This window comes from Ktedonobacter sp. SOSP1-52, from assembly GCF_016587395.1.
Genome location: NZ_BNJH01000002.1, coordinates 403700 through 461370 on the forward strand (window position 1 = coordinate 403700; position 57671 = coordinate 461370).

A 57671-nucleotide genomic window follows, 5' to 3' on the forward strand; every position below is an offset into this window, starting at 1 on the left:
CTGGCAGGCATCCCCAGTCAACTGACCCGTCGGGCGCGACCAACAAGGCTGAATGACAATCGCCAATGACTCCGTATGAATTAATTGGTAGATAAGTGCGATTGAATTCGGTCATCCCAACCATTTAGACTATACTTCCTAGAACTGTTCGGCGTTGAACTGTTCGCCAACATCCTTAAAATTCACTAAGTTTATTATTAGAAAGCCCTTAGAACTCCTGATTGGAGCCTTATATCAGGGTTAGACGCAGGACCCCGGAGAATAGTAACAGATTTTTCCATAAGTTTTTTTTATGGCTCATCACCCCCCCTGGCAAGTTGCTAAGGTCCGTCGCCACGCCTTCTCAAAACCAATGGTGACATATATAAAAATGACAAAAAATGATTATATATATGTCACCATATTTCACCCCTTTTTAGAGCCAGGCATGTATACTACTCGTATCAGTAATAACACCCGGACACTCTAATTTCTTCTCTAATAGAGCATATAGGAGGCCACATTTAGGAATCAAGGCATCTCCACGTTTTAATAGTCTTCCACGTATCACTAAGGGAAGAAGTTACGCCAAAGATACCATAATTTGAGGAGTTTGTATGCAGATATTAGCACAAATGGTTCGCCATCCTGCGGGACGCATCGGCCTGACACTGGGTCTGACGCTCGGCGTTCTGGCAAGCTTGCGGGGCAATGCCAGTAAAATTCTGCTTTTCGCTGGCCTCTGCCATTTTCTCGCTGGTCGGACGGCGCGTACTTAAGATAGCAAGAAGCGATGTTTGCGGCTCTGCCAAAAACATCGCTTCTTGCTACCATCCCCATCTTTCCTAGTCCTCGCGCCTGCGGCGCTCGCTTAGTAAGTAATGTAGGAATGGGCCCTGGTAGCCGAAGGCTACCAGGGCCCATTCCTACATTACTTACTAGAAATACTGAGGGTCCAGGGTGTTCTCTTGTGTTGACTTTAGCGTGCGAGTTGTTCACAGGCATGGGTGATCAGGTAGAGAAGCTGGGCCAGGCCATCGGCAATGGGGGCTACAGGGACCCACTCCTCAAGTGTGTGGGCCTGCCTGCCTTGTGAGACGCCTACACATACGGCGGGTATCCCCTGACTCAAGGGTATATTGACGTCCGTACTGGAGGCTACGAGGCGAGGCTCAATCTCAATCCAACGCAGAGCCTCTTGCGCCAGGTGCACAAGCGGCGCGTCAGGCGCAATCTTTCCCGCTGGTCGCGCACCAAGGATGGTAATCACGCCCTGAAGTCCTTCGCCAGGCGAGGTCTTGACGATGGCTCGCACCTCGTCGGCAAGCCGGCCTAGCGCCAGCACATCCGTAGAGCGCATATCTAGCAGGGCCGAGGCACTGGCGGCAATTGTATTGACCGATGTACCTCCATCGATAACTCCCACGTTATAGGTAGTCTTGGGATCTTTTGGCACCTGGATCTCGGCAATTTGCGCGATGATACGCGCCAGGCCATGAATGGCGCTGGGACGCCCAAAGGCGCCATAGGAATGGCCGCCAGGACCATTGACGGTAATGCGCCAGCGCAGCGAGCCCACGGCTTCATTCACGATATACCCCAGGTTACCATCGATGGCGATCACGGCTCCCAGTTGCTGTTTATAACGCTCGACGGCCGCCCTGGCTCCACGCAAGTTGCCCAGGCCCTCCTCACCTACATTTGCGGCTGCCACGATATCGATGGATGTCTCCTGCTTGAGCAGATCCAGCATCTTGAGCAGCGTAAGCATAGAGGCCACGCTCAGGCTATTATCGCCAATACCAGGCCCATAGAGTACGTCACCCTCGCGACGAACGTTGAGCGGCGTGTCCTGGGGGAAGACCGTGTCCAGGTGCGCCAGCAGCAGCAAGACGGGGCCAGTCCCTCGCCCGCGTCGCACGTACACATTGCCGACTTCGTCATGCTCACAGCGATAACCACGCTCCTCAAACAGCCCGGTTACAAATGCGGCCCGTTGCTGCTCACTGCCGGTGGGGGCAGGCACCCTACAGATGCTCTGCGTGAGCGTGGCGACCTCTTCGACATATTCACGCGCCAGGCTTCGCATACGCTCCAGTTCGTCTTTTGAGAGTGTCATGAGTCCTCTACGCCTCCTTGAGCCATTGTGCGACCTCTGGCGCGAAGTAGGTGATGATCATGTCCGCGCCAGCACGCCGCAATCCTGTCAGTACCTCCATGATCACACGCCGCTCGTCAATCCAGCCCTGCTGGGCCGCGGCTTTGATCATAGAATATTCACCACTCACATTATAGACAGCAAGCGGCAAGTCGCAAGACTCACGCACCCGGTGAATGACGTCCATATAGGCCATCGCGGGCTTGACCATGACGATATCGGCACCTTCGCGAATATCCAGCTCCACTTCGCGCAGAGCCTCGCGAGCATTAGCCGGGTCCATCTGATATGAGCGCCGATCCCCAAATTGCGGAGTTGAACCCGCCGCCTCGCGGAAGGGACCAAAGAAGGCGGAGGCGAATTTGGCGGAATAGGCCATGATCGGAGTCTGCTTGTATCCTTGCTCATCGAGCACATGGCGCAAGGCTCCCACGCGTCCATCCATCATATCTGAAGGAGCAACAATATCCGCGCCCGCCTCGACATGCGAGGCCGCCATGCGCGCCAGGAGCTCCAGCGATTCGTCGTTGAGGACATCTCCATTATGGATGACGCCACAATGCCCATGGTCGGTATATTCGCAGAGACAGACATCCGTAATCACGAGCAGCTCGGGAACAGTGGCCTTGAGGAGGCGAATGGCCTGCTGGATAATGCCCTGCTCAGCATAGGCCTGTGAGCCAACGGCGTCCTTCTCCGCAGGGATGCCAAAGAGCAGGATCGCGGGAATGCCCAGTTGTACCAGGCGCTCCGCCTCTTGCTCCAGCAACTCCAGTGGCCACTGCACAATGCCAGGCATGGATGCGATGGGCTGCGGCTGCGTAATGCCTTCCGCAATAAAGATAGGATAGATTAAATGGCTGGTCTGCAAATGGGTCTCACGCACCATGGAGCGTAGCGCCTCGTTCTGGCGCGTCCGGCGCATGCGAACAATCGGAAAATTGGCTGTCATTGTACCCAGGGCTCCCTTTTCTATGCTTGCTGACGTAATACGGTCTCAATGCTCTGCACCATCTCTTGCAACTGCGCCTCTTCTTGCGCTAGTGAGAGAAAGCAAGACTCAAACTGCGAGGGCGGCAGGTAGTAACCTCGCTCCAACATCTCCCAGAAGTAGCTGGCGAAGCGCTCAGTGCTGGCACGTTTGGCGTCCGCGTAGTTGTGAACTGGCTCGCGGGTAAAGTAGAGGCAGAACATGGCGCCGATACGTACTATTTGGCCATCAGTATTGGTATCGTGCAACATACGCGTGATGCCTTCGCCCAGGAGCTGGCTCTTCTGCTCTAATAGCTCATACTGGCCCGGCTTACGCAACTCTTTTAGAGTCGCGATACCTGCGGCCATCGCCAGGGGATTTCCCGAAAGTGTGCCCGCCTGGTACATGGGGCCCAGCGGCGCGACCACCTGCATAATTTCGCGTCGCCCACCATAGGCCCCCACAGGGAGACCACCGCCGATGATCTTGCCAAAGCAGGTCAGGTCAGGCGTGATCTGGACGCGTTCCTGCATACCACCCAGCGCCACACGGAAACCTGTCATGACCTCGTCGAAGATCAGCAGAGCGCCATGCTTCGCAGTAAGCTCGCGAAGCAGCTCCAGAAAGCCTGGGACCGGGAGCACCAGGCCCATATTGGCGGCCACAGGTTCGACGATGACCGCAGCAATCTCATTGGCATACGTCTCAAAGACCTGCTTGATTGCTTCTTTATCATTATAGGGAACTGAGAGGGTATTGGCCGTGGTCTCGCTGGGCACACCGGGGCTATCGGGCAGGCCCAGCGTAGCTACACCCGAACCAGCCTGTACCAGCAGCATATCCGCGTGTCCATGGTAGCAACCGGTAAATTTGACGATCTTGCTGCGACCCGTGTAGGCGCGTGCGACGCGGAGTGCACTCATAGTGGCCTCGGTACCGGAATTGACGAAGCGGATCATCTCAACCGAGGGGACGCTCTCGATCACCAGGCGTGCCAATTCGGTCTCGGCCTGAGTTGGGGCGCCAAAGGTAAAGCCTCGTTTGCTGGCCTCAGTCACCGCCTCAAGTACGCTGGGATAGCCAAAGCCAAGAATCATCGGCCCCCAGGACTGGACAAAATCGAGATAGCGATTGCCGTCGACATCATAGAGATAGGCGCCCTCAGCGCGCTCCAAAAAGACGGGCTCTCCGCCTACCCCACGAAAGGCACGCACCGGGCTATTGACGCCACCGGGCATGACCTGTTGTGCCTCCTGAAAGAGCGCACGCGACCTGGACAAATTGAGCTTGCGCTCACTCGCGCTCTGCTGACTCATGTTAACGCTCCTCTCTCTACACATGGGACGTGGTGTGGTAGTGTAACCCGCTACTTGCGTGCGCGGCTACACTACCACACCACGTTCCCTCCTATTTCTATTCGTGTTCTACGCACCAATGGCGTCGAGGATCTGGTCGATCTCCTCCAGGACGCACATAAACATGGGAGTATCGCGCAGGGTGTACTGACTGGCCTCGGTCTCACGCAGCTCCTGCACCAGGTCGAGGAAATCAGCGATGCTATCCGACTCGAAAGCGACGACGAACTCCTGGTCGTCGATACCGAAGGAATAGGTGGTATTGAGTTTGATCTGCGGATATTTCAGACCCACACGAATATGCTCGTTCATCATGCGCTTGCGCTCTTCGAGCGAGAGCATATACCAGGGACGCGTCTTGACGAAGGGGTATACAAAGAGGTACTTGCTATCCTCGGGCGAGATCACCAGGCGTGGATCGTGCGCGCCTCGCGCGTTTTTCCCCACATAGACCGAACGCTTGGTCATGGCCAGGAAGGCCTGCGCCTCGCGCAGGTAGGGACCCATTGGGCTACGGCGAATCTGGCTGCTCAGCCAGCGCAGGTCCTCAGCCTCGTAAGTCGCGGTCCAGAGCATAAAGTCGCAGTCGGAGCGCACACCGTAGAGGCCATAACTACGGATCAAGGCACGCTCAGAGTAGGCATCAACAATGCGCTTAAGCTCGCGCTTGCCCTGCTCGCGTACCTCGGCGGGCAGCAATTGCCACTGCTGATCCAGTTTATAGAAGGTGAACCGTACCAGCTGGCGCGGCTGTTTGGGTTTGGGCTGAGCGGGCGCGGCTGCGGGAGCCGTCTCCTGCGTCTCGTGCTGCACCGGTTGTGTGATCTCAGTTGTCTGTTCTGCCATAATACTTTTTCCTCTATCATGAATTATTTCAGTAAAACGCAAAAATATAATTTACTCTAGTTTAGGCACTCACAGCGTGATTGATAGCCTCTACCAGGCCATCAATCGTAAAGGTCTGGGCCTCAATGTCGACATGCAGGCCCAGGTCGCGTGCGGTCTGGGATGTGATGGGGCCGATACTGGCGATGCGCACGTCTGCGAGCAGTTCCGTAGCGTCCAGGCCTGCCCCCTGCGTGCATGAGTTGAGCCAGGACACAAAGTTACGCACCGTCGAGGAGCTGGTAAAGGTCAGGACATCCAGTTCATGGCGCTGTAAGCGACGCAGAATCTCACGCCCCTGCTCATCGTCGCTCGCGACCGGCCTGGTATAGTAAGCAGGCACCTCATCTACCTGCGCGCCTGCCTGCTTCAATTCGACCACCAGCACTTTACGCGCCTCGGCGGCCCGCGCCAGCAGGATACGCTGGCCCTGTAGAGAGAGCTCCTTTTGCCGCGTCCACTCGTGCATGGCCGCAATGACGCCCTCGGCTACATATTCGTCTGGCACGAGGTCCGCATGCAGGCCATAATCCTGCAAGGTCGCGGCTGTCGCCGGTCCAATGGTGGCAATGTGTAGCCCGGGCGAGACCTCGCGTAAGCGCGCAGGTTCCAGGCTCAGGGTGCGCAGGCGTTGCATACAGATGGAGACACCATTCGCACTGGTCAGGATCAGCCAATCATAGGCCAGGGACTGCTCAGCAGCATACAGGCGGTGTAGCGCGGCGTCGAGTTGGCTCCAGTCCTGGGGTGGCTCAATACGAATGGTGGGAAACTCAATAGGCAGCGCTCCCAGAGCGCGCAACCGCTCGCTAAAGGTTGACGCCTGTTCGCGTGTACGCGTAACCAGAATACGCTGACCCTGTAGAGATTGAGTAGCTGCCTGCATCTCAGACATGTTGCTGCTCCTGCACACGACTCCCATCAAGCTCCGCGATAATATCGTGCGCGCCCTGCGCCAGCGCTATCTCAGCCAGTTCGATGCCTAGACGCTCGGCATTCTCCAGGAAGGCATATGCGTTCCAACCCGTCTCCTGCTGCACGAGAATCCGTCGCTGTCCATCCAGGCTCGTTACCAGCCCACGCAGCACCAGGCGCTCATCGACGATATGGGCATGGGCCGCGACCGGGAGATAACACCCCGCGCCCAGGCGACGCATAAACATGCGCTCGGCGCTCGTTGCGGCCTGGACGTTCTGATCCTGCAAAGGTGCCAGTAGCTCACGGAAAGCTGGCTCGTCGCGAATCTCCAGGCCCAGCGCGCCCTGCCCTGGCGCGGGCAGCATCTGCGCAACCGGGAAATAACTGAGCTTCCCCTCCAAGGTGGCTTGCAGGTCCAGGCGATGTAGTCCCGCCGCCGCCAGGATGATAGCGTCATACTCGCCCGCCTCAAGCTTACGCAGGCGTGTATCAACGTTGCCACGCAGCGAGAGGATCTCCGCGTTGGGGCAGAGATGACGAATCTGCGCGGTACGACGCAAACTACAGGTACCAATGCGGGGAGCGCGCCCAGGCGTTATCCCTTCCAGTGTGCCCCGCGCCGAAATATGTAGGTCACCCTTTGAGACAAGCACATCGCGCACATCCTCGCGTGGTCCCGGCGTAAGCACACAGAGTCCCTCTGGCTGCGCGGTTGGCAGATCCTTCAGGCTATGTACCGCGATATCGATACGCCGCTCCTGAAGCGCGCTCTCAATCTCAGTGACAAAGACACCATCGCCACCAATGCGCGAGAGCGGCACACTCGTCACGCGGTCGCCCGTGGTGCGAATCTGCTCAATCGCGATTTCATGGTCTGGCCACTGCTGATGTATCCGCTCGATGATCCACTGCGTCTGTATCATGGCGAGCTTGCTGGCCCGTGTTCCGATCGTGATTCGTTTCATTCTCATCTTCCAAGGCAAAGAGATAACGCGTAGCTTCGGCGTAGACATGCCCCTGCCCAGCCGCTGCCGCGTCCTTCAAACGTAAAGTCGGTGTATGCAAAACTTTATTGACAAGGCGATGGGTTAATTCTTGCATAGCCGCCACCTCTCGCTCCGAGAGCGAGGCGGAGAGTTGGCGAAGTGTACGAGCAAGTTCCTGCTGGCGCAGCAGTTCGACCTGCTTACGCAGGTCGCTGATCGTGCCAACTACGCTCAATGAGGAGAGCCAGCGTTCAAAGGCCTCGACCTCTTGTGCGATAATTGTGCGTACGTGCTCGGCCTCTTGCCAGCGCAAATGAATACCTCTGTCCACCTCAGACTGCAAATCATCTATATTATAAAGATGTACGCCAGGCAGGTCGACGACTCCGGGTTCGACATCACGAGGAAGCGCGATATCAACTAGCAAGAGCGGGCGGCCATCACGCCTGACCATGACCTGCTGCATCATATCCAGAGTCATGAGAGCGCGCGGAGCTTTGGTAGAACTAATTACTACATCGGCATCTACCAGCGCGGGGAGCAGCTCAGCAAAGGTACGATGTTTCGCACCTATCGCCTCGACCAGTTCCGTGGCATGCTCATAGGTGCGATTGACAATCGTCAAATTATGCGCCCCATTGTCATAGAGATTGCGCGCCGCCAGTTCACTCATCTGGCCCGAGCCAACCAATAAAACGGCCGCCTCCTCAAGCCTGGGAAAGAGATGGCGTGCTAGTTGCACGGCAACATGGCTAAGAGAGGCGGCGCTGCGGCTGATACCTGTCTCATTGCGCGCGCGTTTCCCAGTCGTGATTGCGGCACGAAAAAGCGCCGAGAGGATGGGGCCACTCAGACCCGCCCCCTGCGCAATCTCCAGTGCGTCTACGACCTGCCCTTGAATCTGAGGTTCACCGGGAACGAGAGCGCGAAGACCACAAGCCACGCTAAAGAGGTGGTTTACGGCTTCCTGGCCGGTGAAAGTGTAGCAGTGCTCGAGGAGCTCCTCGCCTGCCACCTCCCGCGACTCACTTAATACACGCAATACGTCAGCAATTCCTTGCTTTTTATCCTCACATACAGCGTAAAGCTCAATGCGGTTACAGGTTGAAAGCAGCACACTCTCTTGTGAAATCTGGCGCGCCGCACTCAGGACCTGAGGAACCTGGCGCGCGGAGCATGAAAGACGCTCGCGCAACGCGATAGGTGCTGTCGTGTGATCGGCACCAACAACAACAATATCCATGCAAACCTCAGAAATCTCAAAAAATTTAAGTATCTATGTAGATTTTAGCGAATTTTTAAAAATCGTCAAGCCCTATTAGCACTATCTCCTATCGGTCAAATCCCCTATTTTTTCTCAGGTGGGCGCCATCGACGTGACCTCCATCAAGCGCGTAAGCCTCTTGCTAGAGAGAGTAGAAGAGGTCAGTTGCTCCTGTGGTGCTGGTGGGCAGCCGGAGGCTGCCCACCAGCACCACAGGAGCAACCAGAGCGAGCACCGCAGGCGCGAAAGGTCAAATCCCAAACTTGCACATTATATAACGAGTAACCATACAAGCAAGCCTATTTGCCTGGCAAAGACTAGGAGAGTCGACCCATTACCACTGACATTTATTGACAATGCTCTTTAAATTCGTTAAAAAATGCAGAAAGAGACATTTTTGCCTCTTTGTATATTTATTTTGTCGTTTAGTTTTTAGTGTGTGTTTAGCGTACAAGTAGGCTTTTCTATTTATGTTTGAAGAGAAAACACAACAGCAGACAACATCGGGTGGTAAGTTTGGTGGACGCAGTGGGACGTTTCGTCGCATGAGTTTCCAACTCTCCAAACAACAGGCAGAACACTTTGTCTTCCCTTGCCCCAGGTGCGGCGCCGAGCTTCCAGCCGATGATGCTACATGCCGGGCGTGTGGCTTCCACTCCCATCCCAGCCGACCGCTACCAGAGCTATCTCCGGCGCCCGCCAGCCCTCATCCCGTTGATACGCCGGTTCCGGCTGAACCCATGGATCTTCACTCAACGCCGGAAGCGCAGACCCTGGCCTCACTCTTAGAACAACTCGCGCCCGTACGTAGCAATACGCCTCCTCCCTCAGGCGTCCAGTGGCACATCCCAATGAGCACATATCACGAGGAGCTTCCTCCCTCCTCGATAAATCCGCATTCGCCCCTCTCTCCCCTACCAGAACCCAACTCATATGTATTTGGGACAAGCCGTGAGGCCGGGTCCAACGTCACTACATCCGCACCTGCACATTTGCAAGCATATGATATGCTTCCCTTTCAACCTATCGACACGGCCTTCACGAACAACAGCCCGGATCGGGGAACCAGTTCTGCCCCTCTCCCTTCAGCACCGCCAGAAGAGGGAGCAAGACTCATCTCTTACCAACAGGCACCAATGGCCTTCCTGCTGGACACAGGAGAGAGCTCAGACCCACTCTTTTTCCAGCCCGCCATGCCAGATGCAGCAATCAATCAAGCAGACGAGAGTGTGCTCGACGCACTTTCCTTCCCAGGCAGCATTCAGGCTAGCGTCTACAAGCAAGAGATGGCCTTCCCTCAGCTTCCCGAGACGCCTCAGCCATTTACACAGGCATCTCTCCTGCCCCACATACCAGAGACATTTCCGCCAGTTCCTGCAAGCATGGATCTCTCCATCGCGGACCTGCCCACGGCGATCATAGCCGTGCCAGACCTTGCGCAACAACCTTCGTTTAGCCTGAAGGCCGCCAGCGAGGCCACAGAGAAATGGCGCCGGAGTTGGCTTGAGCGCCAACGAGCGGAGGCCGCGCCCGCCCTGGATGTTCCCCGTGGCCAGGCAAAAGTCCTCTCGCCCCTCTCCCTGCGCGAGAGCATTATGCGCCTACGCGCCGCTCGCCCCTCGCAAAGGCACACACCAGTACAGGACAAAGCGAAGTAAAAATTGAGCTACTGACATACGGCTGTCACACAGGGAGCACATACTGAAGCTAAGAACTTCACGACAATGGCAATGGAAAGGAAGTAGCCCATGACAACCATTCGCACAGAACAACAACTGGTAACCTTGATCAATATCTTCACGGTCGAGCCAGGGCGCCAGCAGGAACTGGTCGATTTTCTGGCCCATATCACAGCTACCATTATCAACAAGCAGCCTGGCTATATATCAGCGAACATTCACAAAAGCCTGGATGGGACAAAAGTCACCAACTATGCTCAATGGCGCAACCAGGCCGAATTTGAAGCCATGCTCCGCAATCCCGAGGCTCACGAGCATATGCAACAGGCCATGCACATCGCTACGAAGGCCGAGCCCACCCTCTACGAGGTCGCCTACATCGACCACGTCAAGGAACACGCATCACACGCATCAGGCATCTAACGCCTGGGAAAGGTCGGATGGAGGGAGACGACGCTCCGCTCGCTCCCTTCGCCCGCGAGCGCCATTGAGATCAAGTGCTGATGCGAACGTATCAAGCCTGCGGGTAGGTCATCGGGGGCAAAGAAACGCGCCTCGATGATCTCTCGCGCATCTAGCCTGCGCTCGCCTCCTACCAGGCGCCCCACGAAGCTCACTTCAAGGCGCAACTTATATCCGCTTACCAGGCGCAAGACACGCTCGATCTCCACTTCATATCCCGTCTCCTCGCGCACCTCTCGGCAGACCGTCTCCTCAAGCGACTCGCCATGTTCGGCGTAACCTCCGGGCAGGCCCCAGGACCCCTCACGCCAAAAGCGATGACGCAACAACAAGATCTGCCTCTGTTCATTAAAAATCACAGCTGAGGTGCCAACAATATATTTGTGATGCATAAACCAGAGGAGATACCACTGCAACGTCCCTATTTTCAGCAAGTTCCATAATCTCACTAATATAGCATTCATTCCCTTATTCCTTGCATAGCAAAACAAAAAGGTAGGAGGGCTTGCCGCCTTGCAAAGCCCTCCTACCACATGAGGGGGAACTCAGAGTAAAAGTACGATCCTCATATACGAAAGCTGATCTGGCTTATCAGGCTCGCGCTCGCTCACGCTCCTGTCGCCAGGCCGCCTCGATGCACTGTTTCATTAGCATTACATTGGTCAATGGTCCGACCCCTCCGGGTACTGGAGTCAGCGCGCCAGCCACCTCGCTCACCGAGGCATAGTCTACATCACCCACAATTCCGCCCTCTGGACGCGCGTTGGTGCCAACGTCGATGACTGTTGCTCCAGGCCGAACCATCTCTGCCTTTACCATGGTAGGGCGTCCGACAGCCGCAATCAGGATATCACTTTCACGCGTAACTTCACTCAAATTCTGCGTGCGCGAATGACAGATCGTCACGGTCGCATTGCGCTGCAAGAGCATCAGAGCCAGCGGCTTACCAACAACATTGCTGCGCCCCAGTATGACTACGCGCTTCCCCTCAATGGGCGTCTGAGTGCGCTCAAGGATCTCCACCACCGCCGCCGCGGTCGAGGGATACAAGCTGGGGAAGCCCAACGCCAGATTGCCAGCGCTCTGGAGGCTAATACCATCGATATCCTTCTCAGCCGCAAGCGTCTCAGCTACCAGGCGCTGGGGGAGATGCTCCGGCAGCGGCATCTGGACGATTACCCCATGCACTGCGGGATCACGATTCAGGCGCAAAAGTGCATCACGCAACTCCTCGGTCGTTGTCTCTGCGGGAAGCGCTTCCAGGGACGCCTCAACGCCCAGTTCTTTGGCGATACGCAGGATAGCCTTGGTATAGACGCCCGATGCCGCGTCACCCTCCACGCGTACCACTACCAGGCCCGGCGCGCGCTGATAGGTCTGTTGAAAGCGCTGCACCTCCTCTTTCAGTTCAGTTTTAATCTCCGCACTCAGTTTCTTTCCATCAAGTACAGTTACCGTCATGCTACTTAGCACCTCTCTCCTCAATTGCGCGATTAACCCCTAGCGCCTCTTCCGTAATCTGTCCCAGCGCGCCATCTAGCCGTCCCTGCAACTCCTGAGCCTTGTCTGCATCCTTCAGAGAGGTAATGTTGACGTTGACCATCCAGGCTGCTCCGTTCCCTGCGGCCAGGGCCAGCGACGTCGCGGTGGCAATATCGCTGAGCACATTTTTGTTGCCGATCTCGGCGACGCGTTTGCAGCAGCGCACAAGCTCAAGCGCTCGCTCGACCATCTCTAGAGGCACCAGGGCCGCCTCGACAAGCGCACCCTGTACGGCCTGTTTGCGCGCCTCTTTCTCTTCGCTGGTCTCACGCGGCATCTTAAAGCAGCTTGAAAGCTTGCCATAGGCTTCGATGTCCAGGCGCATCAACTCCTGGAAGCGGGCGCGCAGGCCCTCGCCCTGCTCGATCAGGTCGCCAATCTCCTGCTGGACCGCTGTATAATCGGCCTTGCCAACCGTGAGCCGCGCCACCATGCAGGCCAGGCTCGCGCCCATCGCTCCGGTCAGTGCCGAGGCGGAGCCACCACCTGGCGTAGGCTGCGCGGAGGCCAGGTCATCCAAATATTGCTGTAGTGTCTTGTCTAAATACATATGTTCTACCCTCATAGGTAATATAATATCTTATTCAGTACTCGCTGGACTGGGAAATTTCCACCCTCCATTCTAGCATCGCGTTCCGCAAGCCGTCGAGGGCGCATGACCACTGTCAGGCTCTCCAGTTCGCCACCATACGCCACTACCCGGCAGTATTACCCAGCGCACACAAAATAGGAGGTACGTCGATAAGGGAGTTTATATCCCCTCTTCCTCCATGATACCAACACAGGATACCCACCAGTTAAGAGTGATGCGCTAGTGGCATCAAGCCATGTGTAGCCCCACGCTGCTAAAACACGAGGCTGCTAAACGCAAAGTTCCCTCACAAGTATGCTATACTGTTAGGGAACTTTATGTTTAGCAGTTAATAAATAGGTGGATAAGAGAGAGACGCATGACGCGATCAACACCTAGCATTGAGCAAAACACCCTTGTGACTCATGAAGGCGAGCAGGTGCTTGAGATTGCTATTGGGTCGGCGGCGTGGTTTGAGTGGGTGGGAAGAGAGCGCTCGACACTCTTTGCTTTTCATGCCCCAGAGGGCAGCTATACAGCACGCAAGGAGGGGTCTGGCAGTGGGCGCGGTGGATGGTACTGGAAGGCGTATCGCAAGTACCAGGGCAGGCTATATCGCGCATACATGGGCAAAGGGGAGGATCTGACGCTAGCGCGGCTTCAGGAGATCGCACAGGCGCTTTCATCAAGAATAGCAAGCGAGAAGAAAGCGAGTAAAGAAACCTCTGGGGCCAAACCTCTGGCTACACGCAGGGAAGGCTTGCATCAGGCGGCCACCCCGCTGCTGGAGACACGGCTACGGCCTCCGCGCCTACCAGCCCAACTGGTCGAGCGTGCTCCTCTGCTGGCGCTGTTGGATGGCAGCCGACAGCAAAAGTTAACACTCGTGCATGCTCCAATTGGCTTTGGCAAGACCACGCTGGTCAGTCGCTGGCTCGCGCGTCGCCAGGCGCAGGCTCCTCTGTTTGTGGCCTGGCTTTCGCTTGAAGCGGGTGATAACGATCCACTGCGCTTCTGGTCTACGCTGATCGCCGCCTGCCAGCTTTCTGACACGCAAATCGGCCAGACGGCCCTGGAACAGCTCTCCCAGAGTACCCGACAACCTTTCACGCAGGCGCCATTGCAGGCGGCGCTCGCGTTTCTGCTCAACGATCTGAGCCGCTTTGTCCAGGAGGGCGTAGTGGTTTTAGAGGATTATCATCTGATTGAGCACGCTCAGATCCACGAAACGCTGGCCTTTTTCATCGAAAAACTGCCAGCCTCTCTCCATGTCATCATCCTGACACGCAGCCTACCACCACTCCCACTGGTGCGCTGGCGCGCGCGTGGCGACCTGCTGGAGATCCAGGCTTCCCAGCTGCGTTTCTCCCTGGAGGAAACGGCACTCTTTCTCCAGCAATTCCTCCAACAAGCACTCGCCGAGGAGTTCCTGCACACGCTCTATACGCAACTGGAGGGTTGGGCTGCTGGTCTGCGCCTGCTGGCCTTGAGCTTGCAAAGTCAGAGAACGCCCCAGGCAATCGAGGCTGCGCTCAAACAACTGAGCGCAGCCTCCACGATTGAGCGCACTCATCGCCCAATCCAGGAGTTTTTCCTGAGCGAAGTACTTGCCGCCCAGTCGGAGCCGCTCCAGCTCTTTTTGCTCCAGACTAGTCTGCCTGGTCGTCTGAGCGGCTCGCTGTGTGATGCGCTGACAGACAGACATGATGGCGCCGAGTGGCTGGAGAGGATAGCGCGCAATGGCTTCTTTCTCGATGCACTGGACAGTGCAGGCGAGTGGTATCGCTATCACCCCCTCTTCGCCGAGGCCATGCGAGCCGAGGCAGAACGCCGTTTGGGAACCGGAACACTACGTGAACTGTCGGCACAGGCCAGCTCCTGGTATGAAGAACATGCTATGCTCGCGGAAGCCATCGAGGCCGCCCTGTTTGCGCAAGACCTCGAGCGAGCCGGGCGACTGATCGAACACCTCAACGAGCATGCCTACTCCAACGAGTACCATACCATGCGCCGCTGGCTGGAACAGCTACCACAAAACCTTCTAGCCGCGCGCCCTGTCCTCTGCTTCCTCCTCGCCCAGGCGCGCATCTTCATCGAAAAGCAACCAGGCGGAGTCTGGCGCATCGAGCCAGCCGAAGACCTGCTCCAACTGGCGGAAAAGGGCTGGCGCGCGCAGGGAGACATGCTCCAGGTCGGCATTCTCTACGCCTTTCGCGCGACCTTTACCATCATTCACGGCTTTGTCACGACCGCTGTTGCCTACGCCCACTCCGCACTCCTCCTCCTGCCTACCAGCCCTGAACAGGCATACCAGCAGCGGCCAGCGGAGTGGATCGAATGGCACTGCGGCTGCCTGCTCACGCTGGGCATGGAAGCCATGCAGACAGGCACCTTCGCCAGTGCCCGTCAACATCTCCTGGCAGGCTATACCCTCAGTCTGCGCGTCAAGGATCGTGTCTTCACCCGCGTCATCGGACGCATGCTGGGTGACGTGTCTCTCGAAATGGGCGAATTGCGCCAGGCCGACTCCTATTACCGGCAAGCATTGGCCGAACCTCCCTGGCCAAATGAGGTCGGCGAGGATATTTTTCGCATACAAGTTGCGTGCGGATTCATTCGCATTGCCTACGCGTGGAACGAGCTTGACAGGGCGGAGCAACTGGCCCACGAGGCATCTCATCAACACCACTCCCAGGGCGATTTCCCCGTGGGAGAGGAAGCCGTGCGCACACAACTAGAACTCTTACAACTCCTCCTCCTGCGCGTGCGCGGGAAAGAGACCGAGGCACAGGCAGCCCTCTCCGCGCTTATCGTACACCTACAAGCAGCCAGCCATACGCGTCAACTCGTCCCAGATGTCCTCCTCTGGCAAGCACACACACAGATTCGCGATGGTGCTCTCCAGGCCGCAGAACACACGCTAGATGCGCTCTCCCGTTCTGAACAGGAGCACTCCCCTCTACAACAGCAATCTATCCACCTGCTCACGGCGCGCCTGCACCTGGCCCGGGGCGAGGCAGCGAGCGCTCTACCTCAGCTTATGCAGCTTCTCAGCCACGCTCAAGAAGGGCAACACATGTTGAGAATACTGGAAATTCAGCTTCTCATCGCGCTCGCCCATGCCTCCCTCAAACAGGTGCCAGAGAGTAACCAGCAACTTACCCTCGTCCTCGCGCAGGCGCGCGGCGAGGGCTTCCTGCGCCTCTTCCTTGATGAAGGCGAAGAAGTGGCAACCCTCCTGCGCGAACTCCTGCCTTCCCTTACAGAGAAACCCCTGCGCGCCTGGGCTCATAATATCCTCCACGCCTTTGCTCGCCCCTTCTCTCCCCGAACCAGCAGCCCGGACAGCACGCTGCTCGAACCACTCTCCACACAGGAACAGCGTGTGCTCGCCCTCCTCGCCGCCGGGCAGAGCAACCCCGAAATCGCCGAAGCGCTGATCATTTCCGTCAACACCGTCAAAGGCCACGTCAAAAACATCTACCGCAAACTCGACGTCAATGGCCGTGTCGAAGCTGGTGATGCCGCGAGGCGCCTGAAATTGATCTAACAACACCCACTCACAACCACCCGCCCAACCACCCGGTCGGGCGGCGCGCGGCTCCCCCTTTGCCCACTATACTCTGGTCAGTGATGCGAAAGCACATCTGACAATTGATACTTCAAAGGAGTCATTATCATGAATACTGCGATAGAGACCACCAGCACAATACTTTCCCAGGATGGAACCACGATTAGCTATCTGAGCGTAGGCAGCGGGCCAGCAGTGATTGTGGTACCTGGCGCGCTCTCGCTGGCCCGTGACTATACTGCCTTCGCGCGTGCTCTGGCTGAGCACTTCACCGTTCACACCATGGAACGACGTGGGCGCGGCCAGAGCGGACCACAGGGCAGCGATTACAGTATTAAAAAAGAGTGCGAGGATGTACTCGCGCTGCAACGCCAGACCGGTGCGCATCTTCTCGTCGGCCATAGCTTTGGCGGACTTGTCGCCCTGGAATCCGCCCGCGGCAACCCGGCATTCGCCAGAGTAGCCGTCTATGATCCTGGTGTCTCCATCGATGGGTCCATCCCGGTAGCCTGGATACCGAGCTATGAAAAGAAGCTGGCCGCGAACAAGCAACTGGATGCCTTTGTCGAGTTTACCCTCGCCATGGGTCCGGAGTCCGCGCGCAAAACACCACCCTGGCTTATGAAGCGTATGCTGCCGCTTTTCCTGAAATCACATCAGCTCAAGACCATCCTGAGCCTCCTTCAGGAAAATCTACGTGAACACAAAGAAGTAGCACGCCTGGACAACAGCTATAAAAATTACCGGGAAATAGCTGCGGGTGTCCTGCTCATGTATGGTGGCAAAGGGCATATTCCGCAGGCGGACACAAGCATGAAGCGACTCGCAGCAGTCTTCCCGCGCGCTGAAACGCGGAAGTTTCCAGCCCTCGACCACTTCGGACTCAACAAAACCGGCCCTCAGGAAGTTGCCAGGGCAGTCAGCGCATACTTTTTGTAGGACTGCTCTCAACGTCTGTGACGCTTCGCGGGTCAGGGGATGTGATGCCGGGCACCACATCCCCTGACCCAGCGAGCCACGTAGTGGCGAGAATTCCCGAGGAGATACAACAGAACAATCATTTTTCCCTGGCATAGACCCAAAAAGCCCCGTCGCTCGTCTGTAGAGTGAGTAAAAAAATAGAGAAGAAGGACTATAATGTGTTTTCGAGAGTGTAGACAAAGAAGGACAACCATGGACATATTTTCTCTTGCCAAAGCAGCGACTTTGTGGTATATTTGTTCTACATTCACAATAAAGGAAGAGGAGCAGGAGATGGCGCGTGGTTATCGGGTAGAACTCAACCTCAATAACGTGCAACAGACGCTTTGCCGCAAACATGCCGGAGCTTCTCGCTGGGCTTACAATTATGGCCTTCGTCGCAAACAGGAAGCCTACAAGGCCGGTCAGAAAACACCTACCGCGATCGATCTACATCGTGAGATCAATGCCCTCAAGCCCTCTCTGCCGTGGATGTACGAGGTCAGTAAGTGTGCCTTTCAGGAGGGCTTGCGTGACCTGGACCAGGCCTTCAAGCATTTCTTCCGCAAAGTCAAGCTCAAGAAAGAGGGCAAGTGGAAAGGAAAATGTGGCTATCCTCGCTTCAAGAGCAAAAAGAGAGCGATCGGTGGGGCACGCTTCACCGGAACCATTCGGGTGTATCCTGATGCCATCCAGTTGCCACGTCTTGGCTTGCTTCGCTTGAAAGAGCACGACTACGTGCCGATGAGCGTCAAGATCAGCTCTGCGACCATCTCTGAGCATGGTGGGCGCTGGTATGTCTCCATCTGTGTGCATGAGGAGCAAGCCGAACCAATGCCTGCAAACGGTGAAGTGATCGGGGTCGACCTGGGCATCAAGACGTTAGCCGTCGTCTCTGATGGAAGAACGTTTGATAATCCCAAGGCACTGAGGAAAAAGCTCACTGCATTGAAACGGACGTGCAGGCGGCATTCGCGCAAGAAGAAAGGCAGCAACAACCGCAAGAAAGCGCAACGCACCCTGGCGCGTATGCATAGGCGTATTGCCAATGTGCGCAGAGACGCCCTGCACAAAGCGACCTCTCACATCGTGGCGAGAACCAAGCCTGATGCCGAGAGACCGCGTGTGATCGTGCTCGAGGATCTCAATGTACAAGGGATGCTCAAGAACCGCAAGCTCTCGCGAGCGATTGCCGATGTGGGTATGTATGAGTTCAAGCGGCAAATCCTCTATAAAGCGCAGTATGCAGGTTGTAAGGTGCTCCTCGTCTCACGTTGGGAACCGTCTTCGAAGACGTGCCATGCGTGTGGGTGGGTCAAAGAGGATTTGCAGTTGTCTGATCGCCTCTTCGTGTGTGAGGGCTGCGGCAAGGTGACGGATCGAGATTACAACGCTGCCAAGAATCTGGCAGCCTTGGCCTGATGGGAAGTACCGAGAGTTACGCGGGAATCGACGCCTGTGGAGAGCGCGTAAGACCTGGGATACCAGGCGGTGCTCGTCGAAGCAGGAACCGAACGCCGTTTATGGCCGGGTCCATACATGGGTAAGTTTCGGATAACGGGTAAGAAGTATGGGTATCACACCTGGCGCTCTGGAGCATTTAGAGCGCGTTTATGATCTACTGATTGGCTATTATGGAGAACCGGCCTGGGAGCCAGACCACGATCCCCTGGGCGGGCTGGTGGGAACAATTCTCTCACAACACACCTCTGACATCAACTCAGGGCGGGCCTACCGCCAGTTAATAGAAAAATTTCCCACCTGGGAGGAGGTTCGTGACGCCCCCACCCATGAGGTAGCCGAGGCCATCAAGAGTGGCGGCCTTGCGAATATAAAAGCGCCCCGCATTCAAAGTGCGCTCCATACGCTCAGCAAGTGGCAGCAAGCGAAGGGAGATACGCGCTCACTTTCCGCCTTTCTGCAAGATGAACTCAAAGAGCAACCACTGGAGGAAGCCTGGCGCTATCTCCAGCAAATGCCAGGCGTAGGACCCAAGACCGCAGCCTGTGTGCTTCTCTTTAATATGGGCCGACCTCTTATGCCCATTGATACCCACCTGCATCGCCTGACCCATCGCCTGGGCCTGATCGGTCCCAAGGTCAGCGCCGACCAGGCCCATACCATCTTCCTCAAAGCGCTCCCACCAGAATGGGCCTACACTTTGCATGTAAACCTGATCCGCCACGGGCGCACCATCTGCCATGCCCAGCGCCCTAAGTGTCCACAGTGTCCGCTGATCTCTGAATGCGCCTACGCGGGCAGCATCAACCCAGAAGAAACAATGCTCCCCACAAAATAAATTACCGTCGAAAGAAACTGGGGAACCAGTCCGGCCTGGTTCCCCAGTTTCTTTCGACTAGAAATAGATAATCGTCTCATCATCCAGGCGTACCGGGTATTAACTTGCTCCGCTCGCTTCCTTGCATACTTGTTACATTTTCCATGTCCTCAAACTCCTCTCGAACAAGCTCCTATCAACTTCTGCGCCCTATTATACCTCACGCCCTGATGGTCCCTAAAAGTAAGGATGACTTTTAGTCAATTTTTGCGATTTTACTATCACGCAGAGCCAGGCGTATGCCCTGGATGGCCGCCTCAATATGCTCGTCTTCGATGCCATAATGCGTCACGGCTCGCACGCGGCCCGCGCCCGACTGACCCATCAACACGCCCTGCTCACGCGCAGCCTGGATAAAGCGCTGGGTCTCAGTGGCATCGAGCGCCGCGCCCTGCTGATCACGCAGGCGAAAAATGACCATGTTGGTCACCGTCTTCTCTGGGGAGACCTCGACCTGTGGCATATCGGCCAGGGCCAGCGCCAGGCGCTTACAGCGCGCATGGTCATCCGCCAGGCGCTCCACCATCTGCTCCAGAGCCACAATGCCCGCCGCAGCCAGAAAGCCAGCCTGGCGCATGCCACCACCCAGCAGTTTGCGCGTGCGTAGCGCGCGCCGAATAAAATCTTTACTGCCTACCAGCAGCGATCCCACAGGCGCGCTCAGCCCCTTGGAGAGGCAGAACATCAGCGAGTCCACCGGCCGCGCCAGCTCACGCACTGGCTGGTCCAGGGCTACAGCGGCGTTAAAGAGACGCGCTCCATCCATATGCACAGGGATATTGTGCGCATGAGCGAGGTCCGCAAGCGACGCAAGCTGCTCAACGGTCAGCACCGTCCCACCACAACGGTTATGTGTATTCTCCACACAGATCAACCCTGTGGGCGCGACATGCGGGTCCGCAAGCCCCGCGATCCCATCGCGTACCCGCTCCAGGTCCAGCATCCCCGAGGTATGCGTGGGCACAACATACATGGGCGAGCCACCCAGAGTCGAGGCCCCGCCCGCTTCATAGTGATAAATATGCGACTCATCACCCACCATCACCGCCTGCCCGCGCCCGGTATGCGTCAGCACAGCAATGGCATTGCCCATCGTCCCTGTTGGCACGAAGAGCGCCGCCTCTTTCCCCGCCATCTCGGCTGCCAGCTCTTGCAGGCGATGTATAGTGGGGTCTTCATCATAGACATCATCGCCAACCTCGGCACGGTACATCGCCTCGCGCATCTCCTGCGTCGGCTGGGTAACGGTATCACTACGCAAATCAACAAGCATTATTCTCTTGCTCCTCCAACTCTAGATAATGACATCATCCCCTAGTATATATCGATTCGCCAATCTTTGAAAAACAACTGGTCCTATTAATACCTGGCTCCCTCCATACCCCCATTTATATGCTGTGGCGTGGTGCTGAGGAGTGTATAAAAGAGAGCACCTTGTTTGACAAGCAGAGAGACCAGGAGATAAGATCAAAGCAAAGTAATACCTCTTTTTGGCTATTTTGTACCTTACAATTGAGAGGAGCGGATCAATGACCCTCAAGGAGTTCTCAGGAGCTGTCGCGGTCGTCACAGGCGGCGCGAGCGGCATTGGCAAAGCAACGGCGCACGCCCTCTATACCCGTGGATCGCATATCGTCATCGCCGATATCAATGAGCAAGCCCTGGCGGCAACGGCGCAGGAGCTACTCGCCAGCCAGGAGGCTGGCGACAGGCAAGTGGTGGCCATGGGGCTCGATGTCACCAATGAAATCCAGGTGCAGGCGCTCATGCAGCATGCTGCCCAGGTGACTGGCCGTATCGACCTCGTCGTGACAAGCGCAGGCATCGGGCGCGGCGGCCCGGTCGATGAATTTAGTGGAGCGGAGATGCAGCGCCTGATGGACATTAATTTCATGGGGACCTATCACGCGGTACGCGCCGCGCTCCCCTTTATGCGCCAGCAGGGCAGCGGGCAGTATGTCCTCATTAGCTCAGTCGCGGGCAAGCTACCACCACCACAGCTCAGCGGCTATGTCGCCAGCAAGTGGGCGGTACGTGGCTTCTCCTCGGCCCTGCGCGCGGAACTCTTCGGCAGCGGCATTGATGTCACCACCGTCTATCCCGCCTGGGTGGATACCCCGATGCTCCAGCAGGAGGCAGGCTTCAATATGAATATTGAGATCCTGCTGACACCCGACATGGTCGCGGCCGAGATCATCAAAGCCGTACAGGAGGGACAGGCCGATCTCACCCTGGCACCCAACCAGGATATCGCCTTCGCGCTCCAACTGATGAAGGACGATGAGCGCAAAGCCGAACAGTTAATGGGGATGGCCTTTCACCAGCAACAGCAGGAGGCCAACCAGACAAGCAGCGAAGCGCGGTAAAAAACGCCTCTCTTCTCTACCATGATCAGAGCACGGCAGGCAGTGCCTCTGCCGTGCCTCTACTTTTAATGATTAGTGCGAGATAGCGGCAGCCCCGAAGAAGAGCATCACCAATGCCCAACTTACCAACAGGGCAATCAAAATACGAAGCACCAATCCCGACACATACAGATGGCGACGCCGCGAGGGTCTGATCGCGGCTACCGCCTCTCGTTTACTTTCAGTCCCTATCGTCATCATTGCACCTCAAATGGTAGCGACAGCATCCATACTTTGCTCCTTGCGCCCACGCATTCGTTTTTCTCGCAAGGAGCAATCCTCCTTCACGCGCGCAAATGGTGCGCGTACTACATATAACGAGAAGGATTATTGACATTAACGTGGGTATTACCTTTTGGGGTAGCGTTCTGCCTGAGATGCATTTTTTCTTGCACTCATCGCATTCACACATGGCCCGGAGCTTCTCGAAGGTATAGATACCTGTTTTATGGCCGTCCTCCCATATCGGAGTCAGGCCATAACGCCCGACTGGCTGCAAGTTGGCCAGGGTGGTCTCCTCGCTCGTCAGGCGCTGCCGACTCTGGAGCATTCCAGGCTGTCCGCCTTCACCCGCACACCACGCGCAGGGACAGGCCCAGCGCAGCGTCTCCCAGTTATGCAGGCTCTCATGCTCATCACTCCAGGTTAAAATCAATTGCCGTTTCTCCTCATCAAGTAAGAAGGAGACTGGTACAAGGTAGTTGTTCATCATATAAACACTCCGTCTTCCTATCTGAACACCTGAGCGCGAAGCGCTAGACACGCCAGTGGCGTTGGGGTTCGGAATAAGATCTTAAGTGGCCAGAATTGACCTTTGAGCTAAACCAATAGTACCCAAAGGAGGATACTTTATTCCCTCTTTACACAGGCCTTATTATAATGTTTTTCAGCCCCTCTGGTCTATCAGAGAAAACAATTTCCCTGGTGCGTCTCATCCCTTCTCAAGCATATGCGAAAAACAGAAAGTCATGCCGACGCATAGTACTCTTTACGACCCAGAAACCACGTGGTCGAAGGTTATATTATACTGAAGGACAGGCAACAAAACGCACCATGCACGCGTATAGTAAATCGCAAACTCGCATATAAAGCCTTTCAGCCTGGTTTATTGCTTCACAAGCGCCAGCGCAACTCACAAAATAAGAACAAAATAGCGCGAACTGACGTAGGGATCGTTTCAAACTAGTATCAATTACGGAGCAAGGTGTATATGGAAATCGTGTTAGCCGTTGTGAGCCTCATCATTGCCATCGTGGCGCTCGTGCTCGCTTACCGAGCACAGCAAAATCTACGACAGGCCTCCGAGCAGGTACAGGCACAACAAGAAATCTGGGAGAAAGCCCAGAATACTCGTCAGCAAGATTGGCGCGCTGAACAAGAAAAACATCTCACTGAAGTGGAACATCGCATCCAGGCCCAGATACAGCAGCTACAGAACGCCTGGAACACCCTGGAGAAATTCGAGCGCCAGCAGCGCGACGAGCTACGCCACGCCTTTGAGGCCTCCACAAAACAGGCACGTGCCGAATACGAACTGGCCCGCATCCCCCGCATCGAAGATGTTCCGCTACCGGTAAAGCAGGACCAGTCAGGCAAATCCACGCCCCGCTGGCAACATGTCAATCTCAGTGGCGCCGACCTCTCCGGGCGCGACCTCTCCTCACGCTATTTGGGACACGCTAATCTCAGTCAAACCATCTTACGCACCACCAAGTGCTTCATGGCCGACTTCTCCTGGGCGAACCTGAAAGAGGCCGATCTCCAGGAGTCCGACCTCTCCGGCGCCAATCTGACCCATACCGACCTGCGCGGCGCCAATCTGAACGGCGTTAACTTTCTGGCCGCCGACCTCTATAAAACCAATCTGATCGGCGCCAACCTGCTTAACGCCCGTAACCTCACCGTGGAACAGCTTCGCACCGCCATCTATGATGATAGCACACTGAGCGATCTCATCAATACCACCCAGGAGGAGCAGCTCAGAGATAGCGGCACCACCCTGACCAATATGCGCGCCATCAGCAAAAAGGCGTCTATGCCTCATAGAACCGAGATCATTCCGGTGGTAACGCCACCAATCACCCCCATGCCTGCCGCGAAGCCTGCCCCAGAGGCCGCACCAGAGCAAGAGAGCCTGCAAGACAACGCCCCAGGCATGGATGCCTCAGAGTGGCTGGCCTACATCGATGCGGCAACACCTGTTCTCCCACCTGAACAGCCAGCCGAGGAACTGCATCAGGAGACCGTCTCGACTCAGCCTGCAGAAGCACAGGCTCAACCAGAGACTGCATCTTCACCCGATAATTCATTCTTGAGCCAGTCATCTCGCGGCTACGCTCTGCTTCCAGACTCTTTACCAGAGACAGAGGGCAGCGATTCCTATGTCCCGGCAGGCGAGCCTTCAGCGCTCTCGCCTCACCTCTCCGGCAGCAGCCTGCTGGATCTACAAGCCGCCGCGCTGCCTGAAACCGAGCCAGAGCCAGAAACCAAGGAAGTTGTCGCCCACGGCTCCCGCCTCACCAACGACAATCAGAAATCCACCGAACATTAATCGTGCACAAAAGGCAAGGCCTGGCGTGTATGCATATACGCCAGGCCTTGCCTCACCCCATTTTTTTTTGCTATTCTCTTCTGCGACCCCACCCCTGAGAAGCACATGCATAGACGAAATGTGGTACACTTGCTAACGTTACGTCCCACTTCTGGCACACAGCAGTGAATGGCGAATAGCAACACTTTTTTAAAGAGGAATAGAAGCAGTATGGCAAACGAACAAGCACTCCCCCTCAGCGGAAAAATCGCGCTCGTTACGGGCAGCGGCCAGGGTATTGGCCGCGCTACCGCGTTACGCCTCGCCCAGGCCGGTGCCGACATTATCGTGAACTATCGCAGCAATGCCAGCACAGCAGCTGAAACGAAAGCTAGTATAGAGGAGTTAGGGCGTCGCTGCGTCGCCATCCAGGCCAATGTCAGCCAGGAAGAAGACGTAACCCGCCTCTTCGCTGAAGCGACTGAGGCCCTGGGTCCTGTGACGATCCTCGTGAATAACGCCGGCACCACCCGCGATAAACTGATCCTTCAGATGTCTGCCGCCGACTTTGAGCATGTCATCAATAGCAACCTGCGTTCAACCTTCCTCTGCACCAGGGCTGTGCTACGCTCCATGATGAAGGCACGCTGGGGGCGTATCGTCAATGTCGCCTCCATCTCAGGCCTGCTGGGCAACGCGGGCCAGGCCAACTACAGTTCCTCCAAGGCTGGTATCATCGCCCTTACGCTCAGTACCGCCCGCGAGATGGCCAGCCGCAATATTACAGCCAACGTGGTCGCCCCGGGCTTCGTCCCCACCGAATTGACCTCGACACTCACCGAGGCCCAACGGAAATTCATGATCGATACCACGCCTCTCGGACGCTTCGGCACACCAGACGAGATTGCCGCGGCAATCGCCTTCCTCTGCTCGCCTGATGCCAGCTTCATCACGGGCCAGATTCTCAACGTCGATGGCGGTATGGCAATGCATATCTAATACATTCACTTATATTCGCTAAAAGCTGAAACTTTTTCACCTCGGGAGCACTCTAAACTTCTTAATAAAGCAACCAGTCCTTTTTGGTGTTTTTTAAGGAGGCTATACTCATGGGCTTAATTGAAACCGAGGAGACAAATAAATTTACCTTCGAGCCTTTCGCAGCACACCCCTTTTATACAGAGGTGAACCGCGGACTCGTACGCCAGGCACTGGCACACCTGTCCCAACAGGATACAGGCGCGCCAGTGACCATCGTGGACATGGCCTGTGGCACAGGCGCGGTCTCACGCCTGATCATTGAAGAGATGGAACGCCAGGGCAAACTCTCGCAGTTGCGCCTGATCGGCGTCGATCCTTCAGCCGAGGCACTGCGCAGGGCTCAAAAAGGTGTAGATCAGATGGGTCTACCCGCCGATGTGAAATTTATTCAAGGCGAATCTGAAGATCTCCCCAAGCTAATTCAAAATGCCAACGCCGCATTCTTCTGCAATGCCATCCACCTGCTTACCGATAAACTCTCTGCATTCAAGCAAGTCGCCTCTATTCTCGCTCCCCAGGGCATCTTCGCCTGTAATAGCGCGTTCTATACTGGCACCTATGTGCCCGGTACCGAGCGCTTCTATCGCCTCTGGACGCGGCGCGCCGTGGCCTGGCTCCGCCAGGAACATCCCGACGTGCGCCTCTCACGCGAGGCCAAGGCCGCGGCCATGCAATGGGTGACGAGCGACGACTATGTCCAGATCTACCAGGAGAGTGGCTTCGGCAAGCTAGATATGGTGCAGGATACCGCCATTATTTCGCTCGACGCCTGGCGCGATCTTGGTCAGTACTGGCTCTTCATCGATGGCGCCCTTCCCGGAGTTCCCCTGGCCTACGGTGCACGCGCGCTTGAAGTCGCTGTCTACCAGGCCGGAGAGGAGTTGGGGCTACAAGAGGTGCCGCGTAACTGGCTCCAAATGGTTGGCATCAAAAAATAGGTTAAGTTATGAAGAATGGGGATGTGGTCTGGAAAGGTCTGCGGCCTTTCCAGACCACATCCCCATAATCTTATCTATTTTTTTGCACAACATCAGAAAAATTGACTTTCTGCCTGCAAACTGCTATTATAGCCAGAATGATGCATGCCCTTTTTATGTAAAGTATAGGGTCAAAAAATGCAAGAGAAACAAACCTGGCGTGATATTCTAGCAGAAATTACTCAGGACCCCAGTGAGAGACAGCGCATCCTCGCCACACTGAATGTCAAATCCATTACACTTTCGCGCTGGCTCAGCGGCGAAACCTTTCCTCGCGCCAACAAGCTCTATCAATTCCTCAATCTCTATCCCCAATATCGCGAGCAAATTCTCTCTTTACTGCGCGACGAGAAAGGCATGAGCGAATTTACCAATCCCATCGAAGATGATACACCCCTCAATATCCCTCCTGAGTTCTATATCGAACTCTTTAAAACTCGCGCCTCTGTGGCCGAGAACCTGTACTACTGGACGCTCTGTAACCAGATCCTGCAAAATGCTCTGACTCAGCTCGATCCTAACCGCCTGGGCATGAGCCTGTGGATTGCTCGCTGCATGCCCCCGGCTGGCCCCTCTCAGCAGGTACGCAGCCTCTATGAGAGTGAGGGCATCGGTACGCCTCCCTGGAAGGAGAACCTGGAACACGATGGGATGTTCCTGGGCGCCGAATCCCTGGCCGGCCATGTCGTGACCGTCTTTCACTACAAGGTCGTGAACGATCTTACGGCGGAAAATACGCTCGTCCCCGTCGCCTACTCCGAATACGAGAAAAGCTGCGCCATCTTTCCCATCCTCTACGCCGGGCGTATCGCGGGCGTCCTCTCAGCCGCGAGCACGCAATACAACTATTTCAACGCGCAAAATCGCCTCACCCTGCTACAAAAATATGCTGACCTGACAGCCATGCTCTTCCCGCCTGAAGAGTTCTACGAGCCTGCCCAGATCGCGCTACACGTTATGCCACCACAGAAAGCACAGAAGCCCCTCTTCGCCCACTTCAATGACCTGACCCGCCGGATGATGATGGAGGCCTCCAGCCGCAACCAGCCCGCCAATAAGAATGAGGCCGAGCAACACGTACGCGCCCAATTAGAAGAACAACTGCTGCACTATGCCATTGAGCATACCTTCCCCGGCGATGGTTAAAAAAAGAGTGTGCAAGGTGTGGTGGGCGAATGCTCACCACACCTTGCACACTCTTTTTCTTCTTGACGCTCTTTCGCGAAGAGACTACACTGGAAATAGACACTCGCGTTAAGCTCATAGCAGACCATAGGAAATGGTGGCGACTGTGATCGATGATTTTATACAAACCACTCAGACTCTCCACTCACGCTGGACGCAAACCTGCCTGGGAACCGGCGTCCTCACCCTTGAGGATTCGGTCCTGCGCATGGCTATTCCCACTGTCGCGCAGGGCACCTATGCCGACGCCCAGATAGATGACTATGGCACGCTGGCACGCAGTGATTTTCCCTGGCACCCGCCCCTGCGCATGGAGGTACGCGCCCGCTCATCACATCCCGCCGCAACTCCAGCCTCGACCAGCCACGATTCACATCACCTGCGCGGGACAGCAGGCTTTGGCTTCTGGAACTATCCCTTTTCGGTCCGAGGAGATATCCTGATGCTGCCAGAGGCCGTCTGGTTCTTCTATGCCTCGCCCCCCTCGAATATGGCCCTGGTACCCGGCATTCCCGGCTGGGGCTGGAAGGCCCAGGTCATCCATAGCATGCGTCCAGGCTCCCTTTTCGCGACCCTCCCCACGGCCCTGGCGACCGGGTGGGGCTTGACCACCGGCAATACGCGTCCCGCTGGCCGCTGGCTCCAACGCCTCAGTGGCGCCCAGGAGCAGCTACTCACAGTGCCAATGACGGCCTGGCATACCTATGTCATTGAATGGACGCCAGAGGCCGCTCTGTTCTGGGTCGATGGCGAGCCTATCTTGCGCGCGCCCAATCCTCCCACGCGCCCCCTCGGCTTTGTCGCCTGGCTCGATAACCAGTACGCCATCGCGACCCCGTGCGGCATCCTGCGCTTTGGCACGGTCGCCTGTGAAGATGAGTGGTTTGAGATCGATTCTATCCACATTAAGCGCCTTTAATACAGTGTATTGCAAGCAGAACAGCGAGGATACGCAAATGCACACCCTCGCTGTCCTGCTTGCAATACACTACCTACTTGTTTTTGGGCTCCTCCTCCGGCAGTTTCTTCTCGGCGTAGGTCAGGATATCGTCGATGATGCCGTATTCCTTGGCCTCGACGGCACTCATATAGAAATCACGATTGGTATCCTTCTGGATGCGCTCCAGCGTCTGCCCGCTATGCTCCTGAATAATGTCGTTTATCTCGCTGCGCAGGTGCAGGATCTCGCGCGCGTGAATATCAATATCCGAGGCCTGCCCGCTCAGGCTTCCCGAGATCAAGGGCTGGTGCAGGTGGATGCGCGCATGCGGCATCGAGAAACGCCGCCCCTTCTCGCCCGCGAGCAGCAGAATAGTGCCAAAGCTGGCTGCATAGCCCACACAGGTGGTCGAGATGGGACAGGGTAGGACCCGCATCGTGTCATAGATACCCAGGCCCGCATTAATCGAGCCGCCTGGCGAGTTGATATACATATTGATTTCACGCTTGCTATCCTCGGCCGCCAGGTAGAGTAATTGCGCTACCACTAGCCCCGACATCGCATCATCAATCGGTCCATTGACGACGATAATGCGGTCACGCAAGAGGCGCGAGAAGAGGTCATAGGCACGCTCCCCGCGTGGCGTATTCTCCAGCACAGTAGGAACCAGTAAACTCGACATGTGTTTCTCTCCTTTTATCGTAAAACAGCTTTGGTAAATGAATCTTAGGCCTGGCGCAGAAAGTAGTAGTGAATCTTTTTGCCTTTTCCTGTTGACCGTTCATCAAGAAGACCGGCCATAACCCAGCCTTCTGCTCCCAGTTCGCTCAGGCGAACCTCGTCAGGCAGAGCCTCCTCGGCTGGATCAACTGTGAGAATCTTATACTCCCACCGCGCAGCCTGAGCTTGCTCATACACCATAGGGATAAAGACCGAGCCCGACTGCGACTCCGGCTTCTCCATCTTCCCCGCCAGGTAACCCATACCAATCCTTGGCATATGCATCTTATTGCTCCTTTACTCATTTCAACATTGTTATTGTGTGTGGTGTAACTGGGGCGAATGCCCCAGTTACACCACACACAATAACAATAGTTTTATCTGTTGCCTTGAATATAGCACGCCATTAGCGTATACTCATAGAGAAAAACTATGCTGTCAGCATAGCTACAGCATAGGCAATGCTCTGAGCATAGGAAGGAAGCAAATATGGCCGATTTACAAGAACTGCTGGGTCGCGTCATCCGTCGCGAACGCCAGGATCATAATATGACCATCAAAGAACTAGGCGAGAAGGCTGGCCTCTCCGAAATTTATGTGGGGGAGATCGAGCGGGGACAAAAATATCCCTCGGCCAAGGTGCTAGAAAGCCTGGCGGGCGCTCTGGAGCTGGATGTCGCAGAATTGTTGGAGATGGTCGCGGAAGAGATCCGTAGCGAACGCGAACCCCAGGTTACCAGTGTTATTGGCTTTCTCCCTGGGGCTCCCGGTCAGAGTCGTCGGACTGTAGTCAAACGCATGGTGAATATGCTCGACGAAGGCGCAATCGAGAGTGTCGCGGACTTCAGCGCCTTTCTCCTCAACAAGCACCTGAATCTGAACTAAGCATGTTGATGGCGCGCGCCCCGCTTCTGGTCGAGGCGTTGCTGCCACTTCTCCTGCAAGGGCGTCGCCCTGCGATACAGGAAAATGAAGAGGCCGAGCCAGAGCACTCCCTCAAAGTATCCACCCAGGACATCCGTTGGCCAGTGCCCACCCATCAGAATGCGTGAGTAGCTAATAAGCAGGATTTCGATCACCGCGAGAATCTGCAAGGGCAGAAGCCAGCGATAATACTTCCAGCGGCGCACAGGCTTGGTCTGGCTGAGGTACAACAAGAAGCCATAGTAGATCACATCATGCGCGACATGGCCTGAGGGATAAGAGGGGAAGGGAACAATAGCCTCATAGTTGCGAATTGGGTACATCTTCGCCAGGAGACGCGGACGCCCGACCAGGATGTCCAGAAGCGTGTTTACCCCCGACCCGCTGGCGACAATCGCGACCAGGAAGAGCGCATTTTGTAGCCAGGTCAGCGCTCGTCGGTGCGTAAACCAGGCCCAGATCGCTCCCATTAATAAGAAGATCAGCCAGCTACTTAAAAGTACGATTGACCAGAGGGGATCATCCAGAACGCTAGGCAAGCGTACAATGGCATCGAGCACACTTCCCAGGTGCCAGCTCTGAATGGTCTGCATGATCGAAAGATCAAAGGAGAAGGGACGGGGATGCATATGCATGCCTATACAGGTGAGCAGAAAGATGATGACGCCCACCACCCATAATGCTAACTCTATCTTCCAGTGAGCACGTGCCTGCTCGTGTCGTGTGCTCTCCGTTGCTCGTGTTTGCGCTACCTGAAACGGTCCACTTGTGCGCTCCGTTGCACTCATAGCTTCAATCCTCCCTGCGGCGAAACGCCTCTCAGATGTTCTAGTGAGCACGATAGCATCATCAAGCCCTATTAGCCCACGCTACCATGTCACACTACACATACGGATCGATCTACATCAATGGATACAAGCAGAACACACGTGGCACGTAGCAAGATCACGCTTCACGACTATAGGAATTCAATTCGGAAAGGTATATCCCAGCGCCTCCAGCACCTTCCGCGCCCGGTCCAGGTGCACCTCTTTCACAAGCAGGTAGTCAGTATCATAGGTTGAGATGGCAAAGATCGAGATGCCCGCGCCCGATAACGGGGTCGCCAGGCCCGCCAGGATGCCCGTCAGCGAGAAGTCCAGTGGACCCTCAACCTGCAAGGCCCGCCAGCCATGCTCCACCTGGACCTCCTCTGGCACGACTTCAGAGACACAGACAATCGAGAGTTCTTGACGCGTATATGTTATCGCTAGAAATTCGCGCCGGCTTAATGCCCAGGCAGGTATCTCCTGCCCCGGATCGAGCCGGCAAACGCTTAGCGGAATAGCGAGAATTACCAGTTGCATCGTTCCTGATCCCTTCAGGGTATGGCATAACGCACAATAACTTTCATGCCCGCCCCGGGTGCGCGAGCAGGGCTAACGCCTGATCTACACACGAAATTGTACGCCACCAGGATGCACCAGCACAAACCATCAGTAGCCGCGTACACCAGTAGCGGGCTCGCTACTGGTGTACGCGGCTACTATTTCTCGCTTTACTCGGCCAGTTGGAAGACGCGCTGGAAGAGGGGGACAATCTCTTCTGTGGGGATCTCCAGAGCGGCCTCGCCAATGGAGAGTTCAAATTTACTATACTGTGGGACAAGCGTGGGAGTCAGCATGCGGAAGAGAACGGTCTGTGTCTCCTCAGCGACGCGCCAGGCAGCGTCTACCAGTCGCTCACGGTCGCCACGCAGGAAGAGGTGCAGCATGTTGGTCTGCGGAGGATTGGGCAGGATTTCGACCTGGGGCAGGTCCGAGAGCGCGGCGGCGATCTCGCGCGCCTTCGCGCAATACTCGTCGATGCGCCCGAGGTGCTTCTGCATCCCTTGCCGCGCCGACAGCACATAAGGATAGAGGCTGATCAGGTTGCCTCCCTGCCGCCGCTGCCAGATGCGCGCCTCGGCGATGACATCGGCGGGTCCCGCCAGTACCGCGCCCGCGATCCCATCCAGGACCTTGTAGAATGAGACATATACGCTATCGAACAGGCTCGCGATCTCGGCATACTCACGCTGATAGAAGGGCTTGCACTCCCAGAGACGTGCACCATCCAGGTGCACCGCGATCCCGCGCTCACGCGCCCAGGTGGTAATCTCTACCAGTTCCTCCCAGGAAGGAAGCTGTCCGCCAATCTCGCGCTGGGGCAACTCAATGAGCAGCGCCCCCAGAGGCTCCGGCACACTTTTGAGGTCTTCGAGAGTGAAGACTCGGTGATCCGAACCCAGCAAAACTCGTTCCAGGCCATGCAAACGCTGGTAACTATCGTGCTCGTGAATCTCCAGGTGACAGGTGGGATGATACGCCACGCGCTTGCGCCCCTTGCGCTCACACCAGATACGCAGTGCGATGGGCTGGCACATCGTCCCGCTGGGCATAAAGACCGCGGCCTCTTTTCCCAGTAAATGGGCAATCTCCTCCTCAAACGAAGTGATCAGTTCACCGCCACCGTACCGATCCGCCTTCGCCTGTGGATCGGCAAATTCCGTCAGATCATGTAAGACCTCGCGCGGAGACCTGGGATAATGCATGGCTAGAAAACGCTTACACTGGGATAAAATACGCTCTTTATCCTGTTCAGTTATGGGCATAGAGAAATACCACCATCCTTTTACAACACTTTTTCCATGTAGAAAACTACTCAACATCCACACCTCATCCCCACCTATATGTTAACATGCGAATGTGCTGCGATACCAGATAATGGTTTGCTGTATGCTCTCCAGGTGCTCCTCGCTCTCACCTACGCTCCGGGCAAGGTCGAGAATATGTGTGACTACCTCTTCCTTTACAGGCCCTCGCCACCTGCGATACGCCTCTTGTAGCACAGGATGCGAGAAATCACCGGGGCGCATGGCTAGCAGCGAGAGCAAGACATTGAGATGGTCGCCCGAAAAGTGCTCTAAGGAGAAGCGGGCGCGCTGTTCCTGGGTAAGTGAGGGGTTAAAAAAGGGGGCATCACGCTGGGCGCGGCTGCATGCATAGTGGTAGTCAACCCGCGCGCCTCTTGTATTCAACATGATCACGATTGCACGCACAATATCGGCCTCCAGGGTGCGTGGAGGATGGCCGGAGGGATGCAAGCGATAGTTCAAGAATGGTGTGCTCACAATTCCATCAAGTACCGCCCGCGCGCTATCAGGCCGTACCGCCTGCTCTCGGGCGAAGCGCGTGTACACCTGCTGCGCCAGGACGATAGGCTCTACTACATGTGCCCCTTGAAAGAACCTACCGATATCGTGGAAGAGTGCCAGGTGCTCTATCACCTCGTGATGCAGGAGGCGCCCATCTCGATGCTCAATTTGTGTCGCCAGGCGGCTCACCTTGTCGAGCACCTCCCAGGCATGCTGAAAGCCAAACTCACGATCCGCGAAAAAGCACTCTATCTGCGCAGTACAATCCGGTAATGCCCTGAACAAGACATCCCGCCACTGGTCCAGACCTGGGGCATAATCCAGTCTCTTCAAGATGGGCCTCCTTGCTTGTTTCATCTTTGACTATAAGCAAATTTATCGCATCTTGTCTGGCACAGAAAAAAAATGTTGGCGCACAGTGCTACGTAGCCCACATACGCCCTAATAAGATCACGCGTCTTCATCAAAATTACGCCTGGCAAGGGCTGCGATAGCCACGAGTGCGGGCTCGGCATCGTCGCCTTCGGCCCGTACCAGGATCTCGGTCCCCTGCGGCACCCCTAGCTTCAAGACGGCCAGGATACTCTTGGCGTTGGCGACCTTCTCCCCAACCTGGAGCGAGATGTGCGCTCGAAAACTGGCCGCCGTCTGAACCAGCAGGCGCGCAGGACGGGCATGGAGGCCAACTTTATTGGTGATTTTGAGTGTTGTTTCTAACGCTGCCATAGACAATGCCTTCCCTATGCGAATCTAGACAGAGAGGTACAACATGGAGAACGCCCACGAGTTTAAGGATGGACCTTCGGCAGAGTATGCGCCTCAGCTGCGGCGGCTGCCACTGCATCCAGGGTATTGCCAATCGAGGACTCGACCGCGGCGACCACGGCCCCTTCGACCAGCGCGCCTGAACTCACAATCACCCGCCGCTCCTTCTGTTCAGCGCAATAGGCCTCTACAGCCATCTCAACCGACATGGCCGCGCTCCCCAAATCAAGCAAGACCAGGACACCATCACGCCCCTCGACCGTGTGCAGCGCGGCCAGAATTTTCTCAACCGACGTTCCTAATGAGCCATCCGGCCCGCCACCCGCCGCGACGATGGACACCTTGCCTTGCGCCATCTGGCTAGCCAGTTCAACAACGCCTTCCGCCAGCCGTGCACTATGTGACACGATGACTAACCCGACTCCCATGGCTTAGCTCCTCGTTCTTTCTGCATGTGCGTAAGGTCTCTCGTCATCGATAGGTCTCCGCGAGCGCTTGTAGCATCAAGGTACTTGATGTCGCTCCGGGGTCCTGGTGACCAATACTGCGCGCACCAAGATAGCTGGCCCGCCCCTTCGTCGCCAGCAAGGGAATCGTGCTCTTCATGCCCGCTTCCGCTGCACTACTGCACACTTGCAACAGTTGAGGCATCTCCACCCCCTCACCCTCGGCCTTGCGCGCGGCCTCCAGGGCGGGAAGTAGCGCATCTAACATAGTTTTCTCCCCCACCGGGCCTTGCCTCGTACCTGGATACCCTCAACCATCGCGGCGAGTAGCGCAACCACGTCCGCCTCCTGCAATTCTTGCTTACCCGCCATCGCGATACCCGCGCGCAAAAATGCGGTGCCATAGAGCGGGCCACTGGCGCCCCCAACGGTGGAGACAAGCGTGGTCCCCACCGTCTTAAGGATGGTGCCGCTATCAGCGCTCGCCAGGGCAGGCAATTTCTCAACGACAGCCCGAAAGCCCCGGTCCATATTGATGCCATGATCAGCATCCCCAATGGCGGCATCTAACTGCGTCAGATATTCTCGCTGTTCATGCAACACCTGCCCTATCCGCTGCAACCAGGCAATAAGCTTCTCGCTCGTTATCGGCATACATTCTCTCCCTACGTGAGTACGTTTGTAAGCTGCCAGCATAAAGCTACTACAGACATACTCCTTATCGACAACGCTAGATGCCCCAGCGCAACGCAGGAGTATGGACAGGTGCGTCCCAGTACTTCAATATTTCATCGTCCGTACGCAGGAGTGTAATCGAGCAGCCAGCCATCTCTAGCGAGGTGATATAGCTCCCCACCAGGGAGCGCGCGATAGTAACATTCTTTCCACGCAGGATCTTTGCCAGTTCGTTCGCCACCACATAGAGTTCGATCTGTGGCGTCCCCCCCATCCCATTTACAAAGGCGATCACCCGCTCACCTGCCTTGAGTTCCAAATCTTCTAGAATCGGGTTGACCAGCATCTCGGTCACTTCCGCGGCCGAAGCCAGGGGCACACGCCTGCGACCAGGCTCGCCATGAATGCCAATGCCGATCTCCATCTCATTCTCACCCAGGTCGAAGGTTGGTTTTCCCATGGCTGGCACGGTACAGGAGGTCAGGGCCATGCCCATACTACGCCCATTGGCATTGACGCGCTGCGCCATCTCGGCGATCTCCTCTAGAGAAGCACCGGTCTCCGCCAGGCCACCCACAATTTTCTCCAACAACACGGTGACGCCCACACCACGCCTGCCAGCGGTATAGAGGCTATCCTGGACCGCGACGTCGTCGTTCGTGACCACAGAGGCAATTTCGATATCTTCGGTCGCCGCCAGTTCCGCCGCCATCTCAAAGTTCAGCACGTCGCCTGTATAGTTCTTAATAATGTAAAATACACCTGCGCCACCATTCACGGCCCGCGTCGCAGCCAGCATCTGATCGGGGACAGGCGAGGTAAAAATCTCGCCGGGGCAGGCCGCGTCCAACATCCCACGCCCTACAAAGCCGCCATGCATCGGCTCATGTCCACTCCCACCACCCGAAATAATTCCCACTTTCCCCTGGACCGGAGCATCGGCGCGCACGATCACCTGGCTCTCGTAGTCGACACGAATCAATTCTGCGTGCAGGGCTTCCATACCTGCAAGCGCCTCTTTAACCACATCCTCCGGCCTGTTGATGAGCTTTTTCATGCGAGTCCGCCTCCTTTGGTCTCCTAAACAATTCCACCATGGAACATCACTCGTCCCTCGACAACGGAGCATCGAGTTTCGAAGTACTCGCGTATCAAACCTGTATCATAGCAGCCCATCCAGCTACCTAAGCTCCACTTCCCCCATCCCCTTAATGCACTCAGACTTACCTGCCAGTATCACCCCTTCTCACCTCGCCATCAACCCCACATCAGCACACATATTTCGCTCAAGTAATCTAAGTATAGCACAGGAATTGCGTCAATGGCATTTCCGGGACATCACATAAAAAAAGCTCAACACAATACATTGTACCCCAATATACGTCACCCATATCCCCCTTCTCATTAACCGTGATTATTCCACACCCATTCCGCCTATCAATAAAAGTGTGTGCCTTTTGCAGGAGAATACCTGCAAAAGGCACACACTTTTATTGACCACTGAGCGCCGCAGACGCGAAGGGTGCATGGGCAATGGCTACCAATATCTATACAACATGATCTAGCTGTAGTATAGTTTATGCATATTTAGCATCATCTATTTATGACGGCAAAAATAAGTATACGCGAAGGGACAGCTCTCATGGCGAAAGATGGCTTTATTTCCCAACCGGCGGTCGCAAGAACCCTTGGACGCTACCAGGTAATCAAACGCATCGGCCGTGGTGGTATGGCCGATGTCTGGCTCTGCGAAGATCCGCGCCTGCACCGCCAGGTGGCAATTAAAACCCTCCCCGCCCATGCGCCAGATGATGTAGCCTTTACACGCCGATTTGAAGTGGAGGCCCAAGCCGCGGCCGCGCTTACACACCCGCATATTGTATCGGTACATGATTATGGTGAACATTCCCTACTCAATGGACAGGTGATTACCTATATCGTTATGCCCTACCTCCCAGGCGGCTCGCTCGCCGACCGCATCGAGGCGCTGGCATCCGCGAAGCAACATATGCCCATTGAAGAGGCCCTGATCTATCTCGCACAGGCCGCCGACGCCATTGATTACGCCCACCAACAGGGGGTCGTCCATCGCGATATCAAGCCTGGCAATATGCTTCTGCGTGATGCTAACTGGCTCCTGCTCTCTGACTTCGGCATCGCACACTTGCTCTCTGGCAACGACGACGAGGTCCATACCGGCGCGGGCTTCGGCACACCGGAATATATGGCTCCCGAACAGGCCAGGGGGCGCGACGTTCCCTCCAGCGATATCTATAGCCTCGCCGTCATTGCCTTCCAGCTTTTTACTGGTCGCCTCCCCTTTATCGCGGAGACGACCTATGCGCTAAGCGTCCAGCATATCCTCACGCCTCCGCCCTCGCCACGCCAGTTCAATCCCCAGCTTCCCGTACAGCTTGAGCAGGCCATCCTGCACGCCCTGGCCAAAAAGCCAGAAGAGCGTCCGGGTTCTGCCCACGCCTTCTTTGCCGAACTCATTCGAGCCTATCCAGAGCTTGCGCCTCGCTTCTCCGCCGAGGCCCCTCTGCCCGCCACACCACACACACCGCATACGCTTCCTCCCTTGAATGAGAGTGCGTCACTCTCTCGCGCTCAGCACGCGACGATTACCCAACCTCGCCCACGCTTTTCGGGACTCTTGCCAGCGACCGATAAGCCTATCACACGACGTACCGCGCTGGCTAGTGGTGGTATCGCGGCCCTGCTGCTTGCGGGTGGTGGCTCCGCCTGGTTTCTCACTCACCAGGGCAAACCTACACCTAAGCCGCCTGTCCGGGCTTCCACGCCGTCGCCTAAACCCAATCCCAATGGCCCGAACCTGGTCATTCGCGATATCAATATAGATACGATCTCAGGGCTGGCCTGGTCGCCTCAGGGCAATTTCTTGACGACCACGCCAGGCACAAGCGACACCATCTATATCTGGGACATTGAGCATATGCGCGCCAATGCCACTCCCCAGCCTGGCGCCAAATGCAATCTAAAATATGGCTCCAACACCCTGGCCTGGTCACCTGATGGAAGCATGCTTGCGCTAGGCAATACGAACGAAGAAGCGCTCTCTGACTTTCACACAGTTTCTCTTGATCTTTATGCACGAGATCTCTCAGCTCTTGCTTCAGGTTTTCAAAAACCCATCTTTGCCAAAGGAGCGGGCACCCTGAGTGGTCTCACCTGGACACGCCAAAAGTATCTTTTCTCTGTCTCATATATAGCAGGTGCAGAGGACTACCAGCATTTTTACCTCTGGGGGCTGGATTGCAATAAGCCAGGGCAAACCACGATGAACGCCACGAAAATCAAAGCATATATAGGAGGTGGCATTAGCCCATCGAATACACTTTTAAAAGCCTCACCCGATGGGCAGAAGATAGCTATCGCATGCGCAGGCGGCGTCCTCGTAGGTACCGCGAGTATGAATGGAAGTCATCCCACCTGGCAAGATGCCCCCGGTCTGCTGGCCCTGCCCGAAAATCAGAACTTTCAGGATATCCTCACTGTTAGCTGGTCCCCTGATGGTAGTAAAGTCGCAGGCTATTACAGCAGTAATACGACAGCCCTGGCCGTCTGGGATGTGGAAAAAGGTACAAAACAAACACCTCTCACAACCAGCCTTCCAAACAAAATTACGACCCTGGCCTATGGCACCAATGGTAAGACGCCTCTCATCGCCACCGGAACCCCCAATGGTCAGATACAGCTCTGGGATACTAACAGCTTTGACCAGCCCGTCGCGACCCTCAGCAGCGACGTCAAGAAAGCTGTACAGGCGCTAGCCTGGTCTTCAGACTATAAATGGCTGGCTGCCAGCTACAACGACGACTACGCGACGACTCACATCTGGAAGATGCAAGGCAGAACGTTCTAGCTCGCTCCTGATTTCGTGAACCACGTCATAGTCGCCTGGCTTCAAAATCAGATATACTTACAAGCGGCTGGCACATAGAGGAGCTATATTCGCTATTTTTAAGGATGATACGCATGATGAACGATGGCCATAACGTACAAGCGCCGGATATATCGAATACGCAGCAGCGCCAGAATATTGGACGTTATCGATTCTTGCGCCTCCTTGGGAAAGGCGGCATGGCGGAGGTTTGGCTCTGCGAGGACCCCAGCCTTCATCGCCAAATCGCGATGAAGACGCTTCAGATCTACACACAGGGAGAAGAAGAGCTTCTCGAACGCTTCAGGCAGGAGGCCCAGGCTGCAGCAGCCCTCAACCATCCGCATGTCGTCCCCATCCACGACTATGGGCAGATCGCCCTTAATGCCGATGAGACACTGCTCTTCCTCGTGATGCCGTATCTCTCAGGTGGTTCCCTGGCAGATCGCATCGATGCCTACCAGGAGCGCAAGCAACTGATGCCGCCTCGCGAGGCGCTTTACTACCTGAAACAGGCCGCGCAAGCTATTGACTACGCGCATGCCCAGGGTATCGTCCATCGCGATATCAAGCCCGCGAATATGCTCCTGCGCGGAGATAGCTGGCTCCTGCTCTCCGATTTTGGCCTGGCTCGCATCCTGGCATCCAGAAAGAATCTGACCCGTGCGGGCACGAGCCTGGGCACACCCAATTATATCGCGCCCGAGCAGATTCAGGGGCACGCCATCCCTGCGAGCGATGACTATAGCCTGGGTGTCATCGCCTACCAGCTTTTCACAGGTCAGCTCCCTTTCACTAGTGCCACACCCGCGATGACCACCATCATGCATCTTACGGAGCAGCCGCCAGCGCCTCGCTCTCTCAATCCCGCGCTCCCGCCACAACTTGAAGCGATTCTGCTCCGCCAGCTCGGCAAACAGCCAGAAGAGCGTTATTCCAGCGCCAAAGCCTATATCGCGGCGCTTGAGGAGGTCGTCCGCCTCCTCCCCTCGGAGGAAACGCAAACCACGGAGGCAACATCCACTTCAACCCAGCACCAATCCAGCTCCTCGCAGGAAGCATCTGCCCAACCAGCGGCCCAGACAACCAGGCCGCTCTCGCGCCGTAAACTTATTATTGGGGCTGGTACGGCTGTAATGGCCCTCGCGGCTGGTACGGGTGGCTGGCTAACGCTCAATCATACAATAGCGCCACCAGCACCCCAGGTCCATCACACCCCCACAGCCATCCCAACACCCGATGGGCTGGCCCTGGCTATACCCAACCAGCATCACAGCCCGGTCGCCTCGCTCAGTTGGTCGCCAACACAGAATACCTTCGCGACGGTCGCCAACGATCAGCAACTTCTACTCTGGGATAGCAACACCCTCCTCTCTCACAGCAGCCCTCAGCCACTCGCCCGGACCAGGCTCAAGCTACCTGGGACGACCAGCGCGCCCCTGCTCTCCTGGTCGCCTGATGGCAAATATATCGCGGTCGCCTTCAGCGGCGACCAGGCCGCCTCTCTCGCGCTCTACACGCCCGATCTGAAACCGCTACCCGAATTCGCGGCGCCCCTTACCCTACCAACCAGTACAATTGATGGCCTCACCTGGCTCAGTAACACACACCTCTTGCTGGCGGCCAATGATCCTGATACACAGAAGCAGCAATTTACATCCTGGCTGATTGATACAACCAATCCGACCCAGGCACCAGACACTTTTGCGCTCAATTATCGCCTGGCGGTTGAAGCAAGCACAAGCTACAAACCCGTTGTTCTAGCGACCGCAATGTCCAGCCAGCGTGCCCCCAGGGGCGAGGCAATTCTGACCTTTGCAGTCACGCAAGGCACGCTCGTTGGTCGCGTCCAGCAACAGGGAAAGCAACTCACCTGGCTCGGCGCGCCTCAGAGCACCACGGACACAACTCAGTGGAACGCCGGAAGCACGCTCTTCTCCTTCCAAAATAGTCAGGTTACGCCATCTGGAAGCGCCTTTATTGCCTATAATGGAAAAATCACGGGCAGCTATATCACGCAGCAGAATGTATCCACACTGGTTCTCTGGGACTGGACGGAGAAAACCAGCCCATTCACCCAAATCTCAACCAATACAATGCTTACCAACCTGGCCTACAAATACCAGTATCAGAGTGGCACCTTCGCTGGGGGCACCCAGGATGGGCACATTCTGGTCTGGAATATTACTCAAGGTACACTCCCCGTCGGCGACTTCGCCAGCGACACCCTCAAACATGAGGTGATCTCCCTGGCCTGGTCCTCCGATGGCAACTGGCTTGTCGCCAGCTATAACGATCCCAACAATAGTATTCTTCTCTGGAAGACACAAGGACGAGGGTTTTAACGACTATGGCACTCAATCAAGCTACAGAATGGCAAGGAAAAATGCTTGACCGCTATCGCATGCTGCATCGTCTTGGGCATGGTGGCATGGGGCAGGTCTGGCAGGCGGAGGATACAGAACTGCATCGCATGGTGGCCATCAAAATACTCCCCTCGATTCTGGCCTCAGAGCAAAGCTTTTTACATGCCTTCGCCTATGAGGCACGCGCGGCGGCTACCCTGGAGCATCCCCATATTCTGACCATTCATGCCTTTGGCGAACAGCCCATCTCGGACGACGAAATCGTGACCTATATTGTCATGCCCTATCTGCAAGGTGGCACCCTGCGTGACGTTATGAAGCGCGAGCGCTATCTCACCCGGGACCTGGCTATGAACTACCTGCGCCAGGTGGCTGAGGCCATCGACTACGCACATAGCCAGCAGGTCATTCATCGCGATATCAAACCCGCTAATATGCTCCTGCAAAATGATTGGCTCTATCTCGCGGACTTCGGCATCGCGAAACTGCTTACCAGCACCACCTATCGCAGTAAAACGTACGCCGGCAGTGGCACGCCTGAATATATGGCCCCCGAACAGGTGCAGGGGAGCGCCATACCCGCCAGTGATCGCTATAGCCTGGCCGTGATCGCCTACCAGCTCTTTACGGGTAACGTTCCCTTCCACGGCGCAACCCCCTACGACCTCATGATCAAGCAACTCATGGAGGAACCCAGGCCACCACGCGAGATCAATCCCATCTTGCCCCAGGGGGTTGAGGCCATTATCTTACAAGGGCTGGCCAAGCGCCCAGAGGAACGACCACCAAGCTGTCTCGCGTTTGTAGATGCCCTTGATAACGCCTGGAGCCAGTCTCCCATCGCCCGCACCAACCCGAACGATCCCGAGGCAACCCTGCTCGCGCCATGGAGTAAAAAGCGCCCCGAATATCTCCCTACCCATGTGACGCCTCCCGTGGCTCCCAGGACGCTTGAGGCGCCCGTAAATGGCCCGCAAACATCCCAGGGAACCACGGCTCCCCCGCCCCCTCCATCTCCCACGCACATGGCCGCCTACCCGACCACGCCTCAGACGCTATCGCAATATATGCCCACGCCCTCGGCTACTCCCATGGCTCCCGAGAAGCCAGGCGTGAGCCGACGTAGTATCCTTATCGGTGGAGCAGCTACCGCCGCGCTCCTACTGGGTGGCGGTGCCGCCTGGGCCTTCTGGCCACGCCCTCAACCCAAACTACAAGCCGTCGAGCCAGGCCCCCGCAAGTTTATCTCAGGCGCTCCCACCCTCAGCCTTATGGGACACAAGCGCCCTCTCTCTTTCATCCTCTGGAGTCCCGATGGAGCACGCGTCGCCACCGCAAGCACGGACCACTCCATCATGATCTGGGACACGAACGCCTATTTACAACAACAACATAAAGCCCTGAACATCGTCAAAACGCCCCTTCAACGCTGGCGGCTCGAAGATGTTATTAGCTACTACCAGATAAGTTGGTCTTACAATGGGCAGCGTCTCCTGGCGCTTACCCAGAGCGCGTCGACGCGCAACACGGTCTATGCCTTTGATCTGACTACCAACGCCCAGGACCCACTCGTCTACCAGGATAGCCATATTCCCAAGAGCGAGATTGGCGCACCCTCCTATTATGAGGTCGTCGCCTCGCCCACCAGTAGCCTCTTCGTAACCGATCAGCTAAGTGGGCAGAGCCTGCAACTCTGGGACCTCAAAGATATGAATCAGCCAGTAAAGACCCTTAATAACTCCTCCAAGGGGAGCGACGATAATACCAGTATCCTGACCCTGGCCTGGGCGCCTGACGGCAAGCATTTCGCCGCTTACAACAGTAAGCAACAGATACATATCTTCGATAGCAAAGGAAATAGCACGCAAACTATTGAGCTGGCGGACCGCGCTAGCCAGGTTGCTCCCAATGCCAAAAGTATCTTGCTGGAGCGCTTCGCCCTGGCCTGGTGCCCTAATAACCCCAACCTCATCGCGGTCTCCAACCTTGATGTCATCGATGTCTGGGATATCCAGAAAAAGAAACAACTCCATCGGCTAGAGACCGATGACCCCGACGCCCACGACCGCAAGGGGCTAGACCCAACCATCGCCTGGTATCCGCAGGTTTATGGCATGACCTGGTCACCCAATGGGCGCTACATCGCCGCCAGCTACAGTCATAGCCAACTTGTCCATATCTGGGATCTTGCTAACCGCGCGCCCAAGAAATCCCCCTATGGCAACGAACTGCAAACCTTGATGTTCGGCAATCCCGGACACTCAGGCAGTATTATGGATCTCGCCTGGCAACCCGGTGCAGGTCGCTACCTGGCAACCGCCTCAGCCGACAATACCGCCATCATCTGGCGCATGGATGCTTAATATCGTGGAGTGGCCCGATGAGCGCGATAGCACGCATCGGGCCACTCCACGATATATCATGTTGTATACTGATCACGTCAGTATACAGGTCATTGATAGAAACAGAAGGATAACAAGCCATGCGTATTGTCTCGCTTCTGGCAAGCGCAACCGAAATGATTGCCGCCCTGGGATGCCTGGACCAGCTCGTTGGGCGTTCCCATGAGTGCGACTACCCTCCAGAGGTCCAGCGTCTGCCCTTGCTGAGCCGTCCAGTCATCGATACCAACACGTCCAGCAAGCAGATTGACACGCAGATCAAACAGCTCGCCCACGCCCGAGATGATGCTCAGGAGAACGCGCTCAAGGCCCTGAGTATCTACACCATCGATGCCGAACTACTGCAACGCCTCCAGCCAGATATCATCTTTACCCAGACCCAGTGCGAGGTCTGCGCCGTCAGTGAGCAAGACGTGGTCCAGGCCTTAGAGCAAACCACTGGGCTGCGTCCGCGCATAGTCTCGCTGGCCCCCTACCGCCTCCAGGACGTTTGGGAAGACATGCTGCGCGTCGGCAAAGCCCTCAATAGAGAACGACAGGCCCAGGAGTGTATCCAGGGCTATCAACAGCGCCTTCAGCAGTTACAGGCCCAAACCATGTCTCTCGTTGCGTCAGGCCCCAGGCCTCGCGTGGCCGTTCTGGAGTGGCTGGACCCACTCATGGGTTCTGGCAACTGGACTCCGCAACTCATCGACTACGCAGGCGGTGAGAACATCTGTGGCGAAACCGGTCGGCACGCTCCCTGGCTCACCTGGGAACAACTGAGTGACCTTGATCCTGACGTCCTCATCCTCGCCCCCTGTGGCTTTACTATCGAACGCGCGCGACAGGACCTTCCACTCCTCCAGAAACATCCCATATGGTCCACGTTGCGCGCGGTACGCGAGGGACGCGTCTCTATCATTGATGGCAACTACTATCTCAATCGCTCCGGTCCGCGCCTCGTCGAATCCGCCGAACTGCTCGCGCACGCCATCTGGCAACAACGCCTCCCCCTCTCAGTCGATCCATCCGCCTCCATACTCCTCTAGAAGAATACAGAAAGCAGCGGCGTGGTGCCTGCCAGTAGCAGGCACCACGCCGCTGCTTTCTGTATTCTTCTACCTCTACGCTCTTTGTGCTCTTAGCGGCTTGTCTCTGGACGCATGGCCCAGAACATCAAACCAGCTACGATAAAGAAGAGGACAATGAAGAATGACATGAACGAGCTAACAATTGTATCGATTGACAATTGGAAGATCACCGCCAATATGAGGAAGGCGATCACAAGCACGCCCAAAATAGGGAGGAGGTATAGCGTATTAAAACGCTTCTTCGCATCCGAACGCGCTTTGCTTACGCTATAATCTAGATCTGTATCGAGTTGCTCCATGCAATACCTTTCCTTCGAGTAGGAATAGCTCGCCTCTGAGCCTGCTCTCAATAACGCTAACAGGCCGTGGTGTTATATATAGTAACATGGCATTCTTGAAACCAGGGAGGCGCGCCTGGCTTGTCGAGCGATCCCGCCGAACCCCCTCCTAGCAGGAGAGGGTCCAATGCTTTGGATCATATTATAGTCCTAACCTACCACGCGTGCAACTCTTCTATCCTCTTTGGCAGGGCTTTCCAGAAGACAAAAAAAACGGCCTTATTGGCCGATAATGCTTATGGTAGGGGAGACGTAGTTACCGGGGTCAGGAAGAGATGCGAGCAGACGAGCAAATGTGGGTTCCAGGTCGCGCTTGGCAACGTATCTACGCAATTCCAACGCATTCACCTGATACATCGAGTTCTCATCGACACACGAGGCAATAACACCATCAGAGATCGCCGCACATAAATCAGCAAGAGTTGGGATCTGGTCAGACACGAGACACCTCCCTACAGAAACTTGATGCTCAACTCGCTTCGAGCCGCGCAATAGGTCTCGTTTATACTACGGATCAGACGCCTGGAGAGTTTCATCTCCTCCTACATAATACCACACCTACGCCATTATGCACAGCCATATTGGGGGCAATTTCAGGCCTTTTTGTTACTATTCCACCCCAAATTCGTCTTGCCCCTCTTCATCCTCTTCGTTTGAATTGTCCAGCACGGCCTCGTCGTCAAGCAGCCCCGGAAGCGGATCGATGTACATAACTCCACGCAACACATCTATCTGGCGCACAACCGTTTTGATCGCTGGGATCATCACCTCTTTGCGCTCAGGTGTTCGCACGACATACACATCATTTCCACCCGTGGGAAAGAGGTCGACGATCTGTCCCACTTCCTGGTTGCTCAGGGTATAGACCTTGAGTCCTAGGATGTCATGCTGATAGTACGAGTCTGGAGGCAACTGCGCCAGCTCACTTTCGGGAATCCAGAGGCTCTGACCGCGCAAGGCCTCGGCATCGTTCGCGCTGGCAATCCCCTCTAGCTTGACTAACAGCATCTCGCCCTTATACGGGCGCACGCTCGTAATAGTACAGCGTTTAAAGGTGTGGCCATCGGTGCTCACGTGTACCGCCTTCAGGGATATAAAGCGGTCGGGGATATCCGTCAGCGGCAACACTTTGAGTTCACCGCGCACACCAAAAAGGGCCACTATTTTGCCGATAGTAGCCCATTCTGTCTTGTTTTGCATTGGCATAAGTTTCGCCCTTTGCGAATTGCCTCTCGGTCATACCTACCATCCACCCATTGCTACCAACATATGTGCTGGCGTACCACAATCATGGATAGGCATACAAGATGGCTCTTGCATCCATCGCGCTCTCCGGCGGGTAGGTGCCTAGAGAATTTCTAACGATGTATGCCGTCCTTCGCGCGTCCCACCGGCGCGCAGCAGTGTGCGCATAGCCTTCGCAACACGCCCCTGGCGTCCAATCACCTTGCCGAAATCATCCTGGGCAACGTGCAACTCCAGAGCCAGCGCGCTGCGATCATTGCGCACCTCGCGCACCTCAACCGCGGAAGGATCGTCTACCAGCGACTGAGCGATGTACTCAATCAGTTTACGCATACATTCTACCTCTGCTCACTCGCTACCTGGTCACGATGCTTCACAACGGACCGCACAAACCTAATCGATACTACTCAGCGCTTGTGGAAGACTTCTCAGCCTCAAAGCGAGCCAGGATACCAGAGCGCTTCAGCAGCGACTCAACCGACTCGGTTGGCTGAGCACCATTCTTCAACCAGCCCAGCGCCTTCTCCTCGTTGATGTTGATAGCGGAAGGCTCAACACGAGGATTGTACCAGCCAATATTCTCGATGATGCGACCATCGCGGGGTGAGCGCGAGTCAGCAACCACTACACGATAGCTTGGGGCCTTCTTCATGCCCGTACGTTTGAGACGGATCTTAACACTCATGCTTTAAAATTCTCACCTCTCGCCCACTAAAGGGGCTGTATTTTCTACCTGCGCCGCGTTCCCTGGTGCGGCGCGCAACAACACGGCACCTCTAACACCCGACAGGGCCACATGAACTTCGGCCCAACTAGGATAGCACGCGCCACTCAAAATGTCAACGCTCTTGTGGCCCCTCGCCCACGCAATGCAGCTTGACAAAGTTGGTCCGCGCACGGCTCGCCACGGGCATTCCACCCATGATAACGATGTGCTCGTCACGCGCGATCAAATTCTCCTCCTGCAAGTGGCAATCGACATCGGCGATAACCCGCTCGGTCGTGCCCTCCATGGGAAGATTCTGCGGCCAGACTCCCCACCAGAGCGCCAGGCGCCGATAGACGTGCTCCGAGGGTGTATAGGCGATGATCGGCGTGCGTGGTCGGTCCTTAGAGATAAGATGCGCCGAACTTCCCGAGCGTGTAAATACTACAATCGCTTTGACACTCGTCTGCTCACTCAAAGCGCGGGCGGCATGACTGACTGCCTGCTCCTGCGTCAGGCGTTGCTGCATCGTTGACTGAATGCTCGCGCGATACCCATTCTCGGTCTCAACGGCGATACGCACCATCATCTCTACCGCCTCAATGGGATAACTTCCCGAGGCCGTCTCGGCACTCAACATGACGGCATCGGTTCCATCGAGGATGGCGTTGGCAACGTCGCTGGCTTCGGCACGCGTTGGGCGCGGATTATTAATCATTGATTCCAGCATCTGGGTCGCGGTAATCACGGGTAGACAGAGTTCATTGCACTTGGCGATGATTCGCTTCTGGATCAACGGTACCTTCTCGGGGGCCATCTCGACGCCCAGATCACCACGCGCCACCATGACGGCATCGGTCTCTTGTAAGATCTCGTCGAGCCGCTCAATGGCCTCGGGCTTCTCCAGCTTCGCGATGATCGGCACGTAGCAATCACGCTCCTTTACGCCCAGGTCAGCCTGAATCTGCTTGATATACTCCTTGGCCTCGCGAATATCCTCTGGCTTACGCACAAAACTCAGCGCGACATAATCAACGCCCTGCTCAATGCCAAAACGCAGGTCATCCCGGTCCTTGTCGGAGAGCGAGGGAACGCTGACCGCGACCTCAGGCAAATTGATGCCCTTGTGCTCTTTAAGCAGGCCACCATGCACCACCAGGCACTTAACGTCGGTCTCGTTATGGTCCAGGACACGCAGCTCCAACAGGCCGTCATCCAGCAAGATGCGGTCGCCTACCTTCACGTCCTCAGGCAACTGCTTGTAGGTGGTCGAGACCAGCTCGGCGGTGCCTTCAAGCGGGCGCGTGGTCAGCGTAATGGTGGAGCCATTCACCAGCATCACTGGTCGATGCTCCTGAAGCGTGCCGATACGGATTTTTGGCCCCTGGAGGTCCTGCAAGATCGCAATGGGCCGATGTAGTCGACTTGAAATAGCGCGAATGCTTGCTACCACTTTGGCATGCTCTTCATGCGTTCCATGCGAAAAGTTTAAGCGCGCTACATTCATGCCTGCCCGCATCAAGCGCTCTAGCTGCTCTTCGCTGCGCGTCGCGGGCCCAATAGTACACACGATTTTCGTCCGTCTCATACAGTCCTCTTACTTCTTATCCGAAAACCCTGAGCGCGCTTGTCCCCGAATGGGGGGAGCGCTAGGCACGCAAGTGACGTTGGGTTTCGGAATAAGATCTTTGCTCTTTGGTTTTTCACGGTGTTCCTCTGCGTACACTCCACTCGCAGATGGGTCTCTTTTACTCATTGTGCTGTATGTACACCATGTACATCATGTGCCTCATTGCACATCACTCGCCCTAACCAGGAGCCCGCGTTCCCACCCTATCTTCCCATTCGACCAACCAGGCATTTTTTCTACTCATACGAAAGAAAGCCTGGTCCTCCCTTACGCGGTAGGGGAGGCCAGGTGGAGCCTTAAACGAAGCAGTTCCTAGCGGCGCCAGGTGACCATTGCAAGCGCATCTAGCGCACTTCCTGCTGTGCGTTTAAGCCCCATTTTTCAAAGAGTTTATCGTAGGTTCCATCGCGTTTCACCGCGTCATAGGCGGCCTTAAGGGCTTTCCCCATCTCCTGATCGCCTTTACGTGTGGCGATACCTTCTATAGCCTGATCGGTAATGGAACCACCTATCTGGAATTGGCCTGGATTGAGTTTCATATAATAGTCTGTCACGGGCGAGTCCTGGTAGGTCGCCGATACACGCCCATCCACCAGCAACTGCACCACATCATTTTGGCTATCAAGCGCCGTTACTTTAATAGCTGGCTTTCCTGCTGCAAGACAGGCTTTATTGGCCTGCGTCAAGCTATCCTGCTCGACAGTTGTGTTCTGCACACCAACGCCCTTGCCACACAGGTCCTTAGGACTCTGAATCTTCTCGGGATTTCCCTTGCGCACCAGCAATGACTGCCCGGCATTGAAATAAGGAATAAAATCAGCCTTCTGCTCACGCGGTGCATTAATGGTCACACCCGAGATGACAACGTCGTAACGCTTGGAAGTCAGGTCATCAATGATGGTATCGAAGTTTCCCTGTTTCACAGCCACCTGCAAGCCCATGCGTTTGGCCATCTCAGTGATCAGGTCCATATCAAAGCCAACATCCTTCCCCGTTGTCACATCCTTGTACTCCTGGGGCGGATATGTCGAGTTTGTGCCTACCGTCAACGTCCCCTTGCTGATTAAATCAGCGGGTGGCGTCACTGACGGCTTCACCGAGCTTGAAGTGACACTATCACTACTTCCACCACATGCCGCAACGAAGAACGCGCAACTAAGAAGCAGACACATAATTAACACCAGAGGTGTCTTACCTCTCCGAGAAACCAGGGCCCCATACAAATGCATTAACCCAAAGCCTCCAAACCTAGAATCGATCGATAAAGACGGATACAGTGTAACATATTTTGCCCACTCGCAAAAGCACAGGCCCGTTCCTGCTATTAAAAGAGTACAAAGAAACAAGAATGGGGGCTTGCCGCTGGCAAGCCCCCATTCTTGTTTCTTTGTACTCTTAATTTACCTTCTGGGCGGAGTTCAACTGCCACTTGTCGAAGAGCTTATCGTACGTGCCGTCCTTCTTGACCGCATCGTACGCTGCTTTGAGGGCGTTAAACATCTCGGTATCGTCTTTGCGCACCACAATGCCTTCGGGGGCCTGGTCGGTAATGGCACCACCAATCTCAAACTGGCCCGGGTTCAACTTCAGATAGTAGTCCGTTACGGGCGAGTCCTGATAGGTCGCGTCGACGCGCTTGTCGGCCAGCAACTGGATAACGTCGGTCTGCGCGTCCAGCACTGTCAGTGCAATCGTTGGCTTGCCCGCCGCTGTGCAGTCCTTTTTGGCCGCGGTCAGGGCATCAAACTCAACAGTATTTGTCTGCACGCCAACCTTCTTGCCGCACAGATCCTTGACGCTACTAATATGATCGGGATTCCCCTTCTGCACCAGGAGCGACTGACCCGCGTTAAAATAGGGAATGAACTGCGCCTTCTTCTGGCGATCTGGATTAATAGTCACCGCAGATATCACGACATCGTAACGCTTGGAGCTAAGATCGTCGATGATCGTATCAAAGTTCGCCTTCTTAACATTGGCCTTCAGGCCCATCCGCTTGGCCATCTCGGTAATCAGGTCAACATCAAAGCCAGTCGCCTGGCCGCTGGCCGTGTCAACATACTCCTGGGGCGGGTATGTCGTGTCGCTGCCAACCGTCAACGTTCCGCCGGTGATCAAGTCCTTTGGCGCGGCCACTGTGGCCTTTACATCACCACCACTATTACTACCCGTGGCCGTGCCACTACTACCACAGGCAGCCAAAACCATCATCAAACCAAGCATACAACTGATACCAAGCGCCTGCCATGACATGCGCTTCCCTCGCTTGGAGAAGATAAAAGACATACGAGACCTCCTCTTAACTGATTCCGTTACTAACTATACATACGCACAATCATCCCCTATTTATCTCACAGCTTCTCAAAAGAAAAGAGTTTGACATGCCGCACCCCATGCTATATTCTGAAAGTAGAGATAAACCTGCGGCGAATAGGCAATCGTTGTCCGTCGCTCAAACATTGCATCGCACATATATGGCACGCATTGGCGCATCACGCCTTCAATGAAGATACAAACAGCGTTCGAGGACGAGCACTGATATCAATAACTTAACCTTGGCTATTTGCACAAATCACGTCTCACACAGGCCTTTCGTCCCCTGGGAGCGTACCTTTCGGGAGGCTAGCCTCCAGGGATATGTGGCAACGAGGAGAAAAAAACAGCATGACACAGGTACACGAACCAACAAGCCAGGCAGATAAATCCTCCCAGACTATTCGTATTTTAATTACCGATAAAATCGCGCGCGAAGGTATCGATCTCTTAAAAGAGCAGATGCCTGAGGCACAGGTCGACGAGCGCCGTGGCCTGACACCAGAGCAGCTCGCCGAGGTCATCGGCGATTATCACGCCCTGATCGTGCGCAGCGAGACCCAGGTCACCGCCGATGTGCTTTCAGCGGGCACCAACCTCAAGATCGTTGGGCGCGCGGGCGTTGGCGTGGACAACATCGACACCAATGCCGCCACCCGCCTGGGCATCATCGTGGTCAACTCCCCTACGGGCAATATCATGGCTGCGGCGGAGCATACCATCGCCATGCTGATGTCCCTGGCCCGCCACGTTCCCGCTGCCAATGCCAGCATCAAAGGAGGGAAATGGGACAGGAGCCGCTTCATGGGCATCGAGGTCCGCAACAGGGTCCTGGGTGTGATTGGCCTTGGTAAAGTTGGTATGGCGGTCGCGCGCCGCGCCCTAGGTCTGGAGATGCAGGTCGTGGCCTATGATCCCTTTGTCTCCCCCGAGCAGGCACGCAAAAACGGGGTCGAGATGGGAACCTTTGAAGAGGTCTTGACCCGCGCGGACTTCCTGACGCTGCATACCTCGCTCACCAGCGGCCCCCAGGGTACACGTGGATTAATCAGCGAGCATGAGCTTCAGCTCATGAAGTCGGGGGCACGCCTCATCAACTGCGCTCGTGGTGGCCTGATCAATGAGAAAGCCCTGCTCAACGCCCTCAACGAGGGGCGCCTGGCGGGCGCGGCACTCGATGTCTTCAGCCAGGAACCTATCCGCGATGACGAGACCCTGCTGCAACTCCTGGCCCATGACCGCGTGATCGCGACCCCTCACCTGGGCGCCTCCACCGAAGAGGCCCAGGTTGGCGTGGCCACCGATGTCGCGGAGCAGGTCGTCTCGGTCCTCAATGGCGGCTTCCCCCGGGCCGCGGTCAACGCACCGCTGATCCTGCCGGAGACGCTGAAGGTGCTTGAGCCATATATGACCCTGCTCGAAAAGATGGGACGGCTCTACACCCAGTTGCAGCCCGGACCACTGAGCAAGATCGAGATTACCTATAATGGCGATATCGCGAGCTATGATCTACGTCCACTGCAGGCCGCGCTGATCAAGGGCCTGCTCGAGTCCGTCTCTGAGGCGCACGTCAATATGATTAACGCCCAGCTGCTCGCCAAAGAACGGGGCCTGGAGATCACCGAGCAGAAGTCCACGACACCAGCCGAGTTCGCCAACCAGGTCACGCTACGCGTGCTCTCGCCCAATGGCAACTCCTCCTCGTTTATCGGCAAGCCCGGCATCGAGGATGAACACTTCGATGCCATCAGCGGCGCAGTCGTCTATGACGAGCCTCGCATCGTACGCGTTGGCCGCTACTGGACCGAGTTTGTACCTGAGGGCTATATCCTCTTCTGCCGCAACCTCGACCAGCCAGGCATGATTGGCCGCGCTGGAACGCTCCTTGGCAAGGCCCAGGTCAATATCCGCCACATGGATGTCGGTCCTGTGGAGCGCAAGCCCCGCACCCGCGTCCCCGGCAACACCACCGATACGGCCCTGATGGTCATCTCGGTCGATGATGCCATTCCAGATTGGGCGCTGCGCGAACTCAGCGAGACCGGCGACATCTTCGGTGTCACAGTAGTAAACCTCTAAAACCTCAGCACCACAGGTACCAAACATGTAGGGTCCATGCTGGCATGGACCCTACATGTTTGGTACCTCTCTACAACCCGGCAGAGTTTAGTACGTATGGTAGACAGAGACCTGGATCAATGCTACTATCAGCTAAATTACCTGTGACAATTGATGAGGCTTAAAAATATCTGGGGAAAGGTTGATTGCTGCACTTATGACGACGACAAAGCCGCGAACATATCCACTGCCAAACGTCAAACCGATCACACGCAGACAGGCACGCTTTGCCTTTATCGTACTCCTGGTTATCAATATCCTCAACTATGCCGACCGCTCTATCCTGGGAGCCGTACAAACGAAAATTCAGCCCGAGTTTCACCTGAGTGATACCGAGCTCGGGTTTATAATCTCCTCGTTTCTACTCATCTATGGCCTGGCAACATTCCCGTTGGGCATCTGGGCCGATAAAGGGGTGCGCAAGAATATTGTCGCGGCCTGCGTCGGTATCTGGAGTGTCGCGACCGCTCTGGCGGGCTTTACGCATAACTTCATTCAGCTCCTGCTGACCCGTTCGGTGCTGGGCGTTGGCGAGGCAGGCTACGCGCCAGCCTCCCTCTCGATGATCGGCGACTACTTCCCCAAATCTGTGCGCGGACGCATGCTCTCGCTCTGGTCCATCGGCAACGTGGTGGGAACCGCTATTGGCCAGATCGCGGGCGGCATTATCGCTGTTACCCTGGGCTGGCGCTGGGCCTTCTTCTTCGTGGGCATCCCTGGTCTGATCGCTGCCTTCCTCATCTGGCGCGCAGTGGAACCGGAGCGTGGCGCCTATGATCGCGTCGAGGATGAGACAGGCGAGGATGCTTCAGAGGGCGAAATAGTGGGTCATAGTCTGGGCACGAATGTCTGGCAGACCTTCAAACAGATCGCACGCATCCGCACCTACTGGATCTTGCTCGGCTCCTTCATCGCCAGCTTCTTCATTGTAGGGGCCGCGACCGGTTGGATTACGACCTATATTGTGCGCGATTTTAAGCTCACAGAGGCCCAGGCGGGCCTCGTCTCCGGCCTCACCCTCGCCACTGGCAGCATTATCGGCACCATCATTGGCGGCTGGCTTGGCGATAGCTTGCAGAAGCGCAGGCCGCAGGGACGCCTCATCATCTCGACCATCTCGTTTCTCCTGGGCGCACCCCTGACCCTGATCGCGCTCACCTTCCACAACATCTATCCCTTTGTGGCCTTCTTTACGCTGGCCATTATCACGCTCAGTCTCTGTCTCGGCCCAATTAACGCCGTGATTCAGGATATCATCGAGCCTGATAAGCGCGCCACCGCCACCGGGCTGCTCTTGCTCCTGGCCCACCTGCTAGGGGACGCGGCTTCACCCATCATCATCGGCATTCTCGCCGACCACACCTCGCTGGGCACCGCCCTGCTCATCACCGCGCCCACCTGCCTCTTTATCGCTGGCCTCATCTGCCTCCTCGGGCTAAGAACGGTCGCCAGAGATATGGAAGCCATGCAACAGCGCATGCGCCGCGCACGAGCGTAATGCAAAAGCCCGGCGCTACTGGCGTACGCGCCTACTTTCGGAAGTAGGCGCGTACGCCAGTAGCGCCGGGCTTTTTGGGCATAAAAAAGAGCGAGAGACGGGATTCGAACCCGCGACCATCACTTTGGGAAAGTGACACTCTACCACTGAGTTACTCTCGCTTGCTTATCGCTTACATGGCTTAGTATAACCCATCTTCAAAAGATTGTCAATCCTTTTTTCGCCTTCTCAAACGTCTTCCACTCCTCTCAATTCCGGCTCGCAAGTTCGCCGGTGGGTAAAGGGATGGGCAGTATGGCACGGGCATTCGCCCGTGCCATACTGCCCATCCCTTTACCCACTGAGCGCCGCAGGCGCGAAAGGTCAAGAGCAATAACGCAACAGAACGCCACAGTAGCGCGTATAAAAGATAGTGTATTTCAAGTACACCTGGAGGAAGATTTATGGGCCTATTCTCTCGTCTCGCGTTGCTCTTCCGTATTCGCACCAGGGCAGCGCTAGAGAAGGCGGAAGAGCCTGGGGCAGTGCTGGATTATGCGTATACCAAACAGGTTGAGCAGATACAACAATTGCGCCGGGCCATTGCCGATATCGCGACCAATCGCAAGCAGCTAGAGCTGCAACAAACGCTGCTTCTCAATAATGTCGATAAGCTCACCAGTCAGGCAGGGCAGGCTCTGCGCCTGGGGCGCGAAGACCTGGCACGCCAGGCGCTGCAACGCAAAGAGCTGTTTGTGCCGCAACTACACAACTATGAGCGCCAGATCGCCCAACTACGCGAGCAGGAGGAGCGCCTGCTCCAGATGGAACAGGATGTCGCCACGCGGATCGAGGTCTTCCGCACCCAGAAGGAGATGGCTAAAGTTCAGTATCATGCCGCGCAGACACAGGTAAAACTGCGGGAATCGCTTGGGGGCATATCTGGTGAGATGGGAGAGATTCACCTCGCCATGCAGCGCGCCCAGGAGAAAATTCTCACCATGCAGGCGCGGGCCAACGCGCTCGAAGAGCTGCTTGAGCAAGGAGTCATAGGGGAACAGCGCTCTCTGGGAGCAGGAGATGCGCTTGACCGCGAGTTGCAGCGTATCGACATGCAACAGAACGTAGAACTTCAATTGCAGGCCATGAAGGAACAGCTACAACTCGGCGGCCGATATACGCAGCCAAAACAAATTGAAGGGCCAACCTCTTTTCCCGAATGATAGATGAGGCTAGCCCTTCTTCTTGGCTTTATCTTTCTGCGCCTTGTAGAACGACTTGGGTTTGGGACGGTGCGATGTGTCGACATAGGCTGCCGGGGCGGCGTCTTCACGGGCTGCGATATCGCTCTCCTCACGCTCGCTCAACAGTTCCTGCAAATCGTTATAGATATTGTAGTTGTCGATCACCTCTGGCATACGCAGCATGTGACGCACTACCTGAACCTGTGCCACGCTGGTTTTCTCATGCTTCGTAGGCTCAGCACGCTTTAACAACTTCTCCACCAGGTCCATGCTATCGTCATGCGCGCCAATTCCCTCTAGCCGCTCATGAACAACTTGCAATTGTTCATATAAGTTCATGATGAATTCTCCTCCCGCAAACTCTAAAGTCAGCTAGGAATATGGTAGCATAGACCTCAAAGCGCGTCAAATAATGGGCGGCGGCCTACCTATTCCGCCCAGCTGTAGAGTTTGTGTGTCTGTGGTGGTAGCTGACTCCATCAGCTACCACCACAGACACACAAACTATTGCCCTTCGGTCTCGGGGAGGGCGATGAGGAAGGTGCTGCCTTCGCCAGGGATGCCCTGGCTTTCGACCCAGATAGAGCCATTCATGGCCTCGACGAGTTTGCGACAGAGGTAGAGGCCCCAGCCTGCGCCTCGCTGCGCCTGCGTGGCTTCAGTTGAGAGGCGCGAGAACTTGGCGAAGAGCTTCTCCTGCTCCTTCTGGCTGATGCCAGGCCCCCAGTCACGCACCCAGATGAGCACAAAGCGTTCCCCCGTCAACATATTTACGCCTCCAGGTTGGGCCTCCTTAATACGCCGAAGTATCTCGTTGCAGGAGAGGCGCTGCGCGCCAATAGCGATCTGCGTGGCAGGTGGCGTATATTTCAGCGCGTTACCCACCAGGTTCATCAATACCTGGCGCAGGCGCAGGTCATCCGCCCAGACGGAGAGGTCATCCGCCAGGTCAAGCTCGATATGGCGCTGCTCACGGGTAATGGTGGGATCGAGGATCTCCAGGATCTGCGCCACCGCGGGCGAGATAGCGACGATATCACGTTTGACCGAGACCCACTCCTGGTCAATACGACTGGTATCCATGACATTGCCCAACAGGAGGACCAGCTCATCACAGGCCCGGCGCGCATTGCCAATAAAGCGCTGCTTGCGCTCCTCATCCAGGTAGGCGCCGTGCGTGCTGAGTAGCTCGAGATAGCCTTGAATGGCTGTCAGCGGGGTGCGTAATTCATGGGAGGCCGTCATCAGAAACTGGTTTTTCAGCTGCTCGGACTCCTGGGCCTGGCGCATGGCCTGCCCCAGTTCGCTATAGCGACGAGCGTTCATCATGGCGATTCCCGCCTGGACAGCGATCTCCTTGATCATCTGCACATGACGCTGGGTATAAACATGGGGTTGATAGGACTGCACCGAGAGCATACCTATTGCCTC

Annotated in this window: 54 protein-coding genes, 1 tRNA gene and 1 pseudogene (2 of these 56 running past the window's edge); 21 read left to right on the forward strand and 35 right to left on the reverse strand. The window is 56.0% G+C overall.

The annotated features are described in order from the left end of the window. Positions 1-124 carry the 5' end (the start) of a glycoside hydrolase family 15 protein gene (locus JMJ16_RS17420; RefSeq protein WP_201383516.1) on the reverse strand. It extends 1859 nt beyond the left edge of the window, so only the first 124 of its 1983 coding nucleotides appear in the window; it begins with the start codon at positions 122-124; its stop codon lies beyond the left edge, outside the window. A gap of 472 nt (positions 125-596) precedes the next feature. On the opposite strand from JMJ16_RS17420, the gene JMJ16_RS17425 reads away from it, so the two are divergent. After that, positions 597-758, forward strand: coding sequence for a hypothetical protein (locus tag JMJ16_RS17425; protein WP_201383518.1), 162 nt, complete (start codon positions 597-599; stop codon positions 756-758). Between the two features lie 200 nt (positions 759-958). Here JMJ16_RS17425 and JMJ16_RS17430 read toward each other — a convergent pair whose 3' ends face one another. The 7 genes from JMJ16_RS17430 to hemA form a co-directional block, all read right to left on the reverse strand. Then, positions 959-2098 (reverse strand): M20/M25/M40 family metallo-hydrolase, encoded by a 1140-nt coding sequence (locus JMJ16_RS17430; RefSeq protein WP_201383520.1) that lies wholly within the window; start codon positions 2096-2098, stop codon positions 959-961. A 7-nt stretch (positions 2099-2105) separates the two neighbouring features. Further along, complete coding sequence (gene hemB / locus JMJ16_RS17435; protein ID WP_201383522.1) at positions 2106-3089, reverse strand: porphobilinogen synthase; 984 nt, start codon at positions 3087-3089, stop codon at positions 2106-2108. 20 nt (positions 3090-3109) lie between these two features. Then, on the reverse strand, positions 3110-4426 hold the full coding sequence (gene hemL, locus JMJ16_RS17440) for a glutamate-1-semialdehyde 2,1-aminomutase (RefSeq protein ID WP_201383524.1): 1317 nt from the start codon (positions 4424-4426) through the stop codon (positions 3110-3112). Between the two features lie 108 nt (positions 4427-4534). After that, positions 4535-5311 carry a chlorite dismutase family protein gene (locus JMJ16_RS17445; protein WP_201383526.1) on the reverse strand — a complete coding sequence of 259 codons (777 nt, stop codon included), beginning with the start codon at positions 5309-5311 and terminating at the stop codon, positions 4535-4537. Between the two features lie 61 nt (positions 5312-5372). Further along, positions 5373-6245 carry a uroporphyrinogen-III synthase gene (locus JMJ16_RS17450; protein ID WP_201383528.1) on the reverse strand — a complete coding sequence of 291 codons (873 nt, stop codon included), beginning with the start codon at positions 6243-6245 and terminating at the stop codon, positions 5373-5375. Beyond that, on the reverse strand, positions 6238-7191 hold the full coding sequence (gene hemC, locus JMJ16_RS17455; RefSeq protein WP_201383530.1) for a hydroxymethylbilane synthase: 954 nt from the start codon (positions 7189-7191) through the stop codon (positions 6238-6240). The genes JMJ16_RS17450 and hemC overlap by 8 nt, the downstream gene beginning before the upstream one ends. Next, positions 7136-8497, reverse strand: coding sequence for a glutamyl-tRNA reductase (gene hemA, locus JMJ16_RS17460; protein ID WP_201383532.1), 1362 nt, complete (start codon positions 8495-8497; stop codon positions 7136-7138). The genes hemC and hemA overlap by 56 nt, the downstream gene beginning before the upstream one ends. Before the next feature lie 491 nt (positions 8498-8988). Between hemA and JMJ16_RS17465 the strand changes: the two genes are divergently transcribed. Next, positions 8989-10176: a hypothetical protein gene (locus JMJ16_RS17465; protein ID WP_201383534.1), complete on the forward strand. Its 1188-nt coding sequence runs from the start codon at positions 8989-8991 to the stop codon at positions 10174-10176. A gap of 90 nt (positions 10177-10266) precedes the next feature. Next, positions 10267-10620 (forward strand): antibiotic biosynthesis monooxygenase, encoded by a 354-nt coding sequence (locus tag JMJ16_RS17470; RefSeq protein WP_201383535.1) that lies wholly within the window; start codon positions 10267-10269, stop codon positions 10618-10620. On the opposite strand, the gene JMJ16_RS17475 is transcribed toward JMJ16_RS17470, so the two are convergent. From JMJ16_RS17475 to JMJ16_RS17485, 3 genes are all read right to left on the reverse strand, one after another. Then, positions 10617-11123 (reverse strand): NUDIX domain-containing protein, encoded by a 507-nt coding sequence (locus tag JMJ16_RS17475; RefSeq protein ID WP_201383537.1) that lies wholly within the window; start codon positions 11121-11123, stop codon positions 10617-10619. The two genes, JMJ16_RS17470 and JMJ16_RS17475, sit on opposite strands and share 4 nt — an antisense overlap. 127 nt (positions 11124-11250) lie before the next feature. Continuing rightward, positions 11251-12120, reverse strand: a complete 870-nt coding sequence (locus JMJ16_RS17480; protein WP_201383539.1) for a bifunctional 5,10-methylenetetrahydrofolate dehydrogenase/5,10-methenyltetrahydrofolate cyclohydrolase — start codon at positions 12118-12120, stop codon at positions 11251-11253. 1 nt (position 12121) lies between these two features. Next, on the reverse strand, positions 12122-12751 hold the full coding sequence (locus JMJ16_RS17485; protein ID WP_201383541.1) for a cyclodeaminase/cyclohydrolase family protein: 630 nt from the start codon (positions 12749-12751) through the stop codon (positions 12122-12124). Positions 12752-13151: 400 nt separating this feature from the next. Between JMJ16_RS17485 and JMJ16_RS17490 the strand changes: the two genes are divergently transcribed. The 4 genes from JMJ16_RS17490 (at position 13152) to nth (ending at position 19602) form a co-directional block, all read left to right on the forward strand. Then, entirely contained in the window at positions 13152-16322 is a 3171-nt protein-coding gene (locus JMJ16_RS17490; protein WP_201383543.1) for a LuxR C-terminal-related transcriptional regulator, read from the forward strand. Positions 16323-16451: 129 nt separating this feature from the next. After that, positions 16452-17282: an alpha/beta fold hydrolase gene (locus tag JMJ16_RS17495; RefSeq protein ID WP_201383545.1), complete on the forward strand. Its 831-nt coding sequence runs from the start codon at positions 16452-16454 to the stop codon at positions 17280-17282. A gap of 315 nt (positions 17283-17597) precedes the next feature. After that, positions 17598-18725 (forward strand): RNA-guided endonuclease TnpB family protein, encoded by a 1128-nt coding sequence (locus tag JMJ16_RS17500; protein ID WP_201383547.1) that lies wholly within the window; start codon positions 17598-17600, stop codon positions 18723-18725. 148 nt (positions 18726-18873) lie between these two features. Then, the gene (gene nth / locus JMJ16_RS17505) at positions 18874-19602 is read left to right on the forward strand and encodes an endonuclease III (RefSeq protein WP_201383549.1); all 729 of its coding nucleotides are present in this window, start codon (positions 18874-18876) and stop codon (positions 19600-19602) included. A gap of 235 nt (positions 19603-19837) precedes the next feature. On the opposite strand, the gene ltaE is transcribed toward nth, so the two are convergent. After that, positions 19838-20914, reverse strand: a complete 1077-nt coding sequence (gene ltaE / locus JMJ16_RS17510) for a low-specificity L-threonine aldolase (RefSeq protein WP_201383551.1) — start codon at positions 20912-20914, stop codon at positions 19838-19840. A gap of 256 nt (positions 20915-21170) precedes the next feature. On the opposite strand from ltaE, the gene JMJ16_RS17515 reads away from it, so the two are divergent. Then, on the forward strand, positions 21171-22007 hold the full coding sequence (locus tag JMJ16_RS17515; protein ID WP_201383553.1) for an SDR family oxidoreductase: 837 nt from the start codon (positions 21171-21173) through the stop codon (positions 22005-22007). Between the two features lie 72 nt (positions 22008-22079). Here JMJ16_RS17515 and JMJ16_RS17520 read toward each other — a convergent pair whose 3' ends face one another. Further along, a complete protein-coding gene (locus JMJ16_RS17520) occupies positions 22080-22247 on the reverse strand; it encodes a hypothetical protein (RefSeq protein ID WP_201386203.1) in 168 nt (55 codons plus the stop codon). Continuing rightward, positions 22228-22758 (reverse strand): DUF971 domain-containing protein, encoded by a 531-nt coding sequence (locus JMJ16_RS57155; RefSeq protein WP_201383556.1) that lies wholly within the window; start codon positions 22756-22758, stop codon positions 22228-22230. Before JMJ16_RS57155 ends, JMJ16_RS17520 begins: the two co-directional genes overlap by 20 nt. A gap of 498 nt (positions 22759-23256) precedes the next feature. Between JMJ16_RS57155 and JMJ16_RS54425 the strand changes: the two genes are divergently transcribed. The 5 genes from JMJ16_RS54425 (at position 23257) to JMJ16_RS17550 (ending at position 28698) form a co-directional block, all read left to right on the forward strand. Then, positions 23257-24597 carry a pentapeptide repeat-containing protein gene (locus JMJ16_RS54425; protein WP_236601609.1) on the forward strand — a complete coding sequence of 447 codons (1341 nt, stop codon included), beginning with the start codon at positions 23257-23259 and terminating at the stop codon, positions 24595-24597. A gap of 210 nt (positions 24598-24807) precedes the next feature. Then, the gene (gene fabG / locus JMJ16_RS17535) at positions 24808-25575 is read left to right on the forward strand and encodes a 3-oxoacyl-[acyl-carrier-protein] reductase (protein WP_201383558.1); all 768 of its coding nucleotides are present in this window, start codon (positions 24808-24810) and stop codon (positions 25573-25575) included. 110 nt (positions 25576-25685) lie between these two features. Next, positions 25686-26555: a class I SAM-dependent methyltransferase gene (locus JMJ16_RS17540; RefSeq protein ID WP_201377081.1), complete on the forward strand. Its 870-nt coding sequence runs from the start codon at positions 25686-25688 to the stop codon at positions 26553-26555. Between the two features lie 177 nt (positions 26556-26732). After that, positions 26733-27740 (forward strand): hypothetical protein, encoded by a 1008-nt coding sequence (locus JMJ16_RS17545; RefSeq protein WP_201383559.1) that lies wholly within the window; start codon positions 26733-26735, stop codon positions 27738-27740. A gap of 145 nt (positions 27741-27885) precedes the next feature. Beyond that, positions 27886-28698, forward strand: a complete 813-nt coding sequence (locus tag JMJ16_RS17550) for a family 16 glycosylhydrolase (RefSeq protein WP_201383561.1) — start codon at positions 27886-27888, stop codon at positions 28696-28698. Positions 28699-28771: 73 nt separating this feature from the next. Here JMJ16_RS17550 and JMJ16_RS17555 read toward each other — a convergent pair whose 3' ends face one another. After that, complete coding sequence (locus JMJ16_RS17555; protein WP_201377078.1) at positions 28772-29401, reverse strand: ATP-dependent Clp protease proteolytic subunit; 630 nt, start codon at positions 29399-29401, stop codon at positions 28772-28774. Between the two features lie 44 nt (positions 29402-29445). After that, positions 29446-29724 carry a hypothetical protein gene (locus tag JMJ16_RS17560; protein ID WP_201377077.1) on the reverse strand — a complete coding sequence of 93 codons (279 nt, stop codon included), beginning with the start codon at positions 29722-29724 and terminating at the stop codon, positions 29446-29448. A gap of 204 nt (positions 29725-29928) precedes the next feature. On the opposite strand from JMJ16_RS17560, the gene JMJ16_RS17565 reads away from it, so the two are divergent. Continuing rightward, the gene (locus JMJ16_RS17565) at positions 29929-30324 is read left to right on the forward strand and encodes a helix-turn-helix domain-containing protein (RefSeq protein WP_007923495.1); all 396 of its coding nucleotides are present in this window, start codon (positions 29929-29931) and stop codon (positions 30322-30324) included. On the opposite strand, the gene JMJ16_RS17570 is transcribed toward JMJ16_RS17565, so the two are convergent. From JMJ16_RS17570 to dhaK, 8 genes and pseudogenes are all read right to left on the reverse strand, one after another. Next, positions 30321-31151: a phosphatase PAP2 family protein gene (locus JMJ16_RS17570; RefSeq protein WP_201383563.1), complete on the reverse strand. Its 831-nt coding sequence runs from the start codon at positions 31149-31151 to the stop codon at positions 30321-30323. The genes JMJ16_RS17565 and JMJ16_RS17570 overlap by 4 nt on opposite strands. A gap of 180 nt (positions 31152-31331) precedes the next feature. Next, positions 31332-31709, reverse strand: coding sequence for an ACT domain-containing protein (locus tag JMJ16_RS17575; protein WP_201383565.1), 378 nt, complete (start codon positions 31707-31709; stop codon positions 31332-31334). Between the two features lie 191 nt (positions 31710-31900). Further along, a complete protein-coding gene (locus tag JMJ16_RS17580; protein WP_201383567.1) occupies positions 31901-32995 on the reverse strand; it encodes a low specificity L-threonine aldolase in 1095 nt (364 codons plus the stop codon). An 81-nt stretch (positions 32996-33076) separates the two neighbouring features. Next, positions 33077-33871, reverse strand: a complete 795-nt coding sequence (locus JMJ16_RS17585; protein ID WP_201383569.1) for a hypothetical protein — start codon at positions 33869-33871, stop codon at positions 33077-33079. Between the two features lie 117 nt (positions 33872-33988). Next, complete coding sequence (locus JMJ16_RS17590; protein ID WP_201383571.1) at positions 33989-34264, reverse strand: HPr family phosphocarrier protein; 276 nt, start codon at positions 34262-34264, stop codon at positions 33989-33991. A 62-nt stretch (positions 34265-34326) separates the two neighbouring features. Next, on the reverse strand, positions 34327-34731 hold the full coding sequence (gene dhaM, locus JMJ16_RS17595) for a dihydroxyacetone kinase phosphoryl donor subunit DhaM (protein WP_201383573.1): 405 nt from the start codon (positions 34729-34731) through the stop codon (positions 34327-34329). A 43-nt stretch (positions 34732-34774) separates the two neighbouring features. Further along, positions 34775-35403, reverse strand: a pseudogene (dhaL, locus tag JMJ16_RS57160) (dihydroxyacetone kinase subunit DhaL). A gap of 76 nt (positions 35404-35479) precedes the next feature. Then, positions 35480-36481: a dihydroxyacetone kinase subunit DhaK gene (gene dhaK, locus JMJ16_RS17605; protein WP_201383575.1), complete on the reverse strand. Its 1002-nt coding sequence runs from the start codon at positions 36479-36481 to the stop codon at positions 35480-35482. Positions 36482-37066: 585 nt separating this feature from the next. Here dhaK and JMJ16_RS17610 point away from each other — a divergent pair. The 4 genes from JMJ16_RS17610 (at position 37067) to JMJ16_RS17625 (ending at position 45127) form a co-directional block, all read left to right on the forward strand. After that, complete coding sequence (locus tag JMJ16_RS17610) at positions 37067-39310, forward strand: serine/threonine-protein kinase (protein ID WP_201383577.1); 2244 nt, start codon at positions 37067-37069, stop codon at positions 39308-39310. Positions 39311-39423: 113 nt separating this feature from the next. After that, positions 39424-41673, forward strand: coding sequence for a WD40 repeat domain-containing serine/threonine protein kinase (locus tag JMJ16_RS17615; RefSeq protein ID WP_201383579.1), 2250 nt, complete (start codon positions 39424-39426; stop codon positions 41671-41673). A gap of 5 nt (positions 41674-41678) precedes the next feature. After that, positions 41679-44057 carry a serine/threonine-protein kinase gene (locus JMJ16_RS17620; protein WP_201383581.1) on the forward strand — a complete coding sequence of 793 codons (2379 nt, stop codon included), beginning with the start codon at positions 41679-41681 and terminating at the stop codon, positions 44055-44057. 119 nt (positions 44058-44176) lie between these two features. Next, the gene (locus tag JMJ16_RS17625; protein ID WP_201383584.1) at positions 44177-45127 is read left to right on the forward strand and encodes a cobalamin-binding protein; all 951 of its coding nucleotides are present in this window, start codon (positions 44177-44179) and stop codon (positions 45125-45127) included. A 92-nt stretch (positions 45128-45219) separates the two neighbouring features. Here JMJ16_RS17625 and JMJ16_RS17630 read toward each other — a convergent pair whose 3' ends face one another. From JMJ16_RS17630 to JMJ16_RS17665, 8 genes are all read right to left on the reverse strand, one after another. Then, a complete protein-coding gene (locus JMJ16_RS17630) occupies positions 45220-45468 on the reverse strand; it encodes a hypothetical protein (RefSeq protein WP_007923517.1) in 249 nt (82 codons plus the stop codon). A 258-nt stretch (positions 45469-45726) separates the two neighbouring features. After that, positions 45727-45948, reverse strand: coding sequence for a hypothetical protein (locus JMJ16_RS17635; RefSeq protein WP_007923519.1), 222 nt, complete (start codon positions 45946-45948; stop codon positions 45727-45729). A gap of 168 nt (positions 45949-46116) precedes the next feature. Then, complete coding sequence (rimM, locus tag JMJ16_RS17640; RefSeq protein WP_201383586.1) at positions 46117-46707, reverse strand: ribosome maturation factor RimM; 591 nt, start codon at positions 46705-46707, stop codon at positions 46117-46119. Positions 46708-46854: 147 nt separating this feature from the next. Next, on the reverse strand, positions 46855-47085 hold the full coding sequence (locus JMJ16_RS17645) for a KH domain-containing protein (protein WP_007923523.1): 231 nt from the start codon (positions 47083-47085) through the stop codon (positions 46855-46857). Between the two features lie 70 nt (positions 47086-47155). After that, complete coding sequence (gene rpsP / locus JMJ16_RS17650) at positions 47156-47437, reverse strand: 30S ribosomal protein S16 (RefSeq protein ID WP_007923524.1); 282 nt, start codon at positions 47435-47437, stop codon at positions 47156-47158. A 154-nt stretch (positions 47438-47591) separates the two neighbouring features. Beyond that, positions 47592-49046, reverse strand: a complete 1455-nt coding sequence (gene pyk, locus JMJ16_RS17655; RefSeq protein ID WP_201377065.1) for a pyruvate kinase — start codon at positions 49044-49046, stop codon at positions 47592-47594. Positions 49047-49432: 386 nt separating this feature from the next. Beyond that, complete coding sequence (locus JMJ16_RS17660) at positions 49433-50260, reverse strand: ABC transporter substrate-binding protein (protein WP_201377064.1); 828 nt, start codon at positions 50258-50260, stop codon at positions 49433-49435. A gap of 223 nt (positions 50261-50483) precedes the next feature. Continuing rightward, on the reverse strand, positions 50484-51374 hold the full coding sequence (locus tag JMJ16_RS17665) for an ABC transporter substrate-binding protein (protein WP_201383588.1): 891 nt from the start codon (positions 51372-51374) through the stop codon (positions 50484-50486). Positions 51375-51752: 378 nt separating this feature from the next. On the opposite strand from JMJ16_RS17665, the gene serA reads away from it, so the two are divergent. Continuing rightward, the gene (gene serA / locus JMJ16_RS17670) at positions 51753-53480 is read left to right on the forward strand and encodes a phosphoglycerate dehydrogenase (RefSeq protein ID WP_201383590.1); all 1728 of its coding nucleotides are present in this window, start codon (positions 51753-51755) and stop codon (positions 53478-53480) included. A gap of 196 nt (positions 53481-53676) precedes the next feature. Continuing rightward, positions 53677-55017: an MFS transporter gene (locus tag JMJ16_RS17675; RefSeq protein WP_201383592.1), complete on the forward strand. Its 1341-nt coding sequence runs from the start codon at positions 53677-53679 to the stop codon at positions 55015-55017. Between the two features lie 89 nt (positions 55018-55106). Here the strand turns inward: JMJ16_RS17675 and JMJ16_RS17680 are convergent. After that, positions 55107-55178 (reverse strand) — tRNA-Gly (locus JMJ16_RS17680). 282 nt (positions 55179-55460) lie between these two features. Here JMJ16_RS17680 and JMJ16_RS17685 point away from each other — a divergent pair. After that, entirely contained in the window at positions 55461-56219 is a 759-nt protein-coding gene (locus tag JMJ16_RS17685; protein WP_201383594.1) for a PspA/IM30 family protein, read from the forward strand. Between the two features lie 9 nt (positions 56220-56228). Here JMJ16_RS17685 and JMJ16_RS17690 read toward each other — a convergent pair whose 3' ends face one another. Both JMJ16_RS17690 and JMJ16_RS17695 read right to left on the reverse strand, forming a co-directional pair. After that, a complete protein-coding gene (locus JMJ16_RS17690) occupies positions 56229-56579 on the reverse strand; it encodes a hypothetical protein (RefSeq protein WP_201377059.1) in 351 nt (116 codons plus the stop codon). Between the two features lie 165 nt (positions 56580-56744). Continuing rightward, a protein-coding gene (locus JMJ16_RS17695) for an ATP-binding protein (protein ID WP_201383596.1) crosses the window boundary here: on the reverse strand, positions 56745-57671 show its 3' portion. Its footprint extends 1035 nt past the window's final position; only the last 927 of its 1962 coding nucleotides appear in the window; its start codon lies off the right edge, out of view; it ends in the stop codon at positions 56745-56747.

Bases quoted from the DNA above. Each gene is read 5' to 3' on its own strand.
- JMJ16_RS17425 (WP_201383518.1), top strand. From the start codon at position 597: ATGCAGATATTAGCACAAATGGTTCGCCATCCTGCGGGACGCATCGGC.
- JMJ16_RS17430 (WP_201383520.1), bottom strand. From the start codon at position 2,098: ATGACACTCTCAAAAGACGAACTGGAGCGTATGCGAAGCCTGGCGCGT.
- hemB (WP_201383522.1), bottom strand. From the start codon at position 3,089: ATGACAGCCAATTTTCCGATTGTTCGCATGCGCCGGACGCGCCAGAAC.
- hemL (WP_201383524.1), bottom strand. From the start codon at position 4,426: ATGAGTCAGCAGAGCGCGAGTGAGCGCAAGCTCAATTTGTCCAGGTCG.
- JMJ16_RS17445 (WP_201383526.1), bottom strand. From the start codon at position 5,311: ATGGCAGAACAGACAACTGAGATCACACAACCGGTGCAGCACGAGACG.
- JMJ16_RS17450 (WP_201383528.1), bottom strand. From the start codon at position 6,245: ATGTCTGAGATGCAGGCAGCTACTCAATCTCTACAGGGTCAGCGTATT.
- hemC (WP_201383530.1), bottom strand. From the start codon at position 7,191: ATGATACAGACGCAGTGGATCATCGAGCGGATACATCAGCAGTGGCCA.
- hemA (WP_201383532.1), bottom strand. From the start codon at position 8,497: ATGGATATTGTTGTTGTTGGTGCCGATCACACGACAGCACCTATCGCG.
- JMJ16_RS17465 (WP_201383534.1), top strand. From the start codon at position 8,989: ATGTTTGAAGAGAAAACACAACAGCAGACAACATCGGGTGGTAAGTTT.
- JMJ16_RS17470 (WP_201383535.1), top strand. From the start codon at position 10,267: ATGACAACCATTCGCACAGAACAACAACTGGTAACCTTGATCAATATC.
- JMJ16_RS17475 (WP_201383537.1), bottom strand. From the start codon at position 11,123: ATGAATGCTATATTAGTGAGATTATGGAACTTGCTGAAAATAGGGACG.
- JMJ16_RS17480 (WP_201383539.1), bottom strand. From the start codon at position 12,120: ATGACGGTAACTGTACTTGATGGAAAGAAACTGAGTGCGGAGATTAAA.
- JMJ16_RS17485 (WP_201383541.1), bottom strand. From the start codon at position 12,751: ATGTATTTAGACAAGACACTACAGCAATATTTGGATGACCTGGCCTCC.
- JMJ16_RS17490 (WP_201383543.1), top strand. From the start codon at position 13,152: ATGACGCGATCAACACCTAGCATTGAGCAAAACACCCTTGTGACTCAT.
- JMJ16_RS17495 (WP_201383545.1), top strand. From the start codon at position 16,452: ATGAATACTGCGATAGAGACCACCAGCACAATACTTTCCCAGGATGGA.
- JMJ16_RS17500 (WP_201383547.1), top strand. From the start codon at position 17,598: ATGGCGCGTGGTTATCGGGTAGAACTCAACCTCAATAACGTGCAACAG.
- nth (WP_201383549.1), top strand. From the start codon at position 18,874: ATGGGTATCACACCTGGCGCTCTGGAGCATTTAGAGCGCGTTTATGAT.
- ltaE (WP_201383551.1), bottom strand. From the start codon at position 20,914: ATGCTTGTTGATTTGCGTAGTGATACCGTTACCCAGCCGACGCAGGAG.
- JMJ16_RS17515 (WP_201383553.1), top strand. From the start codon at position 21,171: ATGACCCTCAAGGAGTTCTCAGGAGCTGTCGCGGTCGTCACAGGCGGC.
- JMJ16_RS17520 (WP_201386203.1), bottom strand. From the start codon at position 22,247: ATGATGACGATAGGGACTGAAAGTAAACGAGAGGCGGTAGCCGCGATC.
- JMJ16_RS57155 (WP_201383556.1), bottom strand. From the start codon at position 22,758: ATGATGAACAACTACCTTGTACCAGTCTCCTTCTTACTTGATGAGGAG.
- JMJ16_RS54425 (WP_236601609.1), top strand. From the start codon at position 23,257: ATGGAAATCGTGTTAGCCGTTGTGAGCCTCATCATTGCCATCGTGGCG.
- fabG (WP_201383558.1), top strand. From the start codon at position 24,808: ATGGCAAACGAACAAGCACTCCCCCTCAGCGGAAAAATCGCGCTCGTT.
- JMJ16_RS17540 (WP_201377081.1), top strand. From the start codon at position 25,686: ATGGGCTTAATTGAAACCGAGGAGACAAATAAATTTACCTTCGAGCCT.
- JMJ16_RS17545 (WP_201383559.1), top strand. From the start codon at position 26,733: ATGCAAGAGAAACAAACCTGGCGTGATATTCTAGCAGAAATTACTCAG.
- JMJ16_RS17555 (WP_201377078.1), bottom strand. From the start codon at position 29,401: ATGTCGAGTTTACTGGTTCCTACTGTGCTGGAGAATACGCCACGCGGG.
- JMJ16_RS17560 (WP_201377077.1), bottom strand. From the start codon at position 29,724: ATGCATATGCCAAGGATTGGTATGGGTTACCTGGCGGGGAAGATGGAG.
- JMJ16_RS17565 (WP_007923495.1), top strand. From the start codon at position 29,929: ATGGCCGATTTACAAGAACTGCTGGGTCGCGTCATCCGTCGCGAACGC.
- JMJ16_RS17570 (WP_201383563.1), bottom strand. From the start codon at position 31,151: ATGAGTGCAACGGAGCGCACAAGTGGACCGTTTCAGGTAGCGCAAACA.
- JMJ16_RS17575 (WP_201383565.1), bottom strand. From the start codon at position 31,709: ATGCAACTGGTAATTCTCGCTATTCCGCTAAGCGTTTGCCGGCTCGAT.
- JMJ16_RS17580 (WP_201383567.1), bottom strand. From the start codon at position 32,995: ATGCCCATAACTGAACAGGATAAAGAGCGTATTTTATCCCAGTGTAAG.
- JMJ16_RS17590 (WP_201383571.1), bottom strand. From the start codon at position 34,264: ATGGCAGCGTTAGAAACAACACTCAAAATCACCAATAAAGTTGGCCTC.
- dhaM (WP_201383573.1), bottom strand. From the start codon at position 34,731: ATGGGAGTCGGGTTAGTCATCGTGTCACATAGTGCACGGCTGGCGGAA.
- dhaK (WP_201383575.1), bottom strand. From the start codon at position 36,481: ATGAAAAAGCTCATCAACAGGCCGGAGGATGTGGTTAAAGAGGCGCTT.
- JMJ16_RS17610 (WP_201383577.1), top strand. From the start codon at position 37,067: ATGGCGAAAGATGGCTTTATTTCCCAACCGGCGGTCGCAAGAACCCTT.
- JMJ16_RS17615 (WP_201383579.1), top strand. From the start codon at position 39,424: ATGATGAACGATGGCCATAACGTACAAGCGCCGGATATATCGAATACG.
- JMJ16_RS17620 (WP_201383581.1), top strand. From the start codon at position 41,679: ATGGCACTCAATCAAGCTACAGAATGGCAAGGAAAAATGCTTGACCGC.
- JMJ16_RS17625 (WP_201383584.1), top strand. From the start codon at position 44,177: ATGCGTATTGTCTCGCTTCTGGCAAGCGCAACCGAAATGATTGCCGCC.
- JMJ16_RS17630 (WP_007923517.1), bottom strand. From the start codon at position 45,468: ATGGAGCAACTCGATACAGATCTAGATTATAGCGTAAGCAAAGCGCGT.
- rimM (WP_201383586.1), bottom strand. From the start codon at position 46,707: ATGCAAAACAAGACAGAATGGGCTACTATCGGCAAAATAGTGGCCCTT.
- JMJ16_RS17645 (WP_007923523.1), bottom strand. From the start codon at position 47,085: ATGCGTAAACTGATTGAGTACATCGCTCAGTCGCTGGTAGACGATCCT.
- rpsP (WP_007923524.1), bottom strand. From the start codon at position 47,437: ATGAGTGTTAAGATCCGTCTCAAACGTACGGGCATGAAGAAGGCCCCA.
- pyk (WP_201377065.1), bottom strand. From the start codon at position 49,046: ATGAGACGGACGAAAATCGTGTGTACTATTGGGCCCGCGACGCGCAGC.
- JMJ16_RS17660 (WP_201377064.1), bottom strand. From the start codon at position 50,260: ATGTGTCTGCTTCTTAGTTGCGCGTTCTTCGTTGCGGCATGTGGTGGA.
- JMJ16_RS17665 (WP_201383588.1), bottom strand. From the start codon at position 51,374: ATGTCTTTTATCTTCTCCAAGCGAGGGAAGCGCATGTCATGGCAGGCG.
- serA (WP_201383590.1), top strand. From the start codon at position 51,753: ATGACACAGGTACACGAACCAACAAGCCAGGCAGATAAATCCTCCCAG.
- JMJ16_RS17675 (WP_201383592.1), top strand. From the start codon at position 53,677: ATGACGACGACAAAGCCGCGAACATATCCACTGCCAAACGTCAAACCG.
- JMJ16_RS17685 (WP_201383594.1), top strand. From the start codon at position 55,461: ATGGGCCTATTCTCTCGTCTCGCGTTGCTCTTCCGTATTCGCACCAGG.
- JMJ16_RS17690 (WP_201377059.1), bottom strand. From the start codon at position 56,579: ATGAACTTATATGAACAATTGCAAGTTGTTCATGAGCGGCTAGAGGGA.